At 70.0% G+C, this 54,555-nt stretch carries 55 protein-coding genes and 1 pseudogene (1 of these 56 only partly in view); 19 read left to right on the top strand and 37 right to left on the bottom strand.

Annotation, left to right across the window (positions count from 1 at the left end):
• A protein-coding gene (locus G3576_RS26380; protein WP_164697483.1) for a hypothetical protein crosses the window boundary here: on the bottom strand, nucleotides 1-89 show its 5' portion. 238 nt of this gene lie to the left of the window's left edge; 89 of the gene's 327 nt are visible here — the first part of the coding sequence; the start codon lies at nucleotides 87-89; its stop codon lies beyond the left edge, outside the window.
• A 98-nt stretch (nucleotides 90-187) separates the two neighbouring features.
• Nucleotides 188-1,231, bottom strand: coding sequence for an alpha/beta hydrolase (locus G3576_RS26375; protein ID WP_164697482.1), 1,044 nt, complete (start codon nucleotides 1,229-1,231; stop codon nucleotides 188-190).
• A gap of 185 nt (nucleotides 1,232-1,416) precedes the next feature.
• Between G3576_RS26375 and G3576_RS26370 the strand changes: the two genes are divergently transcribed.
• From G3576_RS26370 to G3576_RS26355, 4 genes are all read left to right on the top strand, one after another.
• Complete coding sequence (locus G3576_RS26370) at nucleotides 1,417-2,904, top strand: MATE family efflux transporter (protein ID WP_235952467.1); 1,488 nt, start codon at nucleotides 1,417-1,419, stop codon at nucleotides 2,902-2,904.
• Nucleotides 2,905-2,934: 30 nt separating this feature from the next.
• Nucleotides 2,935-3,366: a hotdog fold thioesterase gene (locus tag G3576_RS26365; RefSeq protein WP_164697481.1), complete on the top strand. Its 432-nt coding sequence runs from the start codon at nucleotides 2,935-2,937 to the stop codon at nucleotides 3,364-3,366.
• Nucleotides 3,363-4,367, top strand: coding sequence for an asparaginase (locus tag G3576_RS26360; protein WP_164697480.1), 1,005 nt, complete (start codon nucleotides 3,363-3,365; stop codon nucleotides 4,365-4,367). Before G3576_RS26365 ends, G3576_RS26360 begins: the two co-directional genes overlap by 4 nt.
• A gap of 141 nt (nucleotides 4,368-4,508) precedes the next feature.
• Complete coding sequence (locus G3576_RS26355; RefSeq protein ID WP_164697479.1) at nucleotides 4,509-5,717, top strand: acyltransferase family protein; 1,209 nt, start codon at nucleotides 4,509-4,511, stop codon at nucleotides 5,715-5,717.
• Here G3576_RS26355 and G3576_RS26350 read toward each other — a convergent pair whose 3' ends face one another.
• Both G3576_RS26350 and aspS read right to left on the bottom strand, forming a co-directional pair.
• Complete coding sequence (locus G3576_RS26350; RefSeq protein ID WP_164697478.1) at nucleotides 5,718-6,575, bottom strand: EipB family protein; 858 nt, start codon at nucleotides 6,573-6,575, stop codon at nucleotides 5,718-5,720. It abuts the gene before it with no gap.
• Between the two features lie 31 nt (nucleotides 6,576-6,606).
• Nucleotides 6,607-8,514, bottom strand: a complete 1,908-nt coding sequence (gene aspS / locus G3576_RS26345) for an aspartate--tRNA ligase (protein WP_164697477.1) — start codon at nucleotides 8,512-8,514, stop codon at nucleotides 6,607-6,609.
• Nucleotides 8,515-8,638: 124 nt separating this feature from the next.
• Here aspS and rnd point away from each other — a divergent pair, with 124 nt between their 5' ends.
• Nucleotides 8,639-9,820 carry a ribonuclease D gene (gene rnd, locus G3576_RS26340; protein ID WP_164697476.1) on the top strand — a complete coding sequence of 394 codons (1,182 nt, stop codon included), beginning with the start codon at nucleotides 8,639-8,641 and terminating at the stop codon, nucleotides 9,818-9,820.
• A 128-nt stretch (nucleotides 9,821-9,948) separates the two neighbouring features.
• Here rnd and G3576_RS26335 read toward each other — a convergent pair whose 3' ends face one another.
• The 3 genes from G3576_RS26335 to G3576_RS26325 form a co-directional block, all read right to left on the bottom strand.
• Nucleotides 9,949-10,218 (bottom strand): hypothetical protein, encoded by a 270-nt coding sequence (locus G3576_RS26335; RefSeq protein WP_164697475.1) that lies wholly within the window; start codon nucleotides 10,216-10,218, stop codon nucleotides 9,949-9,951.
• Between the two features lie 225 nt (nucleotides 10,219-10,443).
• Nucleotides 10,444-10,593 (bottom strand): transposase, encoded by a 150-nt coding sequence (locus tag G3576_RS26330; protein WP_164697474.1) that lies wholly within the window; start codon nucleotides 10,591-10,593, stop codon nucleotides 10,444-10,446.
• 837 nt (nucleotides 10,594-11,430) lie between these two features.
• Nucleotides 11,431-11,676, bottom strand: coding sequence for a hypothetical protein (locus tag G3576_RS26325; RefSeq protein WP_164697473.1), 246 nt, complete (start codon nucleotides 11,674-11,676; stop codon nucleotides 11,431-11,433).
• A gap of 288 nt (nucleotides 11,677-11,964) precedes the next feature.
• On the opposite strand from G3576_RS26325, the gene G3576_RS26320 reads away from it, so the two are divergent.
• Nucleotides 11,965-12,135 carry a hypothetical protein gene (locus G3576_RS26320; protein ID WP_164697472.1) on the top strand — a complete coding sequence of 57 codons (171 nt, stop codon included), beginning with the start codon at nucleotides 11,965-11,967 and terminating at the stop codon, nucleotides 12,133-12,135.
• Between the two features lie 516 nt (nucleotides 12,136-12,651).
• Here G3576_RS26320 and G3576_RS26315 read toward each other — a convergent pair.
• The 8 genes from G3576_RS26315 to G3576_RS26280 all read right to left on the bottom strand — a co-directional run bounded on the left by G3576_RS26315 (nucleotide 12,652) and on the right by G3576_RS26280 (nucleotide 22,659).
• Entirely contained in the window at nucleotides 12,652-14,151 is a 1,500-nt protein-coding gene (locus tag G3576_RS26315; protein WP_164697471.1) for a Ppx/GppA family phosphatase, read from the bottom strand.
• A 32-nt stretch (nucleotides 14,152-14,183) separates the two neighbouring features.
• Nucleotides 14,184-16,346 carry an RNA degradosome polyphosphate kinase gene (locus tag G3576_RS26310; protein WP_164697470.1) on the bottom strand — a complete coding sequence of 721 codons (2,163 nt, stop codon included), beginning with the start codon at nucleotides 16,344-16,346 and terminating at the stop codon, nucleotides 14,184-14,186.
• Nucleotides 16,347-16,355: 9 nt separating this feature from the next.
• Nucleotides 16,356-17,090 (bottom strand): HdaA/DnaA family protein, encoded by a 735-nt coding sequence (locus tag G3576_RS26305; protein WP_164697469.1) that lies wholly within the window; start codon nucleotides 17,088-17,090, stop codon nucleotides 16,356-16,358.
• Nucleotides 17,091-17,304: 214 nt separating this feature from the next.
• A complete protein-coding gene (locus G3576_RS26300) occupies nucleotides 17,305-18,210 on the bottom strand; it encodes a hypothetical protein (RefSeq protein WP_164697468.1) in 906 nt (301 codons plus the stop codon).
• A 719-nt stretch (nucleotides 18,211-18,929) separates the two neighbouring features.
• Nucleotides 18,930-19,727, bottom strand: a complete 798-nt coding sequence (locus G3576_RS26295) for a TIGR04255 family protein (RefSeq protein ID WP_164697467.1) — start codon at nucleotides 19,725-19,727, stop codon at nucleotides 18,930-18,932.
• Between the two features lie 240 nt (nucleotides 19,728-19,967).
• The gene (locus G3576_RS26290; protein WP_164697466.1) at nucleotides 19,968-20,627 is read right to left on the bottom strand and encodes a recombinase family protein; all 660 of its coding nucleotides are present in this window, start codon (nucleotides 20,625-20,627) and stop codon (nucleotides 19,968-19,970) included.
• A 41-nt stretch (nucleotides 20,628-20,668) separates the two neighbouring features.
• A complete protein-coding gene (locus G3576_RS26285; RefSeq protein WP_164697465.1) occupies nucleotides 20,669-21,754 on the bottom strand; it encodes a tetratricopeptide repeat protein in 1,086 nt (361 codons plus the stop codon).
• 197 nt (nucleotides 21,755-21,951) lie between these two features.
• Entirely contained in the window at nucleotides 21,952-22,659 is a 708-nt protein-coding gene (locus tag G3576_RS26280) for a glutathione S-transferase (RefSeq protein WP_164697464.1), read from the bottom strand.
• A 103-nt stretch (nucleotides 22,660-22,762) separates the two neighbouring features.
• Between G3576_RS26280 and G3576_RS26275 the strand changes: the two genes are divergently transcribed.
• Nucleotides 22,763-23,983, top strand: coding sequence for a polyhydroxyalkanoate depolymerase (locus tag G3576_RS26275; protein WP_164697463.1), 1,221 nt, complete (start codon nucleotides 22,763-22,765; stop codon nucleotides 23,981-23,983).
• On the opposite strand, the gene G3576_RS26270 is transcribed toward G3576_RS26275, so the two are convergent.
• From G3576_RS26270 to G3576_RS26260, 3 genes are read right to left on the bottom strand one after another with little or no spacing between them, the layout of a single operon-like run.
• Entirely contained in the window at nucleotides 23,980-25,164 is a 1,185-nt protein-coding gene (locus tag G3576_RS26270; RefSeq protein ID WP_235952466.1) for an AI-2E family transporter, read from the bottom strand. The two genes, G3576_RS26275 and G3576_RS26270, sit on opposite strands and share 4 nt — an antisense overlap.
• On the bottom strand, nucleotides 25,161-25,799 hold the full coding sequence (locus G3576_RS26265; RefSeq protein ID WP_235952465.1) for a CDP-alcohol phosphatidyltransferase family protein: 639 nt from the start codon (nucleotides 25,797-25,799) through the stop codon (nucleotides 25,161-25,163). The genes G3576_RS26270 and G3576_RS26265 overlap by 4 nt, the downstream gene beginning before the upstream one ends.
• Nucleotides 25,783-26,505, bottom strand: a complete 723-nt coding sequence (locus G3576_RS26260; protein ID WP_164697461.1) for a hypothetical protein — start codon at nucleotides 26,503-26,505, stop codon at nucleotides 25,783-25,785. Before G3576_RS26260 ends, G3576_RS26265 begins: the two co-directional genes overlap by 17 nt.
• Nucleotides 26,506-26,715: 210 nt before the next feature.
• Between G3576_RS26260 and purM the strand changes: the two genes are divergently transcribed.
• The 4 genes from purM to G3576_RS26240 all read left to right on the top strand — a co-directional run bounded on the left by purM (nucleotide 26,716) and on the right by G3576_RS26240 (nucleotide 29,122).
• Nucleotides 26,716-27,777: a phosphoribosylformylglycinamidine cyclo-ligase gene (purM, locus tag G3576_RS26255; RefSeq protein ID WP_164697460.1), complete on the top strand. Its 1,062-nt coding sequence runs from the start codon at nucleotides 26,716-26,718 to the stop codon at nucleotides 27,775-27,777.
• Nucleotides 27,777-28,463, top strand: a complete 687-nt coding sequence (gene purN, locus G3576_RS26250; RefSeq protein ID WP_164697459.1) for a phosphoribosylglycinamide formyltransferase — start codon at nucleotides 27,777-27,779, stop codon at nucleotides 28,461-28,463. The genes purM and purN overlap by 1 nt, the downstream gene beginning before the upstream one ends.
• Nucleotides 28,464-28,484: 21 nt before the next feature.
• On the top strand, nucleotides 28,485-28,646 hold the full coding sequence (locus G3576_RS26245; RefSeq protein WP_164697458.1) for an aa3-type cytochrome c oxidase subunit IV: 162 nt from the start codon (nucleotides 28,485-28,487) through the stop codon (nucleotides 28,644-28,646).
• 134 nt (nucleotides 28,647-28,780) lie between these two features.
• Nucleotides 28,781-29,122, top strand: coding sequence for a DOPA 4,5-dioxygenase family protein (locus G3576_RS26240; protein ID WP_207623052.1), 342 nt, complete (start codon nucleotides 28,781-28,783; stop codon nucleotides 29,120-29,122).
• 73 nt (nucleotides 29,123-29,195) lie between these two features.
• On the opposite strand, the gene G3576_RS32010 is transcribed toward G3576_RS26240, so the two are convergent.
• The 4 genes from G3576_RS32010 to hisS all read right to left on the bottom strand — a co-directional run bounded on the left by G3576_RS32010 (nucleotide 29,196) and on the right by hisS (nucleotide 33,217).
• The gene (locus G3576_RS32010; RefSeq protein ID WP_235952464.1) at nucleotides 29,196-29,744 is read right to left on the bottom strand and encodes a DUF4167 domain-containing protein; all 549 of its coding nucleotides are present in this window, start codon (nucleotides 29,742-29,744) and stop codon (nucleotides 29,196-29,198) included.
• A 209-nt stretch (nucleotides 29,745-29,953) separates the two neighbouring features.
• Nucleotides 29,954-30,862, bottom strand: a complete 909-nt coding sequence (gene prmC / locus G3576_RS26230; protein ID WP_164697456.1) for a peptide chain release factor N(5)-glutamine methyltransferase — start codon at nucleotides 30,860-30,862, stop codon at nucleotides 29,954-29,956.
• 55 nt (nucleotides 30,863-30,917) lie between these two features.
• On the bottom strand, nucleotides 30,918-31,973 hold the full coding sequence (gene prfA / locus G3576_RS26225; RefSeq protein WP_164697455.1) for a peptide chain release factor 1: 1,056 nt from the start codon (nucleotides 31,971-31,973) through the stop codon (nucleotides 30,918-30,920).
• Complete coding sequence (gene hisS / locus G3576_RS26220) at nucleotides 31,970-33,217, bottom strand: histidine--tRNA ligase (protein ID WP_164697454.1); 1,248 nt, start codon at nucleotides 33,215-33,217, stop codon at nucleotides 31,970-31,972. Before hisS ends, prfA begins: the two co-directional genes overlap by 4 nt.
• 165 nt (nucleotides 33,218-33,382) lie before the next feature.
• On the opposite strand from hisS, the gene G3576_RS26215 reads away from it, so the two are divergent.
• Nucleotides 33,383-34,201 carry a PDDEXK family nuclease gene (locus G3576_RS26215; protein WP_164697453.1) on the top strand — a complete coding sequence of 273 codons (819 nt, stop codon included), beginning with the start codon at nucleotides 33,383-33,385 and terminating at the stop codon, nucleotides 34,199-34,201.
• Nucleotides 34,202-34,266: 65 nt separating this feature from the next.
• Here the strand turns inward: G3576_RS26215 and G3576_RS26210 are convergent, their stop codons facing one another.
• The 5 genes from G3576_RS26210 to G3576_RS26190 all read right to left on the bottom strand — a co-directional run bounded on the left by G3576_RS26210 (nucleotide 34,267) and on the right by G3576_RS26190 (nucleotide 39,460).
• The gene (locus G3576_RS26210) at nucleotides 34,267-34,752 is read right to left on the bottom strand and encodes a nucleotidyltransferase family protein (RefSeq protein ID WP_164697452.1); all 486 of its coding nucleotides are present in this window, start codon (nucleotides 34,750-34,752) and stop codon (nucleotides 34,267-34,269) included.
• A 3-nt stretch (nucleotides 34,753-34,755) separates the two neighbouring features.
• Nucleotides 34,756-35,895: a flavodoxin-dependent (E)-4-hydroxy-3-methylbut-2-enyl-diphosphate synthase gene (ispG, locus tag G3576_RS26205; protein WP_164697451.1), complete on the bottom strand. Its 1,140-nt coding sequence runs from the start codon at nucleotides 35,893-35,895 to the stop codon at nucleotides 34,756-34,758.
• 151 nt (nucleotides 35,896-36,046) lie between these two features.
• Complete coding sequence (locus G3576_RS26200) at nucleotides 36,047-37,057, bottom strand: helix-turn-helix domain-containing protein (RefSeq protein WP_164697450.1); 1,011 nt, start codon at nucleotides 37,055-37,057, stop codon at nucleotides 36,047-36,049.
• A gap of 92 nt (nucleotides 37,058-37,149) precedes the next feature.
• Nucleotides 37,150-38,196, bottom strand: coding sequence for an NAD(P)H-dependent flavin oxidoreductase (locus G3576_RS26195; protein ID WP_164697449.1), 1,047 nt, complete (start codon nucleotides 38,194-38,196; stop codon nucleotides 37,150-37,152).
• 4 nt (nucleotides 38,197-38,200) lie between these two features.
• On the bottom strand, nucleotides 38,201-39,460 hold the full coding sequence (locus G3576_RS26190) for an aspartate kinase (RefSeq protein ID WP_164697448.1): 1,260 nt from the start codon (nucleotides 39,458-39,460) through the stop codon (nucleotides 38,201-38,203).
• A gap of 151 nt (nucleotides 39,461-39,611) precedes the next feature.
• On the opposite strand from G3576_RS26190, the gene ubiG reads away from it, so the two are divergent.
• On the top strand, nucleotides 39,612-40,334 hold the full coding sequence (gene ubiG / locus G3576_RS26185; RefSeq protein ID WP_164697447.1) for a bifunctional 2-polyprenyl-6-hydroxyphenol methylase/3-demethylubiquinol 3-O-methyltransferase UbiG: 723 nt from the start codon (nucleotides 39,612-39,614) through the stop codon (nucleotides 40,332-40,334).
• Here ubiG and G3576_RS26180 read toward each other — a convergent pair.
• The 10 genes from G3576_RS26180 to G3576_RS26135 form a co-directional block, all read right to left on the bottom strand.
• Complete coding sequence (locus G3576_RS26180; RefSeq protein WP_164697446.1) at nucleotides 40,320-40,616, bottom strand: type II toxin-antitoxin system RelE/ParE family toxin; 297 nt, start codon at nucleotides 40,614-40,616, stop codon at nucleotides 40,320-40,322. The genes ubiG and G3576_RS26180 overlap by 15 nt on opposite strands.
• Before the next feature lie 3 nt (nucleotides 40,617-40,619).
• Nucleotides 40,620-40,877 (bottom strand): type II toxin-antitoxin system ParD family antitoxin, encoded by a 258-nt coding sequence (locus G3576_RS26175; protein ID WP_164697445.1) that lies wholly within the window; start codon nucleotides 40,875-40,877, stop codon nucleotides 40,620-40,622.
• Nucleotides 40,878-40,933: 56 nt separating this feature from the next.
• Nucleotides 40,934-41,809: an SMP-30/gluconolactonase/LRE family protein gene (locus G3576_RS26170; protein ID WP_164697444.1), complete on the bottom strand. Its 876-nt coding sequence runs from the start codon at nucleotides 41,807-41,809 to the stop codon at nucleotides 40,934-40,936.
• 4 nt (nucleotides 41,810-41,813) lie between these two features.
• Nucleotides 41,814-42,797 carry a Bug family tripartite tricarboxylate transporter substrate binding protein gene (locus G3576_RS26165; protein ID WP_164697443.1) on the bottom strand — a complete coding sequence of 328 codons (984 nt, stop codon included), beginning with the start codon at nucleotides 42,795-42,797 and terminating at the stop codon, nucleotides 41,814-41,816.
• Nucleotides 42,798-42,902: 105 nt separating this feature from the next.
• Nucleotides 42,903-44,621 carry a methyl-accepting chemotaxis protein gene (locus tag G3576_RS26160; protein WP_164697442.1) on the bottom strand — a complete coding sequence of 573 codons (1,719 nt, stop codon included), beginning with the start codon at nucleotides 44,619-44,621 and terminating at the stop codon, nucleotides 42,903-42,905.
• A gap of 137 nt (nucleotides 44,622-44,758) precedes the next feature.
• Nucleotides 44,759-45,268: a DUF1178 family protein gene (locus tag G3576_RS26155; protein ID WP_164697441.1), complete on the bottom strand. Its 510-nt coding sequence runs from the start codon at nucleotides 45,266-45,268 to the stop codon at nucleotides 44,759-44,761.
• Between the two features lie 70 nt (nucleotides 45,269-45,338).
• Nucleotides 45,339-45,596 carry a glutaredoxin 3 gene (grxC, locus tag G3576_RS26150; RefSeq protein WP_164697440.1) on the bottom strand — a complete coding sequence of 86 codons (258 nt, stop codon included), beginning with the start codon at nucleotides 45,594-45,596 and terminating at the stop codon, nucleotides 45,339-45,341.
• Between the two features lie 31 nt (nucleotides 45,597-45,627).
• Entirely contained in the window at nucleotides 45,628-46,389 is a 762-nt protein-coding gene (locus G3576_RS26145) for a ComF family protein (protein WP_328729855.1), read from the bottom strand.
• Complete coding sequence (locus G3576_RS26140; protein WP_164697438.1) at nucleotides 46,379-47,965, bottom strand: rhodanese-like domain-containing protein; 1,587 nt, start codon at nucleotides 47,963-47,965, stop codon at nucleotides 46,379-46,381. Before G3576_RS26140 ends, G3576_RS26145 begins: the two co-directional genes overlap by 11 nt.
• 168 nt (nucleotides 47,966-48,133) lie before the next feature.
• Nucleotides 48,134-48,748: a cysteine dioxygenase family protein gene (locus tag G3576_RS26135; RefSeq protein ID WP_164697437.1), complete on the bottom strand. Its 615-nt coding sequence runs from the start codon at nucleotides 48,746-48,748 to the stop codon at nucleotides 48,134-48,136.
• A gap of 78 nt (nucleotides 48,749-48,826) precedes the next feature.
• Between G3576_RS26135 and G3576_RS26130 the strand changes: the two genes are divergently transcribed.
• The 6 genes and pseudogenes from G3576_RS26130 to G3576_RS26105 form a co-directional block, all read left to right on the top strand.
• The gene (locus G3576_RS26130; protein ID WP_164697436.1) at nucleotides 48,827-49,714 is read left to right on the top strand and encodes a methyltransferase domain-containing protein; all 888 of its coding nucleotides are present in this window, start codon (nucleotides 48,827-48,829) and stop codon (nucleotides 49,712-49,714) included.
• Between the two features lie 91 nt (nucleotides 49,715-49,805).
• The gene (gene map / locus G3576_RS26125) at nucleotides 49,806-50,612 is read left to right on the top strand and encodes a type I methionyl aminopeptidase (RefSeq protein ID WP_164697435.1); all 807 of its coding nucleotides are present in this window, start codon (nucleotides 49,806-49,808) and stop codon (nucleotides 50,610-50,612) included.
• Nucleotides 50,613-50,738: 126 nt separating this feature from the next.
• A complete protein-coding gene (locus G3576_RS26120; protein ID WP_164697434.1) occupies nucleotides 50,739-51,137 on the top strand; it encodes a DUF2306 domain-containing protein in 399 nt (132 codons plus the stop codon).
• 64 nt (nucleotides 51,138-51,201) lie between these two features.
• The gene (radC, locus tag G3576_RS26115; RefSeq protein WP_164697433.1) at nucleotides 51,202-51,957 is read left to right on the top strand and encodes a RadC family protein; all 756 of its coding nucleotides are present in this window, start codon (nucleotides 51,202-51,204) and stop codon (nucleotides 51,955-51,957) included.
• A gap of 97 nt (nucleotides 51,958-52,054) precedes the next feature.
• Nucleotides 52,055-53,623 carry a ShlB/FhaC/HecB family hemolysin secretion/activation protein gene (locus tag G3576_RS26110; protein WP_164697432.1) on the top strand — a complete coding sequence of 523 codons (1,569 nt, stop codon included), beginning with the start codon at nucleotides 52,055-52,057 and terminating at the stop codon, nucleotides 53,621-53,623.
• A 16-nt stretch (nucleotides 53,624-53,639) separates the two neighbouring features.
• Nucleotides 53,640-54,555, top strand: a pseudogene (locus G3576_RS26105) (hypothetical protein); the annotation flags it as partial.

Here is a 54,555-nt window from a genome sequence, read left to right as displayed (position 1 = left end):
AAGGACGGATCGGTGGACTGCGCCAGCACGGGGCCGGCGAGCCCCATGGAGAGCAGGGCGGCAGGCAGGACGCGGCGAAGAAGGCTCATTCCAGTGTTCCCAGGATCAGCGCGCCGGTCATCCGGCGGCGCATGATCCTGGGGCGGGAATGAAGGCCGCCGCATGGCAACCCTGCGGCGTCGACGCGTCAGGCCGGCGCTTCTTCGAGAAACACCTGCACGGCCTGGAACAGCGTGCCGCGGTTGCGCTCCATCATGATGGTATGCGTGCCCTCCCCCAGCAGGACCAGGCGCTTGCCCGGGCTGTTGGTGAGCTTCGGGAACAGCGCGACGGCCAGGCCAGGCGGCGTGTCCTGGTCCCATTCCGCCACCACCAGCAGCGTCGGCGCGGTGATCTTGGCGGGGTCGTAGAAGGGCCGGTCCGCCCGCCAGAACTCCCAGGAATCGGACTGCGATCCGTTCGGCGCCCGCAGCACGGAGGGGTTCTGGCGCAGCCCCTCCGGATCGCTCGCCCAGGTGACGCCGGCCCAATGCTCGAACCAGCCCGGCGGGATCAGCGCGTCCCGCTTCCCCTCCGGCACGCCGGCCAGCCAGCGTTCCCGCGCCTGCGCCTGGGTCACGCTGCGATAGGCGCCGAGCGTCGGCGCCGGCCCATCCGCCTTCTCCCGCAGCCAGACCGGCGCGTAGAGCACCAGGCGCTCCACCAGCGCGGGGTTGTCGGCGGCGAAGCGGCCCATGAGCGAGGTGCCCCAGGACCAGCCCATATGGACCAGCTTCTGCAGGGACCGGCGGCTGCGCACGAAGGCGGAGACCGCGGCGATGTCGGCCACCGCCTGTTCCCCCTTCATCAGCGGCGGATTGGCTTCCGGCGGCTGGGACATGGCGGCGGGGCGGGTGCTGCGGCCATAGCCGCGCAAATCCATGCACCAGACATCGAAGCCGCGGCCCGCGATGTAGTCCATCCAGGACAGGCCGCCGAGCGGCAGGTCGAAGGCGGAATGCGCGGGATAGGTCGCGCCATGCACGAAGAGGATCGTGCGGCTGGCGGAGGCCGCGAGCCCGTCCGGCCGCTTGTTGCGGACGAAGATCTCCCCCCCTGTCCCCCCGGGGCCATCGGTCGCCGGCACCATGAATTCCTCGGTGACGATGCGGGGCTGGGCCTGGGCGGTGCCCGGCAGGGCGGCAGCGCCGGCCACGAGGGCGGGTGCGGCCAGGATGTTGCGTCGCTTCATGGGAGCCGTGTCTCCGGGTCTGTTGCCCGCATCCTAAGCGCAGCCCTGGCGCCGCCCCAAGCACGGTCCGCACACCGTGATGCGCGTCGTCACGCGCGCCGTCACGCGCGTCGTCACGCGCGTCGTCACGCGACGTCACGCGCGTCGTCACGCGACGTCATGCGACAGGCCGCGCGGGACCGGCTATGCCCCGCCGCATGGATGGGAATGCCGCGACACGGGGGACGGGCCGCGCCGAATGGCGGGCCATGCTGGCGCTGGCCTGGCCGCTGGTGCTGACCAATCTCAGCCAGTTCGCGCTGGGCCTGACCGATTCGCTGTTCCTGGGCCGGGTCGGCACGCTGGAACTGGCGGCGGCGACGCTCGGCAGCAACCTCTACTTCGCGGCGCTGGCGCCCACCTTCGGCCTGGCGCTGGCGGCCGCACCGCTGACCGCGCAGACGCGCGGCCGGGGCCGCGGGCATCTCCGCGGCATGCGCCGCGACGTCCGCGCCGCCTTCTGGGCTGTCGCGGCCGGCACCATCCCGACCTGGCTCCTGCTCTGGAACACGGAAGCCGTGCTGCTGGCGCTGGGGCAGGAGCCGGCGCTGGCCGCGCTGGCGTCGGACTATGTGCGGGCCATGATGTGGGGCATGCCGCTGTTCTGCGGCTTCATCGTGCTGCGCGGGTTTCTCGCCGCCGAGCAGCGGCCGAATGCGGCGCTGGTCGTCTCCGGCTTCGGCATCGCGCTCAACGTGCCCCTGAACTACGCGCTGATCCATGGCGCGGCGGGCTTGCCGGCGCTGGGCGTGGCGGGGGCGGGCCTCGCCTCCGCGCTCTGCAACCTCGCCATGCTGGCGGGCCTCGTGGCGATGATCACGCGGGACCGGCGGCTGCGGCGCTACCACCTCTTCGGCCGGCTTTGGCGCTTCGATGCCAGCCGGCTGCGGGAGGTGGTGGCGATCGGCCTGCCGATTGCCGGCGCCATGGCGCTGGAGATCACGGTCTTCTCCGCCGCCGCCCTCGCCATGGGCTGGATGGGCGCGCTGGCCGTCGCGGCGCATGCCATCGCGGTGCAGGTGGCGGCCATGACCTTCATGGTGCCGATGGGCATCGGCCAGGCGGCGACGGCGCGGGTCGGGCTTGCCACGGGCGCCGGTCGGCCCGTGGCGGCGGCCCGGGCGGGCTGGGTCGCGATCGGCTTCGGGGCGGGGTTCATGGCGCTGGCGGCGGCCCTGCTGGTGCTGGCGGGGCGGCCGATCGCCTGGCTGTTCCTGGACGCCGCCAATCCCGGTGCCGCGGAGACGGCTGAACTTGCCGCGACGTTGCTGCTGGTGGCCGGGCTGTTCCAGTTGGCGGATGGCGTGCAGGCGGTGGCGGCCGGCGCGCTGCGCGGGCTGAAGGATGCGCGCGTACCGATGCTGCTGGCGGGGCTCGGCTACTGGGTGATCGGCCTGCCGGTCGGGATCGCGCTGGCCTTCCCGGCCGGCCTCGGGCCCATCGGCCTCTGGATCGGCCTGGCCACCGGGCTCTTCATCGTGGCGGGGCTGATGCTGGCACGCTGGACGCGGCTCTCCCGCGCCGGCGGGTTGACCACCCAAGTGGCCCTGTTTGGCCGAAGGCGCCGCGCGCAAGTTCGGCGGTCGAGGTCGGACAGGGACACGGCCTTGACCACGGATCGCTGGCCGCGCTGACTGCGCGCCTTCACGGCGCGGGTTGGCGGCATGGCTCTCTGGAAGCGTGACTGGACACCGGAACAGATCAACGAACGGTCGGCGGGCAGCCTCTCCGCCCATCTCGGCATCCGCGTCACCCGCATCACGGAGGATGCGGTGCATGGGGAGATGCCGGTGGACCACCGCACCGCCCAGCCCTTCGGCCTGCTGCATGGCGGCGCCAGCGTCGTGCTGTCGGAGACGCTGGGCTCCATCGCCAGCATCATGACCCTGCCGGATGGCCAGATCGCGGTGGGGCTGGAGGTCAACGCCAACCACCTGGCCGGCGTGCCGAAGGGCCAGATCGTGACCGCCATCTGCCGCCCGCTGCATACGGGCCGCCGCACCCAGGTCTGGCAGACCGAGATCCGGCGCGCGGACGGCAAGCTCGCCTGCGTCTCGCGCCTCACCACCGCCGTCGTCGAAGGAGACGTTGCATGAGCCGGCTGCCCAAGGTCGCCGTGATCGGGACGGGGGGCACCATCGCCTCCCAGGGGCTCGATCCGCTGGATGTGCAGGACTACGCCTCCTCCGGCCGTCCGATCCTGAATGCGGAACAGCTGGTCGCGGGCCTCCCCGTGCTGCAGCAGGTGGCGGAGGTGATCCCCGTCCTGCACTCCGCCATCCCCTCCACCGCCGTCGGCTGGTCCGACTGGCAGGCGCTGCTGGCGCGCATTGCGGCGCTGCAGGCGGAGCACCCGGACCTGGACGGCATCGTCGTCACCCACGGGACGGCGACGCTGGAGGAGACGGCCTACTTCCTGTCCCTCACGGTGCCGAGCGACATCCCGATCGTGGTGACCGGGGCGCAGCGGCCCTTCACTGGGCTCTCCACCGACGGGCACATGAATCTGGTGAAGGCGGTGCGCGTGGCGGGGCATCCCGACAGCCGCGGCATGGGCGCCCTCGTGGTGCTGAACGATGAGATCCAGGCGGCGCGGGAGGTGACCAAGACCTCGACCGGCCGGATGCAGACCTTCCGCAGCCCCGATGTCGGCGTGCTCGGCCACGCGGATGCCGACCGCATCACCTATTGGCGCCGGCCGATGCGCGTGCTGGCGCCGGAGAAGCGCTTCGACGTGGCGGGGATGGCGACGCCGCCGCGCGTCGACGTGATCTATTCCGTCGCCGGCGGCGATGGCGTGGCGGTGAAGGCCTTCCTGCAGGCCGGCGCACAGGGGATCGTGGCCGCGGCCTTCGCGCCGGGCTTCACCACGCCGGCGGAGCGCACGGCGCTGGCGGAAGCCATGGCGGCGGGGTGCAGCGTGGTGCTCTCCTCCCGCGCCATGTCGGGCCGCACCTTCCCCGCGAAGCGCTACCAGCAGGAGGGCTTCCTGAACGCGGACAACCTGACGCCGCAGAAGGCGCGGGTGCTGCTGATGCTGGCCCTGACCCGGACGCGGGAGCGGGATGCGATCCAGGCGATCTTCGACGCCTGTTGAAGAAGGAAGTTGAGTGCGGGCTGGAACCATCGAGGCTCGCAGGGAGTTTTCCCCGCGCCGCCCAACGGATGCCAGCCCGCCATGTCGCCGCCTTGACCCTGATCGGCCTGCCCCGCCTCCAACAACCCTGGGGAAACGCCGATGCAACAAGAACTCCGCACTGAACGGCCGGCGGACCGGCTGGAGGAACTTGACGCCCTTCGGGGCCTGGCCGCCTTCGCGGTGCTCATCCATCACGCGCTTCAGCTCATCCCGCGCTACGAAACGCCTGCGATCACCGGCGCCGGATGGCTGCGCTACACGCTGACTCAGCTGACGCCGCTGCGCATCGTCGAGATGGGCAGGCCGGCCGTCCTCTTCTTCTTCGTGCTGTCCGGCTATGTGCTGACCCGCGCGCTGCTGCGCAACGGGTCGCCGGGCCTCGGCGCCTTCGCCGCGCAGCGTACCATCCGGCTCGGGCTGCCCGTCGCGGTGTCCGTGCTGCTGTCCGTCGCGCTCTACGCCGCCTTCGCGGAGCCGACTCTGCCAGCGGAGTGGCGCGAACGCAGCCTCTTCACCTGGCTCGAGCCGCCGACGATGGGTCAGGTCGTCTCCAACATCGCGCTGCTCGCCGACAATGACGACATGCGGCTCAACGTCGTGCTGTGGTCGCTGGTGCATGAGTGGCGGCTTTCGCTGCTGCTGCCCCTGGTGCTGCTGTTCCGCGGCCGGGTCGGGTTGTTCGTAGCGGCGGTGCTGGCGCTGATGGCGATCGGCATCATGGGCGGCGCGACGGAAAATCGCGTGCTGCTCGGCCCGCAGTTGCACAGCACGGTCGCGGCCAGCCTCTATTTCAGCGGCGGCCTCGGCGCCGGGGCGGTGTTGGCGCTCGCCTTCGGGCAGGATGTGCCGCGGCTGCGAAGCCACGGCATGGTGGCCGCCGGGCTGGCGACGCTGGCGCTGTTCAGCATGGCGTCGGACCTTGCGGTCTATGCGGCCTCGGTGCTGCTGATCGTGATGGCGCGGCAGCCGGGATGGCTGCGGGATGGGCTGCGGTCGCCGGCGCTGGTGGCGCTCGGCGCCATTTCCTTCAGCCTCTACCTCGTCCATGTGCCGGTGCTGGTGGCGACCATGCATGCGCTGCACGACGAATGGCGCCCGGAAGCGCTCGCCGCCCTCGGGACGGTGCTGTCCCTGATGGTGGCCCTGCCGATGTACTGGCTGGTGGAGGTGCCGTCGCGCCGGCTGGCCCGCAACGCCGAGAAGCGGCTGTCGGCGCAGCCCGCTACCGCGCCGGCGCCTGCGGCCCGACCCCACGCCCCGGCACCGGATTGGGCGCCGGAGGGGGGCATGCCGAGCCGGGTGGCCTGATCAGCAACCCGCCGGCAGCGCGCTCAGCTCCAGCGCCTGGCCGGAGACGGAGAATTCGCCGAAATCCATGATGATCTCGTCCGCCACGCCATTCTCGAAATAGCGCAGCCCGACCTCGTATTCCGGCTGGGAGGCGCCATTGGCGCCGGCGCCACGCTCGAAGAAGGCGATGCGCATGCGCCCGGAGGCCTGGCCCGCCATCATCGGCAGGCGCGGCGAACCGCTGGCGGCGGTCCAGGCGGAGATGATCGTCGTGGTGTCCTGCGGCCCCTCATCCGAGGTGCCGTCGAAGAGCGGCGCGGCGAGCAGGCGGCGGCCGGCGCGCGCAGCCTCCACGGCCAGCACCGTGTGCCGCATGGGCAGCAGGGTGCCGGTCGGCAGAGCCTCCTCCTTCCCCGCGGGTTCGGCGTAGCGAATGGTGCCGGAGCCATCGGGGTTCAGTTCAGCCTCGCCGGAGACGCGCGAGCTGACGGCCCCCTGGGTGGTCTGCGTCAGGGAGAAGCGGAGGCGCGAATTGTCCTTCGCCTCATAGGTCGCGTAGTCGGAGACGGTCTCGATCTCCTGCCCGTCGCGATCCGTGACCGTCATGGTCATGCGCTGGCGGGTGGCCCAGCCCTCGCAGGCATCGGCCACGTCGAAGACCATGGCGCCGCGGACGGCGGCGATGCCGGAGTTGCGGGCCTCACCCAGGTCCAGCCGGTAGGCGGCGCGGTGTGCCACCATGCGGGCGATGCCGGCCGACAGCGCCTCCTCGCTGACGCCCGCCCTGGGCCCGGCAGTAACGGGCCCCTGCGCGAAGGCGGGGACCGCCAGCAGGCAGAAGGCGGCGGCAAGGGTGAGGCGACGAGGCTGGGCCATGGATGCTCCTGGAAGCGCGGGCGCTTCGAATCTAGGACGCCTTGGGCCCGGCCGCACCCGTCTTCGCGGGCGGGATGTCGAGTTTGATCGACAACTCCTTCAGCCGTGCAGGCTCCACGGCGGCGGGGGCGCCCATCATCAGGTCCTCTGCCTGCTGATTCATAGGAAACAAAATTACTTCACGAATATTCGGTTCATCGGCGAGGAGCATGACGATGCGGTCGATGCCGGGGGCGGAGCCGCCGTGGGGGGGGGCGCCGTAGCGGAAGGCGTTCAGCATGCCGCCGAAGCGTTGTTCCACGACCTCGGCGCCGTAGCCCGCGATCTCGAAGGCGCGGAGCATGATGTCGGGGCGGTGGTTGCGGATGGCGCCCGAGCTCAGCTCGATGCCGTTGCAGACGATGTCGTATTGGTAGGCCTTGATATCCAAGGGATTCATCGTGTTCAGCGCCTCCAGCTCCCCCTGCGGCATGGAGAAGGGGTTGTGGCTGAAGTCGATCTGGCCGGTTTCCTCGTTGAGCTCATACATCGGGAAATCGGTGACCCAGCAGAATCGATACGAATCCTGCTCGATGAGACCGAGCTCCGTGCCGATGCGGGTGCGGGCCTTGCCGGCGAGCTTGGCGGCTTCATCCGCCTTGCCGGCGGCGAAGAAGACGGCGTCGCCGTCCTTCAGGCCGAGGGCGTCCGCAATGGCAAGAATGCGCTGAAGGTCCAAGTTTTTCGCGATGGGGCCTCCAAAATCAGCCACCGCGACTTCGCCTCGTTCCGCAAAAGCGCTTGCGACTTCGGGCGAAACATTTGGACTGGTAATGGTTCGCGCCGCACTAAGTCCCTTCCCCGGGAAAGTCATGTAACCGAGGCCGCCGGCGCCCTCGCCCCTCGCCCATTCATTGAGCTGGTCGAAGAAGCGCCGCGGCTGGCTGGCCGCGCCCGGGGCCGGGATGGCACGCACCACGCCGCCGCCCGCCGCGATCTTGGCAAACAGCCCGAAGGACCCGCCGGCGAAATGCGCGGTCACGTCGGCGATGCGCAGCGGGTTCCGCAGGTCCGGCTTGTCCGAGCCGAATTCCAGCATCGCCTGGTCATAGGGGATGCGCGGGAAGGGCGCCGGCGTCACTTCCCGCTTGGTGCCGGAATACGCCGAAAATTCCTCGAACACGCCGGCCAGCACGGGCTCGATCGCGGCGAAGACGTCTTCCTGCGTCACGAAGCTCATCTCGAAATCGAGCTGGTAGAACTCGCCCGGGGAGCGGTCGGCGCGGCTGGCCTCGTCCCGGAAGCAGGGGGCGATCTGGAAGTAGCGGTCGAAGCCCGCCACCATCGCCAGCTGCTTGAACTGCTGCGGGGCCTGCGGCAGCGCGTAGAACTTGCCGGGGTGGTTGCGGGCGGGGACGAGGAAGTCCCGCGCGCCTTCCGGGCTGCTCGCCGTCAGGATCGGGGTCTGGAACTCGGTGAAGCCCTGCTCGATCATGCGCCGGCGGATGCTGGCGATGACGCTGGCGCGGAGCATCAGGTTGCGGTGCTGCCTCTCCCGCCGCAGATCGATGAAGCGGTAGCGGAGGCGGAGGTCCTCCGGGAATTCCTGCTCACCGGCCACCTGGATGGGCAGCACCTCGGCGGCGGACTGGACCGAGACCTCCCTCACCCGCAGCTCGATCTCGCCGGTCGGCAGCTTCGGGTTGATGGTCGAACCCTCCCGCGGCACGACCTCCCCGGTCACGGTCACCACGCTTTCCGGCCGGGCGCCGTCCAGCGTCGCGAAGCCGGGCGCGCCCTGGGCCACCACGCATTGCGTCAGGCCGTAATGGTCCCGCAGATCGATGAAGAGCAGGCTGCCATGGTCCCGCTTCCGGTGCACCCAGCCGGAGAGGCGGACGGTCTGGCCGGCATCGGAGGCGCGAAGAGCGCCGCAGGTATGGGTGCGGTAGGCGTGCATGGGTATGGGCCTGCGAGCAAATGAGGAATCGGGGGCGAAAGCGCCGCACCGGCCCCCCGATGTCAAGGGCCCCGGGGCCTCGGCGTGGCTTCCCCCCGCCGTTGCGCGGGTCTACACGGGTTCCATGAGTCGCCGCACCCCGGGCGCCGAAGCGGCGCCGGCCCTGATCACGGATACCGAGACCCTCACCGCGCTGTGCACCCGGCTCCGTGCCGAGTCCTTCGTGACGGTCGACACCGAATTCATGCGGGAGCGGACCTACTGGCCCGAACTCTGCGTCGTCCAGCTTGCGGGCGACCATGAGGTCGCGGTGGTGGATGCGCTGGCGCCGGGGCTCGACCTGGCGCCGCTCGGCGAATTGCTGGCCGACCCGGCCGTGGTGAAGGTGTTCCACGCCGCCCGGCAGGATGTGGAGATCTTCCTGCTGAAGTTCGGCGCGGTGCCGACGCCGCTCTATGACACGCAGGTGGCGGCGACGGTCGCCGGCTTTGGCGACCAGGTGAGCTACGACCAGCTGGCCCGGGCGCTCGCCAATGCGCAGATCGACAAGGCCCACCGCTTCAGCGACTGGGCCGCGCGCCCGCTCTCCCCGGCGCAGATCAACTACGCCGCGGCCGACGTGACCCATCTGCGGCTCATCTATACCGGCCTGACCGGCAAGCTGGCCCGCGAAGGCCGCGATGGCTGGGTGGCGGAGGAGATGGCGGAACTCGCCAATCCCGCGACCTATCGCCAGGACCCAGAGACGGCCTGGGAGAGGCTGCGGCCGCGCACCCATAACCGCCGCTTCCTCGGCATTTTGCGCGCCGCGGCCGCCTGGCGGGAGAAGGAGGCGCAGCGCGTCAACATCCCCCGCCAGCGCCTGGTGAAGGACGAAACCCTGCTGGAAATCGCCGCCACGGCGCCGGAGACGGTGAACGATCTGGCGCGGGCGCGCGGCATCTCCGAGGGCTTCGCCAAGGGCAAGTCCGGCGCGAGCCTGCTGGCCGCCATCACCGCCGCCAAGGGGCTGCCGGACAGCGCCCTGCCGGAAGCGCCGCGGGAGCGGAGCGGGGCCGCCCCCTCCCCCGCCTTGGTCCAGCTGCTGAAGGTGCTGCTGGCCGCCAAGAGCGAGGAGCATCACGTGGCCCCCCGCCTGCTGGCCAATTCCGAGGAGCTGGAACGCCTGGCCGCCGGGGAGACCGAGGTGCCGGCCCTGCATGGCTGGCGGCGGGACGTGTTCGGGGAAGCGGCGCTGGCACTGAAGGCGGGCAAGGTGGCGCTGGGCGTGGACGGGAAGAAGATCCGGCTGATCGCGGCGGGGTAAAGCGTTAAGGCCGAGGGGCGCTGCCCCTCGGGCACCCCGGCGAGGGGCAGCGGCCCCTCGCGACCCCTTTCAAGGGGCGCGTGTGTGTGGCGGAGGGGCCACTAAAACACTACTATGGTTTTAGCCGATTAAGCCGTTTTAGGACGTTTAGCACCGAGTCCGCAGCGGCGACGGATCGCCGGGCCGCGCGCGATCGGCAACAGCGGGACCGGCGCCAGCAGACGCGCCGAAGGGCGCTTCGGCAGGCGCGGCGGCGGCAAGCCACGCAGCGCCCGGCGCGGGATGCGCGGGACGAGGCGCGTCCCATCGGGCGTGGGCGGTGCCTCCGGCGTATCGGGCGGCGGGATCGCATCGGGTTGGAAAGGCAGGGCCGTGGCCATGCCGAGCGTGCGCGCCATCACCAGATCCTCCGGCATCAATTGCCGCGCCGCCCGACGGAAGGCGCAGGCGATGCGATATTCCAGGCACTCCATCGCCGGGTCCGAGAGCGGATGCCGGGACGCCGCGATCAGGAGCCGCGCCAGGACTCCATTCCTGGCGACATAGATCAGCGCGCTATGGGCCGTGTCCGGCCGCCCGAGCTCCGCCGGCAGCGCGATCCAGGGCCGGTCCGAACAGGCAACTCAGAAGATGGCATCCCAGATGGCGCGGCGATTGCGCGGGGGACGGCCGGTCTTGGGCTTCTGCGGGAGGAGATAGGGTTCGAGGACGTGCCGCTCCGCGTCGGTCAGGGGAGACCAGGGGTGGGAGGGGGTGGGGCGGAGGGGGAGCATGGTGTTGCACTCCGGTGCAGTCAGCTTTACCAGAGTACAGGCTTTTTTTCTTGATTGCCATGTCCAAATATCGGGGCGTCCAGCAGCTAAGGGGCTGACGGTACTGCGACACGGATATCCGCTCAGGTGGTCGGGTCGACTTTCACGTTCCGCAATGTTGGCGGGGCAGCCGCAGGGAATCATCTCCGGTTAGCGCTTGGACGCCACCCGAGGCATCGCCTCCGCGACGGATATCCCTCTCGGCGGCGTCGGCGAACGAACATCCTGGCACCGAGGGATCGGGATGGAGCCCTGATTCCGGCTTGGTAGCTCTGCTGATCGGTTGCCACTCGGTTAGGCATACGCCGTGCAGCAGGGCGGTTCCCTTGATCCAGGCCACTGACACCTGACCTGGGCAGACGCCATCGTGGAGAGAGCAGGCAGCCCGGAGCCCCTCCGGTAGTGACGTGCGAGGTCTCAACGGATGCCAAGCGGTCGCCTGTGCAGTGCGTCTTGGGGTGCCCCCGCAGGCTGACTCGGGTCCACCGGCACGTCGAGGCCCGCCACGGCTGCGGCGAAACTGACGGCGGCGGGAAGGACAGGGTGTTGCTGACGCGGCCAAGCGAGATCCGCGCCAGTGGCCGGCGCCGCGTTGTGTTGGAATGACGGACCGTAAATTGCACACGCCAACCGCGAAATCCACCTCAAAATGCAATCAGAGCGCGAAAAATACACAAACTGAACAACTTATTGAGCAATCGACGGCAGCATCGGCAAGTACCAGGCCAGCTGGTTCAGTTGAGTAACTTTTTTTTGATCACGTTTCCGCGATGGTGCGGCAAAAGGGCAACACTCTTCTCACTCGCAGCCCAGCCGCTTCCGGATCAGCGCCAAGGCAGACCCGAAGGCAGCTGCGACCACGGCCCGGGATTCAATATCAGCTACAACATCAACGCTATATCCAGCCGCTTGCTGGAGCGTACGCTCTATCTGGATAGTCAAGCCCGAGAGGTAATCGCAAGGCTCTCGGTGCTGGACTGCCTCTGCGAGGATCAGTTCACTGAACTTGCGCACCATATCTTTGACTTCTGTATCAGATTGCATTGGCTCTCCCCTGTTTATTGTTCGAATGAGATAAAATCGACGATGTGATTAAGCGCGTGACGTCGCGTCAATAATTAACATCGAGGGTCGATTCGCATGAAAAAGTTCTTATTTTTTCGTCGTTAACGCTTTTTTTGGTTGGTCTGGGGCCTTCTCCATGCCCCACCCGCCCTCCACCCGCTATCACCCTCAGGTTGATTTTCGTCTCAAGTCTTCCCGCAGGATGATCGTCTGGATTAGCGTTGGGAGGGGACACAGCCACCGACACCTAAAATAGGAGACACGGACATGCCCGCGTTGCGAGTTCCCTCGGATCGGACCGAGAGCCGCCAGAAGATCATTTCTCTTCTGAATGACCTTGGACATCAGGCCGCCAGCACCGGCGACGACCTCGCCGCCCGCTTGCTCGACGACATGGCACGACTGCTGGACGCTGCACTGGCGTCTTCTGGGAAGTGATCCGTCGGTTGGGATCGCACTTATCCATCGGGTATCGACTGGCGGGGTCGGAACCCAAAGGGACGTCGGTGGCATCCTTGACCACTTGAACGCCGCTTTGTGTAGACGGGAGAGCGGGTGGCAGCTCCCACCCCCTCCACGAGCGCTTTCTGGACGGTCTGCCCGACACAACGCCGGCCGTCTGTTCGGTTCAGGACACATCTTCAGCACATCGCATCGGGGCAGCCGAAACGTTGGATCGCTGAGGCCCTCGCTCAGAATCGATCCAGGACGCTAGTCTTCGCGGCGCGGTGTTGAAAGCGCTAATTTAGTTATCAGCGCCATGATCGAGGCGCTGGTTGCTTGAGCGGCGAGTTGCTTAACAACGGGGCCGCCGACGCTACTTCAACGATCGGTTCTTTCCGGGCACTTGGTCGCGCAAGCAGAAACTGCGCTTTCGGCGGAGGGTAGCGACGCCGCTCGCCTCCGCGGCGCCTTTGCTACTCCGGGTAAGTTAGTGTCGTCCACCTCGGGAACCTACCCGGCCGCTGATACCTCCACCGTCGCGGTCAGGCCCAGCGCCGCAGCCAACGCGTCCAACCTTCGCTGGACGCTTTCGCCGGCGAAGACGCCGCTGCCTTCCACGAGTCTCAGCTGCAGTTCGGCGCCGTGGCGCCGCAGGGAGGTGCCGCGCAGCAGGACGGGGGTGCCGCCTGACAGGGTGAAGGCCAGGCGCAGGGCGGCGCCCAGGATCTCGGCGCGTTTCACGGCGGCGGGGTCCAGCAGCACGCGGGCGGTGCTCAGGAAGCCCATGGTGGTGTCGGCTTCGTAGCGAAGGGCGACGACCATGGCCAGGAAGGCGCGCTGGTGGTGGTCCAGGCCGACGCCGGGCTGGCGGAGCACGCGGTAGAAGGCCTGCTCGGCGCGGTAGTCCGGGTGGTCGTGGCTGCCGATGTCGGCGATCCAGCAGGAGGCTTCGCGGAGGTCGGACTGGTCCGGGGTTTCGCCCTCGAACAGCGGGTGGGTCCAGGCGAGGAGGGCGGGGGCGAGGGCGGCGTCGCGGCCCCAGCGCAGTGCCAGGTCCCGGCCGGCGGCCAGCAGCGGTTCCTCCTGCCGGATGGGGGTGGGGAGGAGGCTGGCGTACCAGCCTTCGCGGAGGCCGTTGGCGGAGAAGACGACGCGGCGGGCGCCGGTGGCGCGCAGCAGGCGGCGGAGTGCGATGGCGGCGAAGGGCATGTCGCCGAGGCGTTTCGCGGGGGCGCCGGGGATCTTCTCGAGTACCTTGCGGGGGGATTGGGCGACTAGGCCGGCGAGGTCCCGGGCTTCCTCCCGTCGCAGCACGTAGTGGTGGACGATGGAGAGGGGGTAGCTGGTCTGGGCGATGTGCATGCGGGCCAGGGCGCGCCAGGCGCCGCCGACGAGGTAGAGGTCCCTGCCCTCCCCCTGCTTGAGCCACGGCACGCGGGCGAGGTCGGCTTCCACGATGGCGCGGGCGCGGATGGGGTCTCCGCCCGCGCGGTCAGCCAGGCGGATGGCGCCGATGGGGAGGGAGGCGGCGTGGCCGGCGTGGCCGCCCTTGAGGTCCACGAGTTCGAGGGAGCCGCCGCCGAGGTCGCCCAGGATGCCATCGGCTTCCGGGAAGCCCAGGAAGACGCCGTCGGCGGAAAGGCGGCCTTCCTCCTCCCCGGTCAGGACGCGGACGGGCAGGTCCGGCAGGCGGGTGCGGATGGCGTCGATGAAGGCGGGGCCGTTCTCCGCGTCCCGCGCCGCGGCGGTGGCGATGACCTGGACGGGGTTGGCGCCCATGGCGCGGGCCACGGCGGCGTAGCGGGCCATGACGGTCAGCGCCGGGTCGATCGCGGCCTCGTTCAGGCGGCCGGTGTTCTGCAGGCCGCGGCCGAGGCCGAGGACCGCCTTCTCGTTGAAGATGGGCAGGGGATTGCGGGTCAGGCCTTCGAAGATGACGAGGCGGACGGAGTTGGAGCCGAGGTCGACGACACCGAAGCGGGGGGGATGGGTCGGGGGGGTGAGGTCCAAGCGGGGTCTGTCCTGATCGGTCTCGGTTCGCGTCAGTCCTGGGCCACGCGGTCCTGGCGCGACCGGCGGGCGGCGGGGCGTTGTTGAAGCGCGCTGCCGCGGCCGGAGAGGGAGGGGTTGGTCATGAAATACTCGTGGGCGGAGACGGGTTTGGCACCGGGCGGCAGGCGGCGATAGGTGCCGTCGGGGCCGAGTTGCCAGCTTTGCATGCTGTCCTGAAGATTCACCACCATCACCTGGTCGAGGATCTGGGCGTGGACGGTCGCATTCTCGATCGGGACCATGGTCTCCACGCGCCAGTCCATGTTGCGGGCCATGAGGTCGGCGCTGCTGATGAAGACGCGGGCGCGGCGGGATGGCAGGCGGTGGCCGTTGCCGAAGACGTAGATGCGGGAGTGTTCGAGGAAGCGGCCGACGATGGATTTGACGCGGATGGTCTCCGACAGGCCGGGCACGCCGGGGCGGAGGCAGCAGATGCCGCGGACGACGCAATCCACTTTCACCCCGGCCTGGGAGGCGCGGTAGAGGCTGTCGATCAGCTGCTCGTCGACCAGGGAGTTCATCTTGAGCCAGATGGCGGCGGGCTTGCCTTCGCGGGCGAAGGCGATCTCCCGGTCGATGAGGCCGAGGAGGGCGGGGCGGATGGTGAGGGGGGCGAAGGCGAGGCCTTCCATCGTCTCGGGCCGGGCGTAGCCGGTCATGTAGTTGAAGAGCTTGGCGGCGTCGCGCGTGAGCGCCGGGTCGGCGGTGAAGAAGGACAGGTCCGTGTAGATGCGCGCCGTGATCGGGTGGTAGTTGCCGGTGCCGAAATGGGCGTAGCTGCGGAGTGCGTCGCGTTCGCGGCGGACGACGAGCGAGACCTTGGCGTGGGTCTTGAGTTCGACGAAGCCGTAGACGACCTGGACGCCGGCGGCTTCGAGTTCGCGGGCGAGGGCGATGTTCCGCTCCTCATCGAAGCGGGCCTTGATCTCGACGATGCCGGTGACGGATTTGCCGGATTCCGCGGCCTCGATCAGGGCCTTCGCGATGGGGCTGTCGCGCGTGGTGCGGTAGAGCGTCTGCTTGATGGCGACGACGTTGGGGTCCCGCGCGGCCTGGCGAAGGAACTGGACGACGACGTCGAAGGATTCGTAGGGGTGGTGGACGACGATGTCCTTGGCCGCGATGGCGGCGAAGCAGTCTCCGCCGAAATCCAGGATCCGTTCGGGGAAGCGCGGCGTGTAGGGGGTGAAGAGCAGGTCGGGGCGGTCATCCACGATCAGCTGCTTGAGGTCCGTGACGCCGAGCAGGCCATCGAGGGTGAAGACGTTGTGGCGATCGGCGTCGAGTTCGCGAGCGACGAGGTCGATCATGTCGGGTGACATGCGGGCATCGACGGAGAGCAGGATGGCGCGGCCGCGGCGGCGGCGCTTCAGCGCGGTCTCGTAGCTGCGGACCAGGTCCTCGGCCTCCTCCTCGAACTCCACATCGGTGTCGCGGATAAGGCGGAAGAGGCCGTGTTCCGCGGTGATGAAGCCGGGGAAGAGGCGGCGGAGGAAGAGGACGATCAAATCCTCCAGCATCACGAAGCGGATGGCGCGGTCCGGCGTCGCGGGCAGGCGGATGAAGCGGTCCACCTGGGGGGGCAGCGGCAGCAGCGCGCGCATGGTGCCGCCATCCTCCTCCCTCACCAGCTTCAGGACCATGCAGAGCGCCAAATTGGCGATGAAGGGGAAGGGGTGCGCCGGGTCCACGGCCAAGGGCGTCAGGACGGGGAAGACGCGGTCCATGAACCACCCCTCCAGCCATTCGCGATCGGCGGGGGAGAGGCTTTCGGGGTCGCTGACGACGAGGCCGGCGGTGGCGAGGAGGCCGCGCAGCTCATGCCAGGCGGATTGCTGGGCGGCGATGAGACCCTGCGCCGTGCCGTGGATGGCGGCCAGTTGCTGGGCGGGGGTCAGGCCATCCGGCGAGGGGGTGGAGATGCCGGCGCGGTCCTGGCCGATCAGGCCGGCGACGCGGACGGAGTAGAATTCATCGAGGTTGGAGGCACTGATGGCGACGAAGCGGAGCCGTTCCAGCAGCGGGTGGCGGGGGTTGGCCGCTTCCTCCAGCACGCGGGTGTTGAAGGCGAGCCAGGACAGTTCGCGGTTGATGAAGCGGTGCGGGCTCTCGGGGGCGAGGGTCGCGGGCTCGGCGGGGGCGTGCGTGTCCATGGGCGGAGACTAGCCCGGGACCGGGCCCTCCGGGGAGGTTTCGGGGGGATCATTCCCGAAACGGTCATCTTCGGCGTCCTCCAGCCCCAGCCGGGCGCCGAGCACCTGGCGGGCGAAGGGGCGGGTGATGGGGGCGGAATGGGCGAGCGCGGCCTCATCCAGGGTCGCGATGGCGGCGGCGAGGCTGGCGGCGTCCCTCGGCAGGCGGGCGAGGAGCCAGGCCTGCACGGCGGCATCGAGGCGGAGCTGGCGGTCGGCCAGGTGCTTTGCGAGCAGGGCGGCGAGGAGCGTGTCGCTGGGTTCGTGAAGGGCGACGGCGTGGGTGGCGCGGAGCCGGCTGGCGAGGTCGGGCAGCGTGGTCGGCCAGCGCGCGGGGGGCAGGCGGGCGGCCATCAGCAGCGGCGCGCCGGTGGCGGCGGCCTGGTTGATGAGGTGGAAGAGCGCTTCCTGGTCCGCCTGGTCCGCGGCATCGAGCGCCGTGCCGGGCGCGGGGGCCAAGGCGAGGTCGGGGGTGAGGGCCGCACCCTCCATCAGCCGCCAGCCGTGATCGGCGGCGGCGATGCGCAGCAGATGGGTCTTGCCGGTGCCGGCGGGGCCGAAGAGGGCGAGGCGATGGAGCGGCCAGGGGACGGGATCGGCGAGCCAGGCCAGGGCCTCCGCATTCGAGGCATCGGGGACCCAGTCCGCGCGGGCGGAGGAAGGCGGGCGCGCGAGGGGGAGCGGGAGCTGGGTGGGGGGGAGCATGGATGGGAGAGAGGTAGGGCAGATGGGGGCGGCGGGGGAGTGGGTGGGATACTCCAGTCTCCCCGTCACCGCGAACAAAATCAGTTACTTGCAGATCGCTACCACACTATCTTGTAGTGTCATTGTGTAGTGCTGGCAATGGTCTCAACTGGCCAGCAAAGGGGCTGAGTTGTTTTCGATTCGCGCATTGCAAGGGATAGCATCAGAAGAAATCTTAACCAGCAGATAGATCGTCCAAATCTAACCGATCACTATAAACATACTCTTCTGCACTCAGATCCGCCAAAAAGCACAGGCGCCAAGGCTCATCCTTATCCAAAACAAATTTTTTGTTTGCGGCGAAGAGTACTATCCAAGATTTTGCTTGCTCATAATCCTGCTCGTTGGGTCTGATTAGCGCGTAGGGCGAACCTTCACACTCCGACGCAAGGTCCCGATCGAGAATGAGATAAAACGTTAGTCTGACTTCTTGAGCATCCCAACTCGGTGCAGCCCGCACTCTGATTTCAGAGAGCGCTCGGGCAAACTCTCCTTCAGGTGTCCCCTTGTTGTGTTTCTCTTTGATGCGCCCAGTCAGCTTTGTAGCAGCGCTGTTGAAGTCGTTAGGGAAAGCTGGGCGCTGGCGCTTCCGGGCCAAAGCTTGAGAGAACTCCCGCCGATCTTGATCTGTGACGCATCCAGCCACACGCACTGGCGTCATTGGTGCAAGCACAGCCTTCTCGATAGTCATTGTCTGATCGAGATCAGCCACGAGGCCCTTGTCTGCAAGGCCCGGCAGATAGGCGTATTGGGGCCGGCGTGCTTTCCTGATCTCCTCAAGCGTGTGTGGATCGACCCTGACGAGCGGAGATACTTCGACGTAGGGCCTCTTGTCCCAGTTTCGCACTATGTCACAGGTTTGGGTCACAACCACCAAGCCTTGCGGGCTTGATGCTACAGCGGCCAAAGGGTCGCTCGGCTCAGGAGGCTGAATGCACGCCTCTTCCCGCGAGGCCGCTGTGAGCGGACATGACAAATCGGCCAAGTGGAAGAAGAGCAATCCCGCCTCGACGACGGCATCGCCCTGCTTCCAGCCTGCTAGTGTCTGCGCAAAGCCCGGTGCGACGTCGTTAGCCGGCACTTTGTCCAAAGCGCCTTAGGCCCGCCCCCGCAAGCCACGCAGGGATTTGCCACGAGCGAGTGGCATTGGCTCTGCCGCGACGGGGTCTTGTAGTGCTCCTAGCAGAGTTGCCGGCGCGGGCGGCCTACGCTCCGCCTTGGCTGCCGCCGAAAGTAGTAGCGACGGACCATCAGCTCGGCCACTACTAGGACCCAGAGCCAACTTGAACTCATCAAATTGTCCAGCCGCCAGCAAATCGAGGGGCACTCGGCCGAGTTCGTCTGGGCCAAGAATGGCCGCGCGGGTCGCAACACCTGTACCCCGATCAACGGCGCGAATAGCAACAAGCAGCCGAGAAATGCGCTCTTCATTTGCGGCGCTTATTGCCCGTCCGTTAGACCAAAGATGCAGCGAACGTCGCGTCGTTCTCATTACACGAGCAAGTTCGTCCCAGGTCAGGCCCGAGCGACGGCGTAGTTCGCCAAGCTTTGTGCTTGGCGTCTCAAAAGCTGCAGCAATCTTCGCAACCTCTTCCGCAGTTTCCACCGTAGGCGTAATGCGCGGCGAAGCCGCCGTAGCATCACTCGCCAGAGGACGCGTAGGGATCGACGAAGTCGCCTGCGCTGGGCTACCTCCCACAACCATAGCAAAGCCACAGGCAATGACAGCGCTGCGGAAGTAGGCCGCCACAACTTGCTGCGAATACGCAAACGTCGTTGCCGACATAGTTGTAATGTTATTCATATTTCGGCTCCGTGTTCACGCAGGAACTCATCCCTCACAATCCACCGAAACATACGGTATGCGTTGTCAGCGAGGTTCCACGCAGCCCTCGCCAAGCCGTCTCCGTTGAAGTCTGCCCGCTCGGCTCGATACGTGTCGATATCCAAAACCCAACTCGGAGTTTCCGTCGGAGGCAGCGCAGCTGGGTCATAGGTTGCTTGAGGGGGGAGCAATCCGTGCCGCAAGAGCATCTGCCCAACCCCAGCATCTAGATCGAGTTGGGTCTCAGTCATGTTGAGCCGAATACGCTCAGCAAACGGGGTTGCCACTGCAGCCCCAACCACCTCTGGGCGCACCAGAGCGCCAAGGCGGCCAAGCGCGCCGTTGCTAAGGCGATTGACGTATCTCAATCCAAGTCGATCAGCATAGGTTGGCTTGAACGTCGCCGCAGCAGCCCTCACCACCTTGTCAAACCTAGTAAGGAAGTCGCTCCGACTGCTGTAGGCGCGCGTCTCCAGCGCGACGAAGGACGTCGTCAAGGCGACATGCCAGCCGTCACCGCCATCGGTAAACTTCCAAACTATCGCCTTGGAGACCTGCATGCCGCCTGGCGTTACAGCAAGCTCGTGAACTTCCTCCTTTCTAAGATCGGGGTAGTCAGCCCGAATGGCTTCCTGGAAGTCCGCAACGGCCTCCGCTTTATCGAGAGCCAGGATCGGAGGAAACCGAACTTGAGCAATCGCTAGGGCCAGAGGAGCGGTCGTTAGCTGGACCTCGGCGGGAGCCGGTCCGGCGAAGGGATCGGCGATTGTCATAGCGGCGCATCCTGTCTCCAGCGTGAAATCTAGTGTGAAACGGCGGAGACTGCCAAGCGGTTACGATGCCGATCGACAAAAATTTACGAGGCGCGCCTCGTCTGCGTCACACGAGCAAGCGCTGTGCCCGCGCGGGTTGATAAAGGCTTCGCACACGGCTCCCGCTCGCACCACTCCAGCCGCCAGCAGAGGGGAGCCGCCTCCAGAGCATCCTCTAGGCTAACTCTCGGATTGCCCTAGCTAAATCCTGGATAAGGCATTCCGGACGGCCACAGCAGTCCAGGCACCGCCACGTGGCGTCTTGATGCCCTTATCGGCCAAGCGAGCCGCCATCTGGCGAAGAGGCAGGCCCTCGCCCTGCATCTGGCGGAGCATCGGCGCCAGACCAGCGGCGAAGGCATCGGCGCTCTTCCGCACCGCCTCGGCGCCAAGAGTGCCGTCTACCACCGGACCACCGCGCCAACCGCCAAGATTCGTCCCCCGCGCCTTCGCAGCGGCGAGCGCCGCCTTCGTCCGGGCTGAGATAGCCCGCGCCTCTTCCTCAGCCACAAGCGCCATGATGCCGATGGTGAGGCGGTTCGCCTGTGGCATGTCGCACGCAGTGAAATCCACCCCAGCTTTCTGCAAGCCGAGAAGAAAATGCGCGTCGCGCGCCAGACGGTCGAGCTTGGCGATAACCAGCGTGGCGCCAGTGAGGCGGCATAGGGCCATTGCCTTCGCAAGCTCGGGCCGATCCGACTTCCGGCCGCTCTCGACTTCCACGAAGTCGGCAATGACCGTCCAGTTGCCGCCGTTGAGGTAGGCAGTCACCGCCTCGCGCTGCGCCTCCAGGCCGAGACCGCTGCGGCCTTGCCGCGCGGTGCTGACCCGGACGTAGGAGACGAAGCGGCCCGAAGCCATGTCCGTATAAATCCAAACAACGTTGGCTGTCAGAAAGCCCCCTACCCCAGCCTCCCCCTCACCCCCTCCGCCTCCGCCCGCCGGTTCGTCGCCTCCAGCGCGTCCGCCAGCGCCACCAGCGCCACGCGGTCCGGCTGGGGTTCCTCCAGCACCCAGGACAGGGCCACCACCGCTTCCTCCGCGCGGCCGGCGCTGAGCAGGGCCTGCGACAGCGCGCGGCAGAAGCGCACCGAACGGGGGTTGTGGCGGCGGGCGGCGAAGAAATCCTGCACGGCGGCGTCGATGGCGCCGAGTTCGGTGTGGGCCCAGCCGCGCAGGAAGCCGACGCTGGCATGGCCGATCGCGGCGGCGTCCAGCGGCGCTAGGCGGTCCAGCGCGCGGGCGAAGCGGCCGCTTGTGCAGTCGTGATAGGCGCGGAGCATCGCCATGGCGGATGGCATGGGCGGCGCGTGGTGATGGCCCCGGTGGCAGTCCAGCAGGCGCTCATCCAGCGCCGCGCCAGCGGGGGCGCCGAACAGCAGAAAATCCAGCTTGCCGCTGGCGGCCAGGTGCTCCGCCACATGGTGGTCCCTCCCGGGGAAGAGGCAGAGGTCCACGGGGTGCAGCGCCGCCAGCGCCGCCATGTTCACCACATCCACCGCATCGGCATCGCTCACCAGGGCGCGGATCCGCTGGGGGCGGGTTGTGCGCAGGCCCGCCAGCTCGGCGCGGGCGGCGCGGGCCTCGGCGGGGGAGAGGTCCAGCACGCTCTGGGAATGGCGGAGGCCGAGGCAGGTCTCGGGATTGATGGCGGTGATGCGGTCCGCCCCGTATTCGACGCCGAGCCGGATGGCCGCGGTGCCGCCCATGGAGGCGCCGACGAATTCGACCGCGCTGGCCTTGATGCGCTTCGCCAGGCGGTTGATGCGCGCCAGCAGCGATTGCGTGTCATCCGCAAATCCGGGCACGCCTTGCAGGTACCAGGTGTTCGGGCAGTTGAGGAACAGCACCGGCACGCCGCGGCGGGTCAGGATGTCCCACATCGAGAAGCGGCCCGCGGGCAGGTCACGGAAGCCGAGGGAGACATGGAGCGTGCTGCCCTGCCCGTTGCCGGGGTGGAACAGGGCGTAGGGCGAGTAGTCCCGCATGTGATGCTTCGTTTTCCTGGCGCCGGCGTCCGGCCCCCTAGGTGCCAGGGTCGGCTTACGGGGCGCTTACGGTGACAGTTTTCGGCCCATACCGGATCAATCCTGCTCAAGTCTATTAATTTCGCGACGGTGTTGGGAATTTCATTCTGTTGAAATACCGGTCGCGCCGCATGCCGGGCCGTGCCGGCGGCCTGCGCTCAGAACTCGGCGTCCAGCTCCAGCTCCGTGATGCGGGGCTCCGGCTCCTGGGTGGCGGCGTCGATCCATTCGCGGAGGTCGGGCCAGGCCTCGATGGTGCGGGCATAGGCCTCGCAGGTCTCGTCCAGCGCCACGTTGTAGGTGCGGGCGCGCAGCACGACGGGGGCGTACATGGCGTCGGCCACGCTGGGGCGGGCGCCGAAGAGCCAGGGGCCGCCCCATTCGGCCAGGCAGTCGCGCCAGAGGGTGAAGATGCGCTCCAGGTCGCCGCGGGCGGCGGACCAGACGGTGAAGTTCGGGATGGTGGCGCGGAGGTTGAACGGCAGGGAGGAGCGCAGCGCGTGGAAGCCTGCATGCATCTCCCCGCTGATGGCGCGGCAGCGGGCACGGGCGATGCGATCCTCCGGCATCATGCGGGAATCGGGGAAGCGTTCGTTCAGGTATTCCGCGATGGCGATCGTGTCCCAGAGCTCCGCCCCCTCATGCTCCAGGCAGGGGAGGAGGATGGAGGAGGCGTTGTTCAGCAGCTCCGCCCGGGTGGAGGGATCGTCGGCGGAGACGGTGATGGTGCGGAAGTTCAGGCCCGCGAGGCGGGCGATGAGGAAGCCGCGCAGCGACCAGGAGGAGTAGTTGCGGCTGGAGATGCGCAGGATCGCCGCCGGCGCGGGCGGGGTGGCGGCGGGCTTGCGCGGCCTGGCTCCGGACATGGCGACACCCCTTCCTGCTGCTTCCCCCAGGCTACCAGCGGCTTCGCGGTTGCGAAACGGCCCGCGAGTGGCACGATGGCCCCGTCACGAACGGGGCCGGCGCATGATCTATCGCGCATTGCAGGCTAGGCAGGATGCGCTGGCGCCGTGGCGGGCGCATGCGAAGGGCATGGCGGGGTGGCTCGGGCCCTGGGGCGTCATGCATCCCGCCTTCGACGGGCTGCGGGCGATGCGGGCGGCGGCAGATGTGTTCGCGCAGTTCGCGGTGACGCAGACGCGGCCGGCCTTCGGGATCGGGCCGGTGCGCGTCGGCAACCGGCTGGTGGAGGTGGCCGAGGAGGTGGTGGCGGGGACGCCCTTCGCCTCGCTCGTCAGGTTCCGGACGGATGTGCAGACCCCCCTGCCCCGCGTGCTGGTGGTGGCGCCGATGAGCGGCCATTTCGCGACGCTGCTGCGTGGCACGGTGCAGGTGCTGCTGCAGGACCACGACGTCTACATCACGGATTGGCACAATGCGCGGGACGTGCCGCTCAGCGCGGGGCGCTTCGGACTCGATGAGTTCATCGAGCATGTGATGCGGTTCCAGGAGGCGATCGGGCCCGGCGGCCATGTGCTGGCGGTGTGCCAGCCGGTGGTGGCGGTGCTGTCGGCGGTGGCGCTGATGGCGGAGGACCGGAACCGCGCGTCTCCGCGGAGTGTCACGCTGATGGCGGGGCCGATCGATGCGCGGCAGAACCCGACCAAGGTGAACGCGCTGGCGGCGGGGCACGGGATCGAGTGGTTCGAGCGCAACCTGATCGCGCGCGTGCCGTGGCGGCACCAGGGGTCGGGACGGCGGGTCTATCCGGGGGCGCTGCAGCTCTCGGCCTTCATGTCGATGAACCTCGACCGGCACCTGAAGGCGCATCAGGACCAGTTCTGGGCGCTGTTCGATGGCGATGTGGCGCGGGCGGCGCAGCACCGGCGCTTCTATGACGAGTATCTCGCGGTGATGGACCTGCCGGCGGAGTTCTTCCTGGAGACGGTGAAGACCGTGTTCCAGGACCATGCGCTGGCGCGCGGCGAGATGGTGTGGCGCGGCCGGCGGGTGCGGCCGGAGGCGATCCGGCGCACGGCGATCATGGCCGTGGAGGGCGAGAAGGACGACATCTGCGGCATCGGGCAGACGATGGCGGCACTCGATCTGTGCCGCAGCGTGCCGGTGACGATGCGGCGCTACCATCTGCAGACGGGCGTTGGCCATTACGGGGTGTTCAGCGGGCGGCGCTTCGCGCAGGCGATCTATCCGCGGGTGCGGGAGATGATCCAGGCGAATGAGGGTTAGGAGCCGGTCCTCGGCGGATCGAGGTACAGCGGGCTTTCCAGATACCGTCGCAGCCAGTAGCGCGTGACGACGCCGATCGCGGCGGCCATGGGCACGGCCAGCAGCACGCCGAGGAAGCCGAAGGCGACGCCGCCGGCGAAGAGGGCGAAGATCACCCAGACCGCGTGCAGTTCCACCCGGTCCCCCAGCAGGCGCGGGTAGATGATGTAGCCCTCCACGATCTGGCCGGCGACGAAGACGGCCATGACCAGGCCGACGCCGTTCCAGGTGCCGAACTGCGCCATGGCGAGCAGGATCGCGGTCACGAAGCCCGTCAGGCTGCCGATATAGGGGATGAAGGAGAGGATGCCGGCCATCAGGCCGACCGTCAGGCCGAGCTCCAGCCCCACCGCGCTCAGCGCCGTGGCGTAGTAGACCGCGAGCAGCCCGCAGCAGAGCAGCTGGCCACGCAGCCAGGCCGACAGCACCCGGTCCGTGTCCCTCGCCAGCTGGCGCAGCACCGCGGCGTTGCGACGGGGCAGCCAGGATTCCAGGCGGCCCATCATCGCCGGCCAGTCGCGCAGCAGGTAGAAGCCCACCACCGGCGTCACCACCAGCAGGGTGAAGACGTTGAACAGGGCGACGCCGCCGCCGATGAGGCGCGCCACCGCGGTGCCGAGGAAGGTGATGATCTGCCCGGCCTGGCGCACCGCCAAATCCCGCAGCTGGGTGTCCACCAGCTCCGGCCCCAGCGCTTCCTGCAGCCGTTCCAGCGCCTGGCGGACCAGGGTGCCGATGCCGGCGACATAGGCGGGCAGGCGCGTGGCCAGCACGCCGATCTGCGCGACCAGCAGGGGATAGAGCAGCAGCAGCGCCAGCAGCGCGAAGGCCGTGAGGCCCATCACCAGCAGGAAGGCGGCGAGGCCGCGCGGGATGCCGAAGCGCGTCAGCTGCCGGGCGGGCGGGTCCAGGAAATAGGCGATGCAGGCCGCCAGCACGAAGGGCGTGAGGATGGCGGAGAAGAGCCAGAGGCTGAACAGCAGCACCACCGCCGTGCCGATGACCAGCGCCCAGCGCTCCGCCCGCGTCGCCATGCGCGCGCCGGGGGAGGCAGGCCAGGAGGTCGGGCGCGCCTCGGGCTTCGGGGCCGGGGGTGGCGCCGGCAGCGGGGGGGGAGGTGCGGGGGTCTTCGTGCCGCTCATGCCCGCCCGCGCGCGGCCTGGGTGACGTAGGCGGCGCCGGAGGCGAAGGTGCTGGCGGCGACCAGCCAGATGAAGACGTCGATGATGACGGAATCGCCCATGCCGTAGCCCGCCAGCAGCAGCGCCCCGGCCGCCAGCGTGATCTGCAGCGCGGTGTTGAGCTTGGAGACGAAGATCGGCTGGATGCGCGGCGGCTGCCCCAGGACGTAGAGCACCAGCACGCCGCCCACGATCAGCAGGTCCCGGAACACGACGAGGATGGCGAGCCAGTCCGGCAGCACGCCGATGCCCGCCAGCGTGACGTAGATGGAGACCAGCAGCGCCTTGTCGGCCACGGGGTCGAGGATGGCACCCAGGGTGGAGCGGCTGCGCCGGACGCGGGCGAGCCAGCCATCGACGGCGTCCGAGACGCCGGCGGCGACGAAGACCCAGAAGGCCCAGTCCAGCCGATGGTTCAGCACCAGCCAGACCATGCCCGGCACGGCGCAGAGCCGGGCGAAGGTGATGGCGTTGGGCAGGGTGAAATAGGCATCGCCGGTCGTGACCACCGCGGGGCGGGGCGGCAGGGTGGCGAAGGGGGCAGCTTCCCCCTTCGCGCCGGCCGGCGCCGGCTTGTGGTCAACGGCCTCCGGCAAGGCTGAGGCGCCATCCTTCGCCAGGTCGGGCATCGATCGGGGCCGGGGAGAGCGCGATGCCGCTCTGCGCCAGTTCGGCCGCGGCCTCCGGCGGCTGGGTGCGCAGGCCGAGGCGGAGGCGCGCACTCTCGCCCGTCAGGCTGATCAGTTCGAAGCGCGCGATGGGGGAGGCCGCGCCGAGCCGGCGCGTGATCTCGACGTATTCGGGGAAGGACCGGTAGAGGGCGAGCGCCTCCACCGTCGCGACGGCGGGGCCGCCGACGCCGGGGGCCTGGGCGGTGGCGGGGCCCGTGGCCGGGCCGGTGGCAGGACCGGGCGTGCTGAACAGGGTACCGGGCGCGCCGATGGCCCCGGGGTTCCGCCCCCCCATCGCCGCGACGCGGGAGGGGTTGAAGTTCACCGTCAGCCGGGCGGCGTAGCCGCGCTGGGTGATGCGTTCGGATTCGATGACCAGGGACTGGACCAGGCCCTCGATCTGGGAATCCGGGATGCCGCGGGGCAGGCCGAGGGCGGCCGCCATGCGGTCATAGGCGGTGCGCTGGCCGGCATTCAGCGCGCGGTCGCGGGCAATGACGGCGGTTTCCGCCGTGGCCTCGGCCGGCACGCCGCGCTGGACCAGCGGGTTTTCGTCCGGGGTCGCCTGGGCGAAGGCGGGTGCGGACACGGCCATGGGTGCCGCGATCGCCATCGCGGCGCCGAGCACCATCGCCCGTATCGCCGCAAGCGGCGTGGTGCATAGCGCCGCAAGCGGCGAGGTGCATATCGCCGCAAGCGGCGTGGTCTGCATTGCCGTCATGAGGCGAAAATGGTTTTTTCCGCCCCACTGGCTGCGCCGCTCGCTGACCGGCATATCGCCATCCCTACCGTTGCAGGCACCGCCGGTGCCTGTGTGCCGAATACCCGATCGGGGGCCGCCATGACCAGCCTGACCTACCGCGACGCCGGGGTCGATATCGAAGCCGGCGATGCGCTGGTGGATGCCATCAAGCCGCTCGCCCGCAGCACCGACAGGCCCGGAACGATGGGCGGGCTCGGAGGTTTCGGCGCGCTGTTCGACCTGAAGGCGGCGGGGTTCCGGGACCCGGTGCTGGTGAGCTCCACGGACGGGGTCGGCACCAAGCTGAAGCTCGCCATCGACAGCGGCATCCATGGCTTCGTCGGCCAGGACCTGGTGGCGATGTGCGTGAACGACCTGGTGGTGCAGGGCGCGGAGCCGCTGTTCTTCCTGGACTATTTCGCGACGGGGAAGCTGGAGGTCGCGCAGGCGGCCGAGGTGGTGGCCGGGATCGCGGAGGGCTGCCGGATCGCGGGCTGCGCGCTGGTGGGCGGCGAGACGGCGGAGATGCCGGGCCTCTACAAGGGTGGCGACTATGACCTGGCGGGCTTCACGGTCGGCGCGGCGGAGCGCGATGCGCTGCTGCCGAAGGTCGATGTGGGTCCGGGCGACGTGCTGCTGGGGCTCGCCAGTTCCGGCGTGCATTCCAACGGCTATTCGCTGGTGCGGCGCATCCTGGCCGGGACCAACCTGACGCTGGCCGCGCCCGCCCCCTTCGCCAGCGGCCAGAGCGTGGCGGAGGCGCTGCTGGCGCCGACGCGCATCTATGTGAAGCCGGTGCTGGCGCTGCATCGCGCGGGGAAGCTGAAGGCGGCCGCGCACATCACCGGCGGCGGGCTGCCCGGCAACCTGCCCCGCGTGCTGCCTTCCGGCGTCGTTGCGGCGCTGGATGCCCGCGCCTGGGCCGTGCCGCCCGTCTTCGCCTGGCTGGCACGGACCGGCGGGGTGGCGGCGGAGGAAATGCTGCGGGTCTTCAATTGCGGGCTCGGCATGGTGCTGGTGGTGGCGGCGGAGGAGGCGGAGGCCGCGCAGGCCATGCTGACCGAGGCGGGCGAGACGGTGTTCCGCATCGGCGCGCTGGAAGCGGGCGAGGGTGCCGCCGGGGTGCGGATCGACAACCTCGGCGAGGGCTGGCCCGGCTGATGCGGCGCGTCCCGACCGCGGTCCTGATCTCGGGCCGCGGCAGCAACATGGTGAAGCTGGTCGAGGCGGCGCGCGACCCGGCCTATCCCGCCGAGATCGCGCTGGTCCTGTCCAATCGCGCGCTGGTGCCGGGCCTTGTCTATGCCGAGGAACAGGGCATCCCGACCGCCGTGGTCGAGAGCCGCGCCTTCAAGGGTGACCGGGCGGGATTCGAAGCGGCGATGGACGCCGTGCTGGCGCGGCACGGGATCGAGCTGGTGGCGCTGGCGGGCTTCATGCGGGTGCTGACGGAGGGGTTCGTCGAGCGCTGGCAGGACCGGCTGATCAACATCCACCCTTCCCTGCTGCCGAGTTTCCGCGGGCTCGATACCCATGCCCGGGCGCTGGCCGCGGGGGTGCGGCTGCATGGCTGCACCGTCCATCTGGTGCGGCATGGCGTGGATGAGGGGCCGATCCTGGCCCAGGCCGCCGTGCCGGTGCTGCCGGATGACGACGAGGCGGCGCTGGCCGCGCGGGTGCTGGCGGAGGAACACCGGATCTACCCCGCGGCGCTGGCCTGGCTGGCGGCCGGGCGGGTGCGGGTGGAGGGCGACCTGGCGCGGGTCGATGCGCCGGGGGCCTCCGCGAGCCTGGCGAACCCCTTGCCCGTGCCGGCCGCGCTTTCTACAAGACCCGTCGAAGGCTGATGCTCAACGAAGGACCCGCCCATGGCTGACCACGCCCCCGCGACGTATGAGATGGTCGAGGTGAAGGCCGAGGACATCATGGCGGAGCGCCAGTCGCTCTATGCCGGCTTCATGAAGGCGACCACCTGGAGCATCGGCCTGGCCGTCGGGGTCCTGGTGCTGCTGGCCATCTTCGTCGCCTGACGCGACGCTGCTGCCGCGCCTGAGGGGCGCCGCGATCCCGGGGACGGGGCGCGGCGCTTTTCGTGTTGGCGTCAGCCTGCTTGCATGCCGCCCCGCGGGGCAGGAGGCTGCGCCGGCCTTCAGGAATGCGACCGATGAGTGACGCGATCACGGGCTGGCACGCCCATGTCTACTACGACCCGGCGGCGACGCGGCCGGTGGCGGCGGCGCTGCGGGACGGGATCGCGGAGCGCTTTCCGGCGGCCGTGCTGGGGCGGTGGCATGACGTGCCGGTCGGCCCGCACCCCACGGCCATGTACCAGGTGGCGTTCGAGCCGGCGCTGTTCCCGGAGCTGGTGCCCTTCATCGCGCTGAACCGCGCCGGGCTGACGGTGCTGGTGCATCCCGAGACCGGCCGCCAGCGCGCCGACCACACCGCGCATGCGTTGTGGATGGGCGCGGTGCTGCCGCTGGAAGTCAGCGTGCTGCCGGAATAGGGGGCGCGGCCGGGCCGGCTTGGGGCCCCTCACCCAACCCTCTCCCCCGCAGGGGGGAGAGGGCTTCGATGCCTCAGCCTTCCCGCTGGTCGCGGTCGCGGTCGCGCGGCTCGCCCTGGTCGTCCGACTCCATGGCGTGGCCGTTGCCGCGGTCGGCATGGCCGTTGCCGTATTGGGGCGCGTGGATCTGCTGGGCCAGATTGGCCTCGTTCCGGTTCAGGTCGGGCTGTTCGCCCGAGCCTTCGCCGCCGCCATCCTGGTCCGGCCCCTGGTGGTAGCGGCGCTGCTGGTGCGGGGGTGGGCCGCCCTGCTGCTGGGCCGCCTGGCTCATGGCGTTGAGGATGCGGAAATAGTGCTCCGCGTGCTGGAAGTAGCTTTCCGCCATCACGCGGTCGCTGGCGCTGGTCGCGTCCCGGCCAAGCTGGAGGTACTTCTCGAACAGCTGCTGGGCGGTGCCGCGCAGGCGCATGTCCGGGCCGTTGCTGTCGAAGACGTGGTTGCGGTTCATCGGCTGGTGGCCGCCGCCACCGCCTCCCCCACCGCCGCCGCCGCCGCCCTGGCGGTACGGACCGCCGCCGCCGCCACCTCCGCCCCCGTGGCGGTTGCCGCCGCGGCCGCGCATGCGCTTCATGTTCATTGGTATGGCGTTCGCCGTCTCGCAATCGCGCCGCCGGGCGGGAAGGCCCCGACCGGGAACGCAGCATCTTCGGGTTGCGTCATCGCGGCACGCCGGCGGGTGGGACCGGGCCAATCGCCCCTGGTCCCCCAAGCCCGGCCGCTTCTGCCGGCGGTGCCGGGATGCGCAAGGGCAACCCGGGCCGCGGGGCCAACCTAGTGCGCCGCCGGGGGCGCGACAAACGGTTTTTTCGCGATGTGGTCCTTTGCGATGATCAGGGCGCGGTCGATTCCGCCCAGATCGGCGCGGCATCCCGTGGGGGTCAGGCCGGCGGCGCGGGCCAGATCCTCCACCGCCGCGCGCTGGCCCTGGCCGAGTTCGAGGATGGCGATGCCGCCGGGCGTGAGCAGCCCGGGCAGCGCGGCGGCAATGGCGCGATAGGCATCGAGCCCGTCCGGCCCGCCATCCAGGGCAAGGGCCGGTTCGTGCCGGGCGACGTCGGGCATCAGGTCCGGGATGGCGTCACGCTCGATATAGGGGGGGTTGGACAGGACCAGGTCGAAGGTCGAGTCGAGCGCCGTGGCCCAGTCCCCGGCCAGGAAGACGGCGCGATCGGCCAGGCTGTTGTCGCGGGCGTTGCGGGCGGCCAGCGCGGCGGCCTCCGGGCTGCGGTCCACCCCGATGCCGAAGGCGCCAGGGCGTTCGGCGAGCACGGCCAGCAGCAGGGCGCCGGTGCCGGTGCCGAGGTCCAGCAGGCGGAGCGGGCGGGAGGGCTCGGGGAAGGCCTCCAGTGCGGCCTCCACCAGCGACTCGGTGTCGGGGCGGGGGATGAGGGTGGCGGGGGAGACGGCGAGGTCGAGCGTCCAGAAGCCCTGGCGGCCGAGGATATGGGCGACGGGGACATGGTCGAGGCGCCGCTTCAGCGAGTCGCCGAAACGGGCGGCGGCCTCGGCCGGGACCTCGGCGCGGGGGTCGCGGAGCAGGGCGTCCTGGGTCGTGCCCATGGCATGGGCGAGGAGGAGCCGGGCCTCGAAGCGGGGCTGGTCGATGGCGGCGGCGCGGAGCACCTGGCCGGCCTGGCAGAGATAGGCGCCGACGGATTGGCCGGGGGGGCAGGATGTCACGACGACCCCCACCCTAACCCTCCCCCGCAAGCGCGGGGGAGGGAACAGGGGGTCGTCATTCGGCTTCCGCCGCCAGGCGGGCGGCCTCGTCCTCGGCAACCAGGGCGCCGATGATCTCGTCGAACTCGCCCTGCATGACGCGGTCGATCTTGTGCAGCGTCAGGCCGATGCGGTGGTCGGTCACGCGGCCCTGCGGGAAGTTGTAGGTGCGGATGCGCTCGCTGCGGTCGCCGGTGCCGACCTGGGACTTGCGGTCGGCGGCGCGGGCGGTGTCGAGCCGGTTGCGCTGCGCGTCATAGATGCGGGCGCGCAGCACCTTCATCGCCTTGGCGCGGTTCTTGTGCTGGCTCCGCTCCTCCTGCATCGCCACCACCGTCCCGGTCGGGATGTGGGTGATGCGCACGGCGCTGTCCGTCTTGTTGACGTGCTGCCCGCCGGCGCCCGACGCCCGGTAGGTGTCGATGCGGAGGTCGCTCTCGTTGATCTGCACATCCACCTCCTCGGCCTCCGCCATCACGGCGACGGTCACGGTGGAGGTGTGGATGCGGCCCTGCGATTCCGTGGCAGGCACGCGCTGCACTCGGTGGACGCCGCTCTCGAACTTCAGGCGGGCGAAGACGCCGCGGCCCTCGACGGTCGCGGTCGCGCCCTTCACGCCGCCCAATTCGCCCTCGTCATACTCCAGCACGTCGAACCGCCAGCCCTGGGTGGCGGCGTAGCGCTGGTAGGCGCCGAAGAGCTCGGCGGCGAAAAGGGCCGCCTCGTCGCCGCCGGCGGCGGGGCGGATCTCCAGGATGGCGTTGCCCTGGTCCGCGGCGTCGCGCGGCAGCAGCATCAGGCGGATCTCGCGTTCCAGCACCGGCAGGCGATCGCGGAGCGCGAAGTATTCGGGCTCCGCCAGCTCGCGCAGCTCCGGGTCGCCGAGCATGGCCTCGGCCTCATCGCGCCCCCTTTCGGTGGCGCGGTATTCCTGGACCTTCTCGACCAGGGGCTCGAGGTCCGAGAGTTCCTTCGACAGCGCGCCGACCTGCGCGCCATCGGCGGTGTTGAGCTGGTCGCGGATCTCCTCGGCGCGGGAGAGGAGGCGATCCAGCTTCTGGGGGAGGCTCATCCGCGCAGCCTGGCCACGGCCTCCGCGGGCGGGATGCGGTCCTGGGTGCCGGCATCGAGGTCGCGGAGCTGGACGACGCCCTGCGCCACCTCATCCTCGCCCAGGATCAGGGCGGCGCGGGCGGAGAGCTTGTTGGCGCGCTCCATCCGGCGCTTGAGGTTGCCCTTGTAGGCGATCTCGGCGGTGACGCCGGCCTGGCGGAGAAGCTGCGTGAGCTGGATGGCGGCGGCTTCCTGCGCCTCCGCCACCGGGATCACGGCGACGGGGCGCGGCGCCGCCGGGCTCTGGGCCAGCAGCATGGAGAGGCGCTCCACGCCCGCGGCCCAGCCGACGGAGGGGGTGGCGGGGCCGCCCATCTCCTCCACCAGGCCATCATAGCGGCCGCCCGCCATGACGGTGCCCTGGGCGCCCAGGCGGTCCGTCACGAATTCGAAGGCCGTGTGGCTGTAGTAGTCGAGGCCGCGCACGATCCTCGGGTTCTCCCGCGTCGGCACGCCGAGGGTTTCGAGGTGCTTCAGGACGGCGGCGAAGAAGGCGGAGGCCGCCGGGGTCAGGTAGGGCTGGATGGTGGGGGCGGTGGCGACGATCTTCCGGTCGCCCTCATCCTTGCTGTCCAGGATGCGCATCGGGTTCTTCTCGAGCCGGATGCGGCTGTCCTCGGACAGGCTGTCCCTGTGCGCGGTGAAATGGGCGACGAGGGCGGCGCGATAGGCGTCGCGGCTTTCGGCATCGCCCAGCGTGTTGATCTCCAGCACCACGCCGTCGCTGATGCCGAGGTCCTGCAGGATGTTCCAGCCGGCGGCGATGACCTCCGCATCCGCCAGCGGCTCCGCGGCGCCGAGGATCTCGGCCCCGATCTGGTGGAACTGGCGGTAGCGGCCCTTCTGCGGGCGCTCGTAGCGGAACATCGGCCCGGCATAGAAGACCTTGCGGGGCAGGTTGGACTGGGTCAGGCCGTTGGTGACGAGGGCGCGGCAGACGCCGGCGGTGTTTTCCGGCCGCAAGGTGATGGAATCGCCGCCGCGGTCGGTGAAGGAATACATCTCCTTGCTGACCACGTCGGAGGTCTCGCCGAGGGAGCGGGCGAAGACGCGCGTGTCCTCGAAGATCGGGGTGGCCCATTCCTCGAAGCCGTAGAGGCCGGTGATCCGGCGCGCGGCGGTGATGACGTGGTGATGGCGACGGTGGTCCTCGCCGATCAGGTCACGGGTGCCGCGGACGGGCTGGAGGGGGGTGCTGGCCATGCCGTGGCGCGTAACGCGGCGGAAGGCGGGGGGCAAGGGGCGCGGGTAGTGCGTGCGAGCAAGGGACGACGCGACGCGGCGCCGCGTGGCACCACATCGAGGTATGGCGCTTGGCGCACGGCCGTCTTCCCATATTACCTGTGCGCCATGAAGGAGGGGCAGTAAATGAACCGACCGCAGCGCGCTGAAATCGAAGCCATTAAGGAGGGGATGCGCCAGTGGCAAAGCCCTGCAGCTCTGTCCGCGAGCGTGGACAAAACCCGCAGCCAGTTCGGCGACTGCGTTATCACCGGGAACCAGTTTTCATTCTGGCGAGAAGCCGCAACCGGCGCCGCGTTCGCCAAGCTTATTGGTGCAGGCGCAATCCGACTTACCAGCAAAGACCGGCCGGACTTACAAATTAAGTTGGCCGATGAAATCGTCGACGTGGAGGTGACTGAAGCTCTACGGCCGGGACGCCGCCGCAATGACGAATATCGGCAGGACGAACGGATCGACGAAGCGTTGAAGGCGGGCACACCGCTTGATCCGGGTGATCGGCGCAGGGCTGCCCTATTCAGTGTGCCAGAGCCCGCTGGCGAAGCGGGGCGACGAGCAGTGCAAAAATTGCAAGAAGCGCAGCCGCTGACAGAGACGGACCGCGAAGCCGTCAAAGCCCTATTCGAAACAAGTCCTAATTTTTTACGGATGACGCACGAACCCGATGATACAACTGACATTGCAAGCATTCAAATGATCAGGAGTTCGCTCAGCGCTGTTTGCCGAGGCAAAGCCGAAAAGGGATACGACCCCGCGTATTGGCTCCTGGCTTATTTAAACCCGACATTTTTGTATGTGAAAACTGAGCAAGTCGAAGCCATTATGGTGGAGGCCACAGCGTCAGCCAAAGACGCGTTCACGCAAGTCTGGATACTGTGGCGTGATAACGCGTACCTCTGCTGGCTCAACGGTGTGCCACAGATCAATGCGCGCCGGCAGACATAGATCGAGGTGGACACCACTTCCTCCCCAGCTTCGCCGTGCTGCTCAAGCGCCGCCACACGCGATGTCTATCCACAGGATTGACCAGCACCCTGGTCATGGCCCTTAACAAGCTGAGCCGCGTCACCGGGCTCGCCCCAGTCCTCGCCACGCGTGAGGCACATGATTTCCGCGGTCGTAAGCTGGTTGCGGCACGCCGCAATGGCGCGAAGAGCGGCGAAGCGCGAGGGACCTACGTCAGTGGTAAACACGAGCTCAGCGTCGCCCAGGATGGTGGCGCGGCGGAGCGGGTTGTGGCTCTTCTCGATAGCCGGGCGGTCGATCAGGTCCACCGCGCGCCCGAACAAGGCTTCCAGCGCGTCCTTCAGGTCGGCGAAGGCGGCGAAGTCGAAGCGAGCCTCGGGCGTGAACTCCACCAGCAGGTCCACGTCGCTCCGCGCCGGGTCGAAATCGTCACCCCGCGCCGCCGAGCCGAAGACCTCCAGCCGCACTACGCCGAAGCGGCGGCAGATCGCCGCGATGGCGTCGCGGTGGCGGAGGATTTCGGGGTGCAAGCGCTACTCCGCGGCCTGCTTCTCGGCGGCGGCGGTCTCGGCCGCCTTGGCGGCCTTCATGGCCTCGGCGCGGGCCTCCACCAGGCCGACGATGTGCTCGACCATCTCCTCGGTCCGCACCGTGTGGCTGGTCTTGCCCATGCCGTAGACCATGTGGGTGCCGGCGCCGCCGCCCGTGAGGCCGATGTCGGTCATCAGCGCCTCGCCGGGCCCGTTCACCACGCAGCCGATGATGGAGAGGGAGATCGGCTGGTCGATATGGGCGAGCCGCTCCTCCAGCTTCTCCACCGTGCGGATCACGTCGAAGCCCTGCCGGGCGCAGGAGGGGCAGGAGATGACCTTCACGCCGCGGTGGCGGATGTGCAGCGACTTCAGAAGCTCCCAGCCGACCGAGACCTCCTCCTCCGGCTCCGCGGAGAGCGAGACGCGGACGGTATCGCCGATGCCGGCCCAGAGCAGGCTGCCCAGGCCGATGGCGGACTTGACGGTGCCGGCGCGGCGGCCGCCGGCCTCCGTGATGCCGATATGGAGCGGATGGTCGCAGGCCTCGGCGAGTTGCTGATACGCCGCCACCGCCAGGAAGACGTCGGACGCCTTCACGCTGATCTTGAAGTTGTCGAACCCCTCCTGCAGCAGGTGGTCGGCGTGCCACAGCGCGGATTCCACCAGCGCGTCCGGGTTGGGCTCCCCGTATTTCTCCAGCAGGTGCTTTTCCAGCGACCCGGCATTCACGCCGATGCGGATGGAGCAGCCATGGTCGCGGGCGGCCTTCACGACCTCCTTCACCCGTTCCTTGCTGCCGATATTGCCGGGATTGATGCGGAGGCAGGCGGCGCCGGCCTCGGCGGCCTCGATCGCGCGGCGGTAGTGGAAGTGGATGTCGGCGACGATCGGGACATTCACCTCCCGCACGATTTCCGCCAGCGCGGCGGTCGCTTCCTCGGTGGGGACGGAGACGCGGACGATGTCGACGCCCGCGACTTCGCAGCGGCGGATCTGTTCGATCGTCGCCTTGGCGTCCTCGGTCGGCGTGTTGGTCATGGTCTGGACGGTGATGGGGCTGTCGCCGCCGACCGGGACCTTGCCTACATGGATCAGCCGCGACTTGCGGCGGGCGATCTGCTGGTAGGGGCGATAGGCCATGCTGCGTCCGTGGTCCCTGGTTCCTTGGGCCCAAGCATAGGGTGCCGGGGCCCGGGATCACAGGGGGAAGCGGCTCGGCTGGGTGGAGCCCCCCTCACCCACCGCTCGACGCATGCGTCCAGCCCCCCGTCGGGTGGAGAGGGCTATCGCCTCAGTTCGTGCGGATGACGGCCTGGGGCGGGGCGTTGCTGGCGGTGGCGGGGACCAGGCGCTGGCGCAGGCGGTCGGGGTCGAGGGCGATGTTGCGGCGCACCCCGATGATGCCGTCCAGTGCCGGGGAGGCGCTGTTCTCGACGACGATCTCCAGCCCCTCCGCCTTGCCGGTATCCAGCAGCAGCCCGTCCCGCACCGGCACGGGCCAGTGTTCGCCCGGGCGGAGCACGCGGTTCAGGAGCACCTGGCCGTTGCGGGGGTCCCGCACCTGCAGCCAGACGCCATCGCCGGAATTGGGCCGGGCGCGCAGCGCCACCCTGGTGCCATCCGGCAGCCCGGCGATCAGGGGCGGCGGCGGCGCGGGCGGCGCGGGGGCCACCACGGGCGGCGGGGGCGCGGCGGGGACGGTCGCGGCCTGGGCGGCGGTGTTCGAGGGCGCGCCGATGCCGCCGGGCGGCGGCAGGGCGGCGAGCGGCAGGGTGCCGGCGGCATCGCCGCGGGCGCCGGGCAGCTGGGCGCGGCCCTGCTCGGCGGCGGCTTCCAGGCGCGGCGGCACGGGCGGCACGACATCGACGGTGCGGTTGCCGCCGCCGGTCCAGTTGAACCAGGCGACATAGGCACCGATGACGATCACCGCGCCGATGCCGATCACGCCGCTGGCGGGCATGCCGCGTTCCGGCACGGGTTCGGGGAAGACCAGGTTCGTCTTGCGCGTGACCGCGGCGCCGGAGAGGTCGCGGAAGCGGCGCACCATCTCATCCGAGTCGAGGCCGAGCGCCTGGGCGTAGGTTCGCACGAAGCCCACGGCATAGGCCGCGCCGGGCAGATCCGCGATGCGGCCTTCCTCCAGCGCTTCCAGGTAGGGGCGGCGGATGCGCAGCCGCACCGCCATCTCCTCCACCGACAGGCCGAGGGCCAGGCGGGAATCGCGGAGTTCCTCACCCACCCGCGCGGCCTCTGCGCCGGTGGTGTCGGGCTTTCGGGGGATGCGCTTCAGATCGTAGGGCACGGCATGGACACCTAGCGCGCGGCTGGCGAGGCCGCAAACCGAATCACGCGGCGAAGCGGCCGCGTCATCGCAGTGTCAGGAAGGCGGGACGATCAGGCGGCCTGACGCGCGGCGATGGCGGCGGCGGCCTGTGTGATGAGTTCCTGCACGATCTCGACCGCGGGTTGTTCGCGCGTGACCATGCCGACACTTTGTCCCGCCATGAGGGAGCCGTTCTCCACATCGCCATCGATCACCGCGCGACGCAGCGCGCCGGCCCAGTAATGCTCGATGTCGAGCTGGGCCGCAGCCTTCTCGACCTCGCCGGCCAGGAAGCGGCGGATCGTCGCGGCCTGGTGTTCCAGGAAGCGCTTCGTGCCCTCGTTCTGCAGGGCGCGCACCGGGATGACCGGGAAGCGTTCGTCGAGTTGCACCGTCGGCAGCGCATCCCGCGCGGCGCCGCGGATGAAGGCGCGCTTGAAGTTGGGATGGGCGATCGATTCGGTGGCGCAGACGAAGCGGGTGCCGAGCTGCGCGCCGGCGGCGCCCATCTCGAGGTAGGAGAGGATCGCCTCGCCGCGCCCGATGCCGCCGGCCACGAAGACGGGGACCTCCCGGATGAAGGGCAGGATCTCCTGCGCCAGCACGGTCAGCGAGACGGGGCCGATATGGCCGCCGGCTTCCGCCCCCTCGATCACCAGCGCATCGGCGCCGGAGCGGATGAGCTTTTTCGCCAATGCCAGCGCGGGGGCGAAGCAGACGACCTTGGCGCCGCCATCCTTGGCCGCCTTGATGGCGGCGCCCGGCGGGATGCCGCCGGCGAAGACGATGTGGCCGACCTTGTGGTCGAGGCAGGTCTGGACCAGTTGGTCCAGCCGGGGGTGCATGGTGATCAGGTTCACGCCGAACGGTTTTTCGGTAAGTGCCTGCGTCCCGGCGATCTCCTGGGCCAGGCGGTCCGGTTCCATCGCGCCGCAGGCGATGACGCCGAAGGCGCCGGCATTCGACAGCGCCGCCACCAGGTTGCGCTCGCTCACCCAGGACATGGCGCCGCCCATGATGGCGTAGCGCGTGCCGAAGAAGGCGGCGCCACGGGCCATCAGGGCATCGAGGCGGGCGAAGGCCTCGGCGGGCGGTGTCGCCTGGGGGAGCGCATCCATGGGATCAGCCCTCGCCGCGCCGTTCGGGGGTAGATCTGGCGGGCTCGGGCCCGTCCAGCCCATAGGCGGTGTGCAGCGCGCGCACCGCGAGTTCGGTGTAGTCGGCCGGGATCAGCACGCTCACCTTGATCTCGCTGGTGGAGATTACCTGGATGTTGATGCCCTTCTCCGACAGCGTGCGGAACATGGTGGAGGCGACGCCGGCATGGGTGCGCATGCCGATGCCGACGACGCTGATCTTGGCGACATCGGGGTCGGCGATCATCGCCTCGAACCCGATGCTGGCCTTCTCCTTCTCCAGCAGGTCGCGGGCGCGCGGCAGGTCGGTGCGGCCCAGCGTGAAGGTCATGTCCGTGCTGCCGTCCGCGCCGATGTTCTGGACGATCATGTCCACGTTCACATTGGCGGCCGAGAGCGGGCCGAAGACGGAGGCGGCGACGCCGGGCCGGTCCGGCACGCGGCGGAGGGTGACCTTCGCCTCGTCACGGGAATAGGCGATGCCGGACACGATGGGCTGTTCCACGATTTCATCCTCGTCAACGACCAGGCTGCCTGGCTTGTCCTCGAAGCTGGAGAGCACCTGCACCCGCACGCGCTGCTTCATGGCCAGTTCCACGGAGCGCGTCTGCAGCACCTTGGCACCCACCGAGGCCAGTTCCAGCATCTCCTCATAGGAAATGCGGTCGAGCTTGCGGGCGCGGGGCACGATGCGCGGGTCCGTCGTATAGACGCCGTCCACATCGGTGTAGATGTCGCACCGATCCGCCTTGACGGCGGCGGCGATGGCGACGGCGGAAAGGTCGGAGCCGCCGCGGCCGAGCGTGGTGATGCGGTTCCGCGCGGGCTCCAGGCCCTGGAAGCCGGCGATGACGGGCACCTGGCCGGCCTGCATGCGCTCGATCAGCAGGGACCCGTCGATGCTCTCGACCCGGGCCTTGCCATGGGCCTGGTCGGTCAGGATGGGGATCTGCCAGCCCTGCCAGGACCGCGCCTCCACGCCGATCGTCTGCAGCGCGATGGCCAGCAGGCCGATGGTCACCTGCTCCCCGGTCGCGACCACCACGTCGTATTCCCGCGCGTCATGCAGGGGCGAGAGGTCCTGGCACCATTTGACCAGCTGGTTCGTGGCGCCGGCCATGGCGGAGACGACGACGGCGACTTCGTTCCCGGCATCGACTTCCCGCTTCACGCGGTTGGCGACGTTGCGGATGCGGTCGAGATCGGCGACGGAGGTGCCGCCGAACTTCATCACGATGCGGGCCATGGTCGGTCAGGGATGCCGTTCTGAAGGGTCCTGGAGGCGGATCGGGAGGGGTGGACCCGTTGCGCCCCGCCGGGGGGCGGACAGATAACGGGGGGCGCGCCGGCGGGCAACCTCGCCAGGGCAACCAGGGGTTCAATTGGGGGGTTCGGCGATGGCGGGCACGGCGGTCGAGGCGGAAATCCGGAAATTCGGCGCGCTGGCGGATCGCTGGTGGGACCCGGCGGGGCCGATGAAGCCGCTGCACCGGATGAACCCGCTCAGGACGGGCTGGATCGCGGAGCGGGTGGCGCGGGCCCATGGGCGGACGCGGCGTGACCTCTCGGGCCTGACCCTGCTGGATGTGGGCTGCGGGGCGGGGCTGGCGTCGGAGGCCTTTGCGAAGATGGGCGCCCGGGTCACGGGGGTGGACGGTTCAGCCGATGCGCTGGCCGCCGCCCGGGCCCATGCGGCGGCGGGGGGGCTCGAGATCGAGTACCGGGAGGGCGGGCCGGAGGACCTGCTTGCGGAGGGGCGGCGCTTCGACGCGGTGGTGGCGCTGGAAGTCATCGAGCATGTGGAGGAGCGGGAACGCTTCTATGCCGCCCTGGCGGGGGTGGCGGCGGGGCCGGTGTTCCTCTCCACGCTCAACCGCACGGCGCGGTCCTTCCTGATGGCCAAGCTCGGCGCCGAATACCTGCTGCGGCTGCTGCCGATCGGCACCCATGACTGGCGGATGTTCGTGACCCCCGGGGAGTTGGGCGCGGGGCTGAAGCGGGCGGGGCTGAAGGTGGCCGACATCGCGGGGATGACGATGGACCCGCTGACCGGGGGGTGGCGGGAGAGCCGGGACCTCGGCGTGAACTACCTGGTCATGGCGCGGTCAGCCGGGGGGTAGGAGACGGCGGGTGACGCGGCGGGCGCCGTGCAGGATGCGGACGATGCGCACCTCCTCGGCCTCGATGCGGTAGAGGATGAGGTAGGGGGCTGCGGTCAGTCGGCGGATGCCGGGGCCGAGGCGGGGCAGTCGCTCGCCGGCCTCCGGATGCTCGGCAAGAAGGCGGACGCGATCGATCAGACGATCGACCAGGGGGCCGGCGCTGTCCGGCCTGTATGTCGCCACGTGGTCCCGCACCGCCACCAGGTCGGCAATGGCTTCGGGCAGGAAGCGCAGGCGCATCGGCTACAGGCGGCGAAGCGGCGCGCCGTTCAGGACATGGTCCCTGAGGTTGTCCAGATCGACCTCGATGGGCTCGCCGCTGGCGATCCCCTCCTCATAGGCCTGTTTCAGCCAGGCCTCGTCATCCTCGGCCAGGCTCGCCTCCGCGGCGTCCAGCTGGATCAGCGCCTCCCGCACCACCGCCTCGGCGGAGGGGAAGCGGCCGCTGGCGATCTTTTCCTCGATCAGGGCGACCAGGTCGGGGGAGAGGGTGATGGTCATGCGGGGGCTCCGCGGCGGGACGTCCGGGGCGCATCCTACCCCGGGCGGCATCGCCCTCACAACGCGCAGCGCGGCTCCGCGATCCCGCGCACGCCCAGCCCCTCGATCGCGAAGAGACCGCCGGCATCGGGGGACGGGTCCTCGAAGCGGATGCTGCGGGAGATGGAGGTGACGTAGAGCACGTCGAGCCCGGCGCCGCCGAAGGCGAGGCTGGTGGGGTAGCGGGTCGGGAAATCGATCACGCGCACCAGCCGCCCCGCGGGGTCGAAGCGGGCGATCCTGGCAGTGCGGACGAGGACGGACCAGACATGGCCCTCCGCATCCACCGTCGCGCCATCCGGCGCGGTGGCGTGCGGCTTGAGGTCGGCGAAGATCCGGCGGTTGCGGGGCGTGCCGGTCGCGGTGTCGTAGTCGAAGGCCCAGATCACCTGGCGGGTGCTGTCGGCGAAGTAGAGCACCGTGCCGTCCGGGCTGAAGCAGGGGCCGTTGGAGGTCGCGATATCCTCCACCAGCAGCGTCGCGCGCCCCTCCCCGTCCAGCCGGTAGAGGCCGCCGAGCGGCGCCTCCTCCTCCGCCCGGTGGAGGTGCATGGTGCCGGCGAGGAAGCGGCCCTGGCGGTCCGTCTTGCCGTCGTTCAGCCGGACATTCGGGTTCGAGAGGCCGAGCGGCGCGACCAGCGTCGTCTCGCCGGTCGTGAAGTCGTGGCGGTGGAAGCCATCCGCCAGCGCCAGGATCGCGCCGCCCTCGCGGCGCAGCGAGAGGGAGCCGATGGGCGCGGGCACCACATGGTCGCGGCGGTCGCCGCTGACGGGATCGAGCTCATGGACCAGGCCGGCCAGGCTGTCGATCCAGAGGAGGCGCTGCGTCGCCTCGTCCCAGATCGGGCCCTCCCCCAGCCGGTCCTTCGTCGCGCCGATGCGGCGGATGACCACCGGGTCAGTCCAGCGTCAGGCCGATGGCGCGGATGATCTCGCCCCAACTCTCGCGCTCGGCGTCGATCATGCGACGGAACTCGGCGGGGCTGTTGCCCTCGAGCTGCGCGCCCTGGGCGCTGAACTGGCGCAGCAGCTCCTCCGCCCGCTGGGCGCGGTGGATGGCGGCGATCTGGCGTTCCAGGATGGCGCCCGGCGTGCCCTTCGGCGCGAAGATGCCGTACCAGTAGGACAGCGCGATGTCGCCGAAGCCCTGCTCGGCCAGCGGGCGCACGTTGGGCAGCATGGGCGCCGGGCGGTCGGCGGTGATGCCGAAGGCCTTGAGGCGCCCGGCATTCACCAGCTCCGCATGCGCGGGCACGCCATCGAAGGCGAGCTTGATGTCGCCGCGCAGCATCAGCTGCTGCAGCACCAGCGATCCGCGAAAGGAGACGTCGGTCATCCGGATGCCGGTGACGCGCTTCATCTTCTCCCCGCAGAGATGGCCGATGGCGCCGCGGTTGGCGCCGTAGTGGATCGGCTCCGGCTGCGCATTCGCCCAGGCGATCAGCTCCGGGATGGTCGCGGCCGGCACGTCGGCGGAGGTGTAGAGCACCATGTGCGCGCGCATCGCCATGGTCATCACCTCGAACTGGTCGAGGCGCACGGGCGGGTTGGCGTGCAGGTTCGGCAGGGTGGCGAAGGTGGAGGAGGAGGTGAGCAGCAGCGTCTCCCCATCCGGGCGGGACTGCGCGACATGGCTGGCGGCGATGACGGTGTTGCCGCCGATGCGGTTGTCCACCACCACGGGCTGGTCGAGGATCGGGGCCATGGCATGGGCCAGGCGGCGGCCGAGGATGTCGGGCTCGCTGCCGGCCGCGAAGGGCACGACGATGCGCAGCGTGCGCGCGGATTGCGCCCGGGCCAGGCCCGGTGCGGCCAGCAGGGGTGCCGTCAGCAGCAGGCGGCGGCCGATGCGGGCGGCGTCCAGGGGGGCGCGCGGGATCATGGGGCTTCCTCCGATGCTGCCGCTCTGACGGCTTATGGGGCGGCATGCCTTGCCGCCCCCCAGCAATAGGACGAAGCTGACCGACCGGTCAATCAGGCGCCGGGGTTACGCCACCGCGGCGCTGGTGACGAAGCCCTTCACCTCCTGCTGCAGCCGCTCCGCCTGGCGGGAGACGTCGGCGGCGGCGCCGAGCACGCGGTCGGCGGCCGCGCCGCTGTCATTGGCGGCCTGGGTGACGCCCTGGATGTCGGTGCCGACGAGCTGCGTCGCCTCCACCGTCTGCTGGACGCTGCGCGCGATCTCCTGCGTCGCGGCGCCCTGTTCCTCCACCGCCGCGGCGATCAGGGTGGCGATCTGGCTCACCTCCTCGATCCGGCCGGCGATGGCCTGGATGGCGGTCACGGCATCCTTGGTCGCGGCCTGGATGGTGCCGATCTGGGCGCCGATCTCCTCCGTCGCCTTGGCGGTCTGGCCGGCCAGCGACTTTACCTCCGACGCCACCACGGCGAAGCCCTTGCCGGCCTCGCCCGCGCGGGCGGCCTCGATCGTCGCGTTCAGCGCCAGCAGGTTGGTCTGGCCGGCGATGCTGGTGATGAGGCCGACGACGTCGCCGATGCGCTGCGCGCCACTGGCCAGCGCCTGCACGGTGGCGTCGGTGCGGCGCGCATCCTCCACCGCCGCGCCGGTGATGCGGGCGGATTGCGCGACCTGGCGGCTGATCTCCCCGATCGATCCGCTGAGCTGTTCGGCGGCGGCGGCCATGCCGCGGACGCGGCTGCTGGCCTCGGTCGCGGCGGTGTGCACGCTGTCGGCGCGCGCATTGGTCTCGGCCGCCGTGCCGCGCATGGCGCGGGCGGTGGCTTCCAGCTCCGCCGCGCGGCCGGCGACCAGCGCCACGGTGCCGCCGACCTTGCTCTCCAGGTCGGCCAGCAGGGCGCGCAGCGTGCGGCTGCGCTCGGCGGCCGCTTCCGCCTTCAGCCGTTCCTGGTCGGCGGCGAGGCGCGCGCTTTCCGTCATGCTGGTCTTGAAGATGGCGACAGACTTGGCCATGGCGCCGACCTCATCGGCGCGGTTGGCGCCGGGCACTTCCACCGCGAGGTCACCGCGCGACAGGCGCAGCATGGCCTCCGCCAGGCGCTTCAGCGGTGCCACGGCGCGCAGCGACCAGGCGGCGATGGCGGCGCCGATCAGCAGGCCGGCGGCGACGAGGGCGATCATCAGGGTCTGGAAGCCCTCCGCCACGCCGCGCGCGTCGGAGGCGACGGCGTGGTTCTTCGATTCCTGCAGGTCGATGAAGCGGTTGATGCGGGCGAGCCATTCGACGAAGGCGGGGCGCGCCTGTTCCATCAGCAGCCGGTGCGCGGCCGCCTGGTCGCCCCGCGCCTGCGCCTCGATCACCTGGCGGATCAGCGGCATGGTGCGGGCCTCGATCTCCTTGATGGAGGCGAGGATGGCCTGCTCGTCCGGCGTCACGCCGGCGCCGCTGGCCATGATGGCGTCGAGCGGCGCGGCGCTGCGGGCGTAGAATTCCTCCAGCCGCGTGATCTCCGCCAGCGCGGCGGCGCGTTCGGCCGGCACGGTGACCAGGACGACGTCGCGCAGGCTGATGGCGCGGTCATGCACGCTGCCGCGGAAATTGATGGCGAAGCGCTGCTTCACGCTGTTCACGTCGTTGATGGTGGCGAGGCTGTCGCTGATGTGGTTCACGCGGTTGGTTGCGACGACGCCGAGCGCGGCGATCAGGCCGAGGACAAGGCCGAAGCCGATCATCAGGCGGACGGCGATGCTGCCGCGGCGTGATGGCGCGGAGACGGGGGCATTCATGCGGGACAGGTTCCTCGACTGGCGGCAGGGCCGCGCGTGTTATCGGCGTCGCGGGGGGCGAACCAGTCGGGGTGTGTAAGGAAGTATCGTAACGCGGAACTTAATCGGTTACTGAGTTCTCACGGGATCGTGAGATATCAGCCATCCGCGCGCGGCACCCAGGGCAGGCGGGCGATGTCGATGCCCTCCTCGGCCAGGGCCTCGGCCTCGGCATCGGAGGCTTCGCCATAGATGCCGCGCGCCTCGGCTTCTCCATTCGCGATCTTGCGGGCCTCCTCCGCGAAGGAGGGGCCGACATAGTCGCAGGATTTCTCGACCTCCGCCCGCAGGCGCTGGAGCATGGCGAGGAGCTGGGCCGGGATGGGGCCGCCGGCGACGCGTTCGGGGTTGTCGACAGGCACGGGGGCCGGAGGCTGCGGGGCCTGGGCGGGCGCCTCCGCCCCCTCGGGCTGCGGCGCCGGCACGGGAAGCGCCTTGCGGCGGGACTTGCGGATGGCGGGCGCCATCAGGGCGCGCTCCACCTTCACGCTGCCGCAATGCGTGCATTCCACGAGCCCGGCCTTGGCCAGCTTCTCGAAGCCCGTGCTGTCCTGGAACCAGCCATCGAATTCATGGCCGGCATGGCAGCGCAGCTGGTAGTGGATCATCCCCTGGTGTCCCGGTGGCCCGCTTCAGGCGTGGTCTGGCATGGCATTCTGGCCGTCCGATGGCGCTGGTTCAGGCGGCGAGCAGCGGATCGAGCCCGCCCTTGCGGTCCAGCGCCATCAGGTCGTCGCAGCCGCCAATGTGCCGGCCATCGATGAAGATCTGGGGCACGGTGGTGCGGCCGCCGGAGCGGGTGGTGGCGTCCCGGCGGGCGTCGGAGCCGTTGGGGGCGTAGATTTCCTCGAAGGGCACGCCCTTCTTCTGGAACAGCCCGACCGCGCGCGCGCAGTAGGGGCAGAAATCCTGGACGTAGATCTCGATCTTGGCCATGGGAGTGAGATCGTCCCGCCCGGCGGGATGGTCAAGCCTCCTGTTGCAGTCTGGGGTCGGGGACGCGGGCGGCGGCCAGGACATCGACGGCGGCGGCCCCGGCGTCCAGCAGCGCGCGGGCGCAGGCATCGGCGGTGGCGCCGGAGGTCATCACATCATCCACCAGCAGCACGCGGCGGCCGCGCAGGCGGGGGATGGCGCGGGCGCGGATGGTGAAGGCGTCCGCCACCAGCGCGGCGCGGGCCATGGCGCCGAGATCGCCGAGCGGCGGCGTCGGGCGGCGGCGGCGCAGCAGGTCCGGGATGCAGGGGCGATGCGCGGCGCGGGCCAGGCGCTGGGCCAGCAGGGCGGCCTGGTTGTAGCGGCGGCTGAACAGGCGCCGCCAATGCAGCGGCACGGGCGCCACCAGGTCGCAGCGCGCCAGCAGCGCGGCGCCGGCGCGGGCCATATGGGCGGCGAGCGGCCCCGCGAGTTCCGGCCGGTCCGCATGCTTGAAGGGCAGCACCAGCCGCTGGCTGGCGCTGTCGTAGCGCAGCGCGGCGCGGGCCGTGTCATAGGCGGGCGGGCGTTCCAGGCAGCCGGGGCAGAGCCCGTCGCGCCCCCCCTGCCCCGCATGCAGGAAGGGCACGCCGCAGCGCAGGCAGAGCGGCGCGGTGATGCGATGCAGGCCACGGAAGCAGGCGGCGCAGAGCGTGCCCTGCGTCTCCACGGCCTCCTCGCAGGTCAGGCAATGCGGCGGCATCACGGCGTCCAGCACGCCGAGGCCGAGGCGCTTGAGAACGCTACCAGGCACCGAAGGGGGCGTCGCCGTCGCGCTCCACCGCATGGACCAGGTCGATCTCCCAGGCGAGGTAGGCGCGCATGGCCTCCTCCACGCCCTCGTTCCGGTCATAGGGGCGGAGCCAGGTGTCGATGCAGGCCTCGTCCGGGGGGTCGCGACGGTCGGCGTGGAGTGGCAGGCCGGCGGCGGCCCAGGCGGCGGTGCCGCCTTCCAGCACCGCGACGGGGGCCGGATGGAGCGCGGCGAGTTCGGCGGCGGCGAGCGCGGCCAGGGCGGGGTCGGGCGCGGTGACGACCAGCATCCGGTCCGCCGGCAGGTCCTTCGCCAGCGCGGCGAGGCGGGTGCGGACGCCCCAGCGGGCGCCAGGGATGCGGCCGGCGCGGAAGGCGAGGCTGCGGCCGCAATCGATGACGGCGGCGGCGCCGGCGGCAAGGCGCGCGGCGAGGTCGGCGGGGGTGATGGTGCGGGGCTTCGGCAGGTCCGGGACGGTCGCCGCGGGATGCCCGGCCTCCAGCCGCCCTTCCATGGCGTCCGTCAGGCAGAAGACGTCCCAGCCGCCGAGCTGCCGCAGCCAGCCGCCGGTCATGGCGGCGCGGGTGCCGGTATCGTCGGCCAGCAGGATGCGGGCATGGCGTGTCGCGACCCAGCCATCGGTGGCCTGGACCAGCTGCCCGCCGGGGGCGGAGACGGCGCCGGGGATGTGGCCTTCCGCATATTCGGCGGGGTCGCGCACGTCGAAGAGGTGGGTGGTGCGGCTGGGGTCGGCGAGGAGGTCCTGCGCCGCCGCGCGGGTGATCCAGCGCACGCCATTGGCATCGGCGAAGCGGCGCGCGCGGGCCAGGGTCTCCGCCGCGTCGGGCGGCGTGCCGGGGGCGTAGCGGTCGTCGCGGCCGCGGTTGCAGGTGAAGCCTGCCAGCTCCCAGCCCATGGTGCCGTTGCGCAGCGCCACCACGGGGTTGGGCAGGCCGGCGCGGCGCAGGCTCTCGGCGCCCAGGATGGAGCGGGTGCGGCCGGCGCAGTTCACCACCACCGTCGTCGTCGGGCGGGGGACCATGGCGGGGACGCGGTAGGCGAGCTCGGCGCCCGGCACGTCGATGGCGCCGGGGATGGACATGGCGCGGAATTCCGCGATCGGGCGGCTGTCCACGATGATCATGTCCCGGCCCTCCGCCTGCATGGTGGCGAGGTCGGCGGCGTCGATGGAGGGCGTGCCGTAATGGTGCTCCACCCATTCGCCGAAGGCCTTGGAGGGCACGTTGAAGCCGGAGAAGAGCTCGTAGCCCGCCGCTTCCCAGGCCCTGGTCCCGCCTTCGAGGATGTGGAGGTCGGCGCAGCCGATGGTGGCGAGGAAGGCGGCGAGCTTCCCGGCGTAGCCGCCTTCACCGCCATCGACGCAGACGATGCGGGTGGCGCGGCGGGGCAGCAGGCGGGGGGCGCGGAGCTCCGCCTGCGACAGCGGGCAGGGCACGGCCCAGAAGAGGTGGGAGGCGCTGAACTCGCCTTCCTCCCGCGCATCGAGGATGGCGAGCTCGGCGCCGTCGCGGAGCCAGGATTTCAAGGTGGCAGCGGAAATCAATGCGGCCTTCATCATGAGCTCCTGGCCAAGATCGGAGACGGCGGACGGCCGCACTTCAGGCCGGCCGAGGCCGCGAATGCGGCCCGCGCGCAAACGGGCCGCGCAGCCAGTACTGCCCGCATCCCGCGCGAAGGCAAGGCCGCGGATGCGGCCGCCCGCCGTTTGAGGGCACGGAAAAAGCTATCCCTTGGGCTGGCTGGTCGGCTTCATGAAGGCCTTGTTGTAGAGGGTGACGGCGCCCGTCTCCTCGTCATAGCCCTTGCGATCCTCGAGCTTCTCCAGCGCCAGGCCATACATGTGCAGGTGGCGGGTGGGGACGTCGCCGAGGGTGTGGATGGAGTGGATGTCCTCCGGCATCAGGCAGATCCCCCGCCCGGGCTCCACCATGATCTCCTCCCGCACATGGATCTGGCAGCGCTCGGGGTCCGATCCGTCATCGGTGCGGGCATAGACCTTGTTCAGCTCCTGCCCCTCCACCGCCACGACCACGGCCCAGGTGGTGTGGTCGTGCGGCTTGGTGCGGTTGCCGGGGTTCAGCGCGTTCAGGTAGAGCGCGAAGCGGTTGTCCGGGTCTTCCTGCATCAGGTAGCGGTTGGCGCCCTTGGCGCCGCCCTCCGGCGGGGGGAAGACGTGGCTCGGGAAGAGGTGTTCCTGCGCGGCCAGCGCCATCAGCTCGTCGCGGATCTTCTCCAGCGCCGGGCGGGTGACGCCCATCTCGCTCTCGATGGCGCGGATGCGGTCGATGGTGGAAGCGACGGCGGCGGCGCGGGCGGCCGAGGCATCGGTGACGTTCATTGGGGGCCTTCCTCCGGATCAGTGGAGGGAGCCTAGCGCGGCTTGTCCCCGAGGCGAAGCGGGCGCATCTGGCCTGACATGAATGCCATGAACATCTTCGACCGCGCCCTGGTGCGGCGGCGGCGGGACCGGGCGGCGGGGACGGTCGCGCGCGTGGCGCCGGTGCTGGAGGATTGCGCGGACCGGCTGCTGGATCGCCTCGACGACACCACGCGGCGCTTCACCCGCGCACTCGACCTGGGCGGGCGGGGCGTGGTGGCGCCGAAGCTGCGGGCGCGGGGCGTGCCCTTCGTGGTGTCGATGGATCTGTCGGCTGACATGCTGCGGGCGGGCGGCGAAGGGCTGGCCGTGGCGGGGGATGAGGAATTCCTGCCCTTCGCCCCGGGGTCCTTCGACCTGATCGTGGCGTCGGTGTCGCTGCACTGGGTGAACGACCTACCGGGGGCGCTGGTGCAGATCCGGCGGGCGCTGGCGCCGGATGGGCTGTTCCTGGCCTCGCTCCCCGCGCTCGGCACGCTGCAGCCGCTGCGGGAGGCGCTGGGCCAGGCGGAGGTGGCGCTGCGGGGCGGGGTCTCGCCCCGGGTCTCGCCCTTCCCGGAACTGAGGGACGGCGCGGGGCTGCTGCAGCGCGCGGGCTTCGCGCTGCCGGTGGCGGACCTGGAGAATGTCGCGCTGGCCTATCGCACGGCGCTCGGCCTCTTCGCCGACCTCCGCGCGGCGGGGGAGGCGAATGCGGTGCTGGCGGCGGATCGCCGCGTGCCGCCGCGCGCCCTGCTGCCCATGGCGGCGGCGAGCCTGCCGAAGGGGCCGGAGGGGATCGACCCGGTGCTGCGGCTGATGGTGCTGACCGGCTGGTCGCCGCATGAGAGCCAGCAGCAGCCCGCGCGCCCCGGCAGCGCCACGCATCGCCTGGCGGATGCGCTCGGCACGGTGGAGCGGAAGACGGGCGAGACGCCTTTCGGGTAGGGCAGCCCCGCGCCTGCGCGCGCTTGCAACGCGGGTGGGCGCGGCGCATTTATTGAATATTCCTCACGCCAGCCCGGACGGTCAGACCACGATGGAGCAGCAGGGCGGCGAAAGCCGCCGCATCACGATCCACTCCCCCGCGGATTTCGAGGGGATGCGCCGCGCCGGCCGCCTGGCGGCCGAGACGCTCGACATGATCACCCCGCATGTGAAGCCGGGGATCACGACGGAAGCGCTGGACCGGATCATCCACGACTTCACCCTGGCCAACCACGCCATCCCCGCGACGCTGGGCTACCGCGGCTACACCAAGTCATCCTGCACCAGCATCAACCACGTGGTCTGCCACGGCATCCCGGGTGAGCGCGTGCTGGTCGATGGCGACATCATCAACATCGACGTCACCGTCATCCTGGATGGCTGGCACGGCGACAGCAGCCGCATGTATGTCGCGGGCACCGCCTCCACCAAGGCGAAGCTGCTGATGGACGTGACCTATGAGAGCATGATGCGCGGCATCGCCGCGATCAGGCCGGGGGCCACGCTGGGCGATGTCGGCCACGCCATCCAGACCTTCGTGGAGAAGCACCGCTTCTCCGTGGTGCGCGACTTCTGCGGCCATGGCATCGGCCGGCGCTTCCATGAGCCGCCGAACGTGCTGCATTTCGGCCGGCCCGGCGAAGGGCCGACGCTGAAGCCCGGCATGTTCTTCACCGTGGAGCCGATGGTGAATGCCGGGCGGCCGGAGGTGAAGATCCTGGACGATGGCTGGACCGCGGTGACGCGGGACCGCAGCCTCTCCGCCCAGTTCGAGCACATGGTGGGCGTGACGGAGGATGGGGTGGAGATCTTCACCGTCTCCCCAACCGGGATGCACCGGCCGCCCTACGGGGCCTGAATCCCCGCCACCCCGATGCGGCGATCGCGCCCCCTTCCGGCCTGGAAGGGGGCGTTTTCGTCTTGACCGCCGTGCCGGCCGGCTTTATGTGAATGTGACTAACATACACATTCAGGAAAGCCTGCCGTGACACTCGCCCCGCTCCTTGCCGCCCCCGCCATGGTGCAGCTGCACGCCTTCGCCGCGATGGCGGCGCTCGGGCTCGGCATCGTCCAGATCGTGGCGCCGCGGGGCACGCTGCCGCATCGCCATCTGGGACGGCTCTGGGTGGTGCTGATGGCGATTGTCGCGCTCTCCTCCTTCTGGATCACCAGCGCCGCGCGGGGGCACCACTACTCCTACATCCACCTCATCTCGCTCGCGGTGCTGGTCATGCTGCCGCTGGCGGTGCTGCGGGTGCGCCGGGGGAATGTCGCGGCCCATGGCCGGCTGATGATCTCGATCTTCTTCGGCGGGCTCATCATCGCCGGCGCCGCCACCATGCTGCCGGGGCGCATCATGGGCGCCGTCGTCTTCGGCTGGTGAACGCCAGGGTTGAATAATGCCCGCCGGTCGTTGCACCCTTGCGGGCGAACACCGCGGGGACAGGATGGCCCGGAAGCCGCAATTCTCGGAAGCGAGCGCCAGCCTGGAGGGGCTGTTCCCGGAGACGCTGTCCGTGGCGGAGGAGCCCGCGCCGGGGCATCTCGGCCACCGCGCGCGCATGCGGACGCGGCTGCTGACCGCGGGTCCGGACGCGCTGCTGGACCATGAGATGCTGGAGATGCTGCTGTTCCAGGCGCTGCCGCGGCGGGACACCAAGCCGATCGCCCGCGCGCTGCTGGCCCGCTTCGGCAGTTTTGCGAACACCATCGCTGCGGAGGCGCGGGAATTGCAGGCGGTGGACGGCATGGGGGAGGCGGGCGCGGCCGCGCTCAAGACCGTGCATGGGGCGGCGCTGCGGCTGATGCGGGCGGAGGTTCGCGACCAGCCCGTGCTCAACAACTGGGACCGGCTGATCGGCTACCTCAACGCCGCGCTGGCGCGGGAGAGCATCGAGCAGTTCCGGGTCCTGTTCCTCGATGCCAAGAACCGCCTGATCGCCGATGAGGCGCAGGCGAAGGGCACGGTGAACCACACGCCGGTCTATCCGCGGGAGGTGGTGAAGCGCTGCCTGGAGTTGCAGGCGACGGCGCTGATCCTGGTGCACAACCACCCCTCCGGCGACCCGACGCCGTCGCGCGCGGACCTCGAGATGACGCAGGAGGTGAAGGCGGCGGCGAAGGTGCTGGGCATCGTCGTGCATGACCACCTGATCATGGGGAACGGGCGGCATCTGTCCTTCAGGCGGGAAGGATTGCTTTAGAATCAGGTACTTATGAAGAACGCTACGCTCGGTCGAACGCAGCGTGATTCAGGGGCGGCCGGGGGCAGCCGTGCGGGGGAAAGGCTTGGATATGCGGATGAGGCGTGCGGGGTGCGGCGTGGCGGCAGCGGCCTGGATGGCCCTGCTGGCCACGGCCCTGCCGGCTGCGGGACCGGCGATGGCGCAGGACAGCTGGGCCGCGGTTGCGATCGTGCGGGGCAACACGGTCTATGACACGGCCGCGCTGGTGGACTTCGCCGCGGGGCATGTGGAGCAGGCCGAGGGGCAGGTGACGCTGCCCGCGCTGGCCGGCGCGGTGGAGCAGCTGTACCGGGAGGACGGGTATTTCCTGGCCACGGTCCGGGCCTTCCAGGATCCGGTGACGGGGCAGCCGCGCCTCGACATCGACGAGGGGGGCGTGGACCGGCTGGAACTGCGCGGCGTGCCCGACCGCATCGGCCAGCGTATCGCGGATTACCTGCGGCCGGTGCTGACCGGCGCGCCGCTGCGCATGCGGGATTTCGAGCGTGCGCTGATGCTGGCCGGCGACCTTTCGGGCGTGCAGCTGCGGTCCGAATTCACGACCGATGCTGCGACCGGGCGCCGCCTGCTGGTGGTGCATGCGACGGCGCGTAGCCACCGCTTCATCGCGCTGGCCGACAATTCGCCGCGGCAGCAGGCCGTGAACGGCTACCTCAGCGGCGAGGCCTATTCGACCCTGCAGCCCGGCGACATGCTCCGCGTGACGGTCGGCGCCACGGCGGCGACGGATGAGGACCGGTCCGGCTTCAACGTCGCGGGTTTCTACCGCATGCCGGTCGGGACGGCGGGGACCTATGCGGAGTTCTTCGCCTCCAACACGCTGCACGGCCGCGACCTCAGCGGGGGGCTTGCCGATGCGCGGCACCAGCGCGGGACCAACGCGATCGCGCTGGTGGGGCACCCGGTGCTGCGGGACATCCACCAGTTCCTGTACCTGGCGGCCGAGTATGATATCGCCGAGGTGGATTTCGGCGATCCCGCCATCAGGCGGGAGCGGTCGCAGGCGGTGAGGCTTTCTGCCGTCTACAGCCATGTGGACGACAGCTACGGCAGCTTCAGGGCCATCGCGACCGTCTCCGCCGGGCGGACGGACAGCAGCTGGAACGCCTTCGTGGATCCGGACTTCTGGCACCTGCGCGGCGCGGCCGGGCTGCTGCTGCCGCTGGGGCCGCAGGAGGAGGGCCTGGCGCTTCGCCTGCACGGCTATGCGCAATGGTCGCCGGCGACGCTGCCGGAGACGGAGCGCTTCTACCTTGGTGACCGCGAGAGGCTGCGCGGCTACCTGGCCGGGACGCTGACGGGCGACAGCGGCGCCATCGGCACGATCGATGCCAGCCGGCAGATCGCGCTGGACGGACCGGTGGCGCGGGCGCTGGTGCCATCGGTGTTCCTCGATGCCGGCGTGGTAGCGAGGAACCGGGACTTCGACGTGGTGCCGGCGCGACGCGCGACCTCCCCGATCGGCGATTCCAGCAAGGCCCTCGCCTCCACCGGCATCGGGCTGCGCGCCTACATGGCGGAGGGGTTCGTGCTGTCGGGCTGGGTCGCCTTGCCGCTGGTCGATGACGGGCGGGACACGCGCTACGGGCCGGCGGCGTATCTGCGCCTGACGAAGAGCTGGTGAGGCGGGAGGACAGGCAATGAGAGTTCCGTACCAGGCCGCGCTGCCGCTGCTGGCCATGCTGCTGCCGCCAGGCCAATCGCCGCTTGCCGCCGGGAGCCAACAGGCGACCCACCCCGGGCACCACTATGGGTGGTGCCAGGGCGTGGGCAATCCGCATGGCGGGAGTTGCGGGGTGACGCGACCCAGCACCCCGGGGACGGGCAACGACCATCACGGGGTGGTGCCGACGGCAAACCAGATACCGCGCCCACCGGTCATCCAGCCGCAGGCCACCCAGACGCCGGTCACCCAGACGCCGGTCACCCAGACACCCGTGACCCAGCGGCCGGACAACGAGCCGACGCACGCGCCCTATGCCACCTTCCTGACCGAGCCTGTTCCCGGCCCGAGCGGGATGACCAGGCCGCCCCTGCCCGTGCAGGTGCCGCCGCGCCCCGATACGGTGCTGCAGCCCGTGCCCGGCAGCTCCGCGCGGCCGTCCGGCGTGCCTGCGCCGGGCGGTGCTGCCGCGGTGGTGTCTGGGATGACGGCGCCGGCCCTGCCGATGGGCCAGGGGCCGCAGGCCGGTCCTGTCATGCGGCCACCGGGCATGACCGTCACTCTCCTGCCGCTGACCGTTCCCCGCCCAAGGCCCATCCAGCCGCAAGTTCCGGGCGTGGTCGCGCAGCCGCCGGCGCAGGTGCCGCCGGGCGCGACTGTGAATGCCGTGCCCATCGCCGTGCCGCCGCAGCCGCAAGGGCCGGGCGTGGTCGCGCAGCCGCCGGCGCAGGTGCCGCCGGGCGCGACGGTGAATGCCGTGCCCATCGCCGTTCCGCCGCAGCCGCAAGGGCCGGGCGTGGTCGCGCAGCCGCCGGGGCAGGTGCCGCCGGGCGCGACGGTGAATGCCGTGCCCATCGCCGTGCCGCCGCAGCCGCAAGGGCCGGGCGTGGTCG

This window comes from Falsiroseomonas algicola (genome assembly GCF_011040385.1).
Lineage (GTDB): Bacteria > Pseudomonadota > Alphaproteobacteria > Acetobacterales > Acetobacteraceae > Falsiroseomonas > Falsiroseomonas algicola.
Note: the sequence above shows the minus strand (reverse complement) of the source record. Positions and strands in the feature narration are given on the sequence as shown.

Excerpts from the sequence above, each read along its gene's own strand:
- G3576_RS26375 (WP_164697482.1), bottom strand. The coding sequence starts at position 1,231 with ATGAAGCGACGCAACATCCTGGCCGCACCCGCCCTCGTGGCCGGCGCT.
- G3576_RS26370 (WP_235952467.1), top strand. The coding sequence starts at position 1,417 with ATGCCCCGCCGCATGGATGGGAATGCCGCGACACGGGGGACGGGCCGC.
- G3576_RS26365 (WP_164697481.1), top strand. The coding sequence starts at position 2,935 with ATGGCTCTCTGGAAGCGTGACTGGACACCGGAACAGATCAACGAACGG.
- G3576_RS26360 (WP_164697480.1), top strand. The coding sequence starts at position 3,363 with ATGAGCCGGCTGCCCAAGGTCGCCGTGATCGGGACGGGGGGCACCATC.
- G3576_RS26355 (WP_164697479.1), top strand. The coding sequence starts at position 4,509 with ATGCAACAAGAACTCCGCACTGAACGGCCGGCGGACCGGCTGGAGGAA.
- G3576_RS26350 (WP_164697478.1), bottom strand. The coding sequence starts at position 6,575 with ATGGCCCAGCCTCGTCGCCTCACCCTTGCCGCCGCCTTCTGCCTGCTG.
- aspS (WP_164697477.1), bottom strand. The coding sequence starts at position 8,514 with ATGCACGCCTACCGCACCCATACCTGCGGCGCTCTTCGCGCCTCCGAT.
- rnd (WP_164697476.1), top strand. The coding sequence starts at position 8,639 with ATGAGTCGCCGCACCCCGGGCGCCGAAGCGGCGCCGGCCCTGATCACG.
- G3576_RS26335 (WP_164697475.1), bottom strand. The coding sequence starts at position 10,218 with ATGGCGCGCACGCTCGGCATGGCCACGGCCCTGCCTTTCCAACCCGAT.
- G3576_RS26330 (WP_164697474.1), bottom strand. The coding sequence starts at position 10,593 with ATGCTCCCCCTCCGCCCCACCCCCTCCCACCCCTGGTCTCCCCTGACC.
- G3576_RS26325 (WP_164697473.1), bottom strand. The coding sequence starts at position 11,676 with ATGCAATCTGATACAGAAGTCAAAGATATGGTGCGCAAGTTCAGTGAA.
- G3576_RS26320 (WP_164697472.1), top strand. The coding sequence starts at position 11,965 with ATGCCCGCGTTGCGAGTTCCCTCGGATCGGACCGAGAGCCGCCAGAAG.
- G3576_RS26310 (WP_164697470.1), bottom strand. The coding sequence starts at position 16,346 with ATGGACACGCACGCCCCCGCCGAGCCCGCGACCCTCGCCCCCGAGAGC.
- G3576_RS26305 (WP_164697469.1), bottom strand. The coding sequence starts at position 17,090 with ATGCTCCCCCCCACCCAGCTCCCGCTCCCCCTCGCGCGCCCGCCTTCC.
- G3576_RS26295 (WP_164697467.1), bottom strand. The coding sequence starts at position 19,727 with ATGACAATCGCCGATCCCTTCGCCGGACCGGCTCCCGCCGAGGTCCAG.
- G3576_RS26290 (WP_164697466.1), bottom strand. The coding sequence starts at position 20,627 with ATGGCTTCGGGCCGCTTCGTCTCCTACGTCCGGGTCAGCACCGCGCGG.
- G3576_RS26285 (WP_164697465.1), bottom strand. The coding sequence starts at position 21,754 with ATGCGGGACTACTCGCCCTACGCCCTGTTCCACCCCGGCAACGGGCAG.
- G3576_RS26280 (WP_164697464.1), bottom strand. The coding sequence starts at position 22,659 with ATGTCCGGAGCCAGGCCGCGCAAGCCCGCCGCCACCCCGCCCGCGCCG.
- G3576_RS26275 (WP_164697463.1), top strand. The coding sequence starts at position 22,763 with ATGATCTATCGCGCATTGCAGGCTAGGCAGGATGCGCTGGCGCCGTGG.
- G3576_RS26270 (WP_235952466.1), bottom strand. The coding sequence starts at position 25,164 with ATGAGCGGCACGAAGACCCCCGCACCTCCCCCCCCGCTGCCGGCGCCA.
- G3576_RS26260 (WP_164697461.1), bottom strand. The coding sequence starts at position 26,505 with ATGGTGCTCGGCGCCGCGATGGCGATCGCGGCACCCATGGCCGTGTCC.
- purM (WP_164697460.1), top strand. The coding sequence starts at position 26,716 with ATGACCAGCCTGACCTACCGCGACGCCGGGGTCGATATCGAAGCCGGC.
- purN (WP_164697459.1), top strand. The coding sequence starts at position 27,777 with ATGCGGCGCGTCCCGACCGCGGTCCTGATCTCGGGCCGCGGCAGCAAC.
- G3576_RS26245 (WP_164697458.1), top strand. The coding sequence starts at position 28,485 with ATGGCTGACCACGCCCCCGCGACGTATGAGATGGTCGAGGTGAAGGCC.
- G3576_RS26240 (WP_207623052.1), top strand. The coding sequence starts at position 28,781 with ATGAGTGACGCGATCACGGGCTGGCACGCCCATGTCTACTACGACCCG.
- G3576_RS32010 (WP_235952464.1), bottom strand. The coding sequence starts at position 29,744 with ATGCGCGGCCGCGGCGGCAACCGCCACGGGGGCGGAGGTGGCGGCGGC.
- prfA (WP_164697455.1), bottom strand. The coding sequence starts at position 31,973 with ATGAGCCTCCCCCAGAAGCTGGATCGCCTCCTCTCCCGCGCCGAGGAG.
- hisS (WP_164697454.1), bottom strand. The coding sequence starts at position 33,217 with ATGGCCAGCACCCCCCTCCAGCCCGTCCGCGGCACCCGTGACCTGATC.
- G3576_RS26215 (WP_164697453.1), top strand. The coding sequence starts at position 33,383 with ATGAACCGACCGCAGCGCGCTGAAATCGAAGCCATTAAGGAGGGGATG.
- ispG (WP_164697451.1), bottom strand. The coding sequence starts at position 35,895 with ATGGCCTATCGCCCCTACCAGCAGATCGCCCGCCGCAAGTCGCGGCTG.
- G3576_RS26195 (WP_164697449.1), bottom strand. The coding sequence starts at position 38,196 with ATGGATGCGCTCCCCCAGGCGACACCGCCCGCCGAGGCCTTCGCCCGC.
- G3576_RS26190 (WP_164697448.1), bottom strand. The coding sequence starts at position 39,460 with ATGGCCCGCATCGTGATGAAGTTCGGCGGCACCTCCGTCGCCGATCTC.
- ubiG (WP_164697447.1), top strand. The coding sequence starts at position 39,612 with ATGGCGGGCACGGCGGTCGAGGCGGAAATCCGGAAATTCGGCGCGCTG.
- G3576_RS26180 (WP_164697446.1), bottom strand. The coding sequence starts at position 40,616 with ATGCGCCTGCGCTTCCTGCCCGAAGCCATTGCCGACCTGGTGGCGGTG.
- G3576_RS26175 (WP_164697445.1), bottom strand. The coding sequence starts at position 40,877 with ATGACCATCACCCTCTCCCCCGACCTGGTCGCCCTGATCGAGGAAAAG.
- G3576_RS26165 (WP_164697443.1), bottom strand. The coding sequence starts at position 42,797 with ATGATCCCGCGCGCCCCCCTGGACGCCGCCCGCATCGGCCGCCGCCTG.
- G3576_RS26160 (WP_164697442.1), bottom strand. The coding sequence starts at position 44,621 with ATGAATGCCCCCGTCTCCGCGCCATCACGCCGCGGCAGCATCGCCGTC.
- G3576_RS26155 (WP_164697441.1), bottom strand. The coding sequence starts at position 45,268 with ATGATCCACTACCAGCTGCGCTGCCATGCCGGCCATGAATTCGATGGC.
- grxC (WP_164697440.1), bottom strand. The coding sequence starts at position 45,596 with ATGGCCAAGATCGAGATCTACGTCCAGGATTTCTGCCCCTACTGCGCG.
- G3576_RS26140 (WP_164697438.1), bottom strand. The coding sequence starts at position 47,965 with ATGAAGGCCGCATTGATTTCCGCTGCCACCTTGAAATCCTGGCTCCGC.
- G3576_RS26135 (WP_164697437.1), bottom strand. The coding sequence starts at position 48,748 with ATGAACGTCACCGATGCCTCGGCCGCCCGCGCCGCCGCCGTCGCTTCC.
- G3576_RS26130 (WP_164697436.1), top strand. The coding sequence starts at position 48,827 with ATGAATGCCATGAACATCTTCGACCGCGCCCTGGTGCGGCGGCGGCGG.
- map (WP_164697435.1), top strand. The coding sequence starts at position 49,806 with ATGGAGCAGCAGGGCGGCGAAAGCCGCCGCATCACGATCCACTCCCCC.
- radC (WP_164697433.1), top strand. The coding sequence starts at position 51,202 with ATGGCCCGGAAGCCGCAATTCTCGGAAGCGAGCGCCAGCCTGGAGGGG.
- G3576_RS26110 (WP_164697432.1), top strand. The coding sequence starts at position 52,055 with ATGAGGCGTGCGGGGTGCGGCGTGGCGGCAGCGGCCTGGATGGCCCTG.